Source organism: Ciceribacter sichuanensis, from assembly GCF_024055605.1.
Taxonomy (GTDB): Bacteria; Pseudomonadota; Alphaproteobacteria; order Rhizobiales; family Rhizobiaceae; genus Allorhizobium; species Allorhizobium sichuanense.
In genome coordinates this window covers 1-56,952 of record NZ_JAMXLX010000012.1, presented here as the reverse complement: position 1 = coordinate 56,952, position 56,952 = coordinate 1, and the positions used below count along the sequence as shown (strand labels likewise).

The window sequence follows — 56,952 nt, the reverse complement described above, 5'->3', positions numbered from 1 at the left end:
GCGATCCCGTACTTCTCTTCCATGTGGCGGCAGATGTAGTTCATCGACCGATAGCAATGGATGAGGTTGAGCTTTGCCTTCGGCGCCCGTTCGATTTCGGCGAGCGTCGCATCGCCCGACCAGTTGCCGACCACGCGCAGGCCCATTTCCTCAAGCAGGATGCGGGAAGCCCAGGCGTCGCCGCCGATATTGTAATCTCCGATGATGTTGACGTCGTAGGGACCCGTCTCGAATTCGGCATGCTTGTCCTCGCCGGAGAATACCCAGTCGCGGATCGCATCATTGGCGATGTGGTGGCCGAGTGACTGCGACACGCCGCGGAAACCTTCGCAGCGGACGGGCACGATGGTCTTGTTGATCTCTTTCTTCTTCTTGCGCGACACGGCTTCGATGTCGTCGCCGATCAGGCCGATTGGACATTCCGACTGGATCGTCACGCCATTGTTGAGCGGGAAGAGTGCCTCGATCTCGTCGATCACCTTTTCGAGCTTCTTGTCGCCGCCGAAGACGATGTCCTTCTCCTGGAAGTCGGAGGTGAATTGCATGGTGACGAAGGTGTCGATGCCGGTTGTGCCGATGTAGTAGTTGCGGCGCTGCGACCATGAATACTGCCCGCAGCCGACCGGGCCATGGGAGATGTGGACCATGTCCTTGACCGGTCCCCAGACTACGCCCTTCGAGCCGGCATAGGCGCAGCCGCGAATGGTCATGACGCCCGGAATGGATTTGATGTTCGACTTCACGTCGCATTCGGAGAGGGCCTTGCCTTCTTCCGGATCGATCTCGTCGCCCGCCTTGGCGACGTTCAGGTGCTTCTTGCGGCGCTTGGCCGTCTTGTCGGGATATTGGGACAGCACGTCCTCGATCAGTTTCTCGTGGAGTTGGCTGTCGTTTTCATAGTCGAGGCTCATGGTGATTGACCCCTCTTCGGATGGATGGCGAAATACCGCCGGGTTTGAAAGGAGCGCCGGGTCAAGGCCGGCGCCCGGTTTCGTATCGCAGCTCAGACGGCGGCCACGGCCTGCTTGGCGGCTTCCTTCGCGGCAAGCTCGGCAAGCATCTGCTCGTCGGTCTTCATGATGCCGAAGGCGAGCAGCATGTCCTCCAGCTCTTCCATGGTGATCGGTGTCGGGATGGTGCCCTTGCCGGAATTGTCATGGATCTTCTGGGCCAGCTGGCGGTATTCCTGGGCCTGCTGCGAGTTCGGCGCATATTCGATGACCGTCTGCTTGCGCAGTTCAGCATGCTGCACGATGTTGTCGCGCGGCACGAAGTGGATCAGCTTGGAATTGAGCCGCGCCGACAGCGCTTCGGCCAGATCCAGCTCGCGGTCGGTCTGGCGTTCGTTGCAGATCAGGCCGCCGAGGCGCACGCCACCGGAATTGGCATATTTCAGGATGCCCTTGGCGATGTTGTTGGCGGCGTAGAGCGCCATCATCTCGCCGGACATGACGATGTAGATCTCCTGCGCCTTGTTCTCGCGGATCGGCATGGCGAAGCCGCCACAGACGACGTCGCCGAGAACGTCGTAGGACACATAGTCCACGTCGTCATAGGCGCCGTTTTCCTCGAGGAAGTTGATCGAGGTGATGACACCGCGACCGGCACAGCCGACGCCTGGCTCCGGACCGCCGGATTCAACGCACTTGATGCCCTTGTAGCCGATCTTCAGGACATCCTCGAGTTCGAGGTCCTCGACGGAACCTTCCTGGGCGGCAAGCGACAGGACCGTATCCTGGGCCTTGGAATTGAGGATCAGGCGGGTGGAATCCGCCTTAGGGTCGCAACCGACGATCAGGATCTTCTGACCCAGATCGACGAGAGCGGCCAGCGTGTTCTGGGAGGTGGTGGACTTGCCGATGCCGCCTTTCCCGTAAAATGCAATCTGACGCAGAGCTGCCATGACTTTTCCTTCCTTCGCTGAAGCATCCGCGGCCTCTCCCGCGGGGCTGAATATCGGATCGGCAGGCTCGACCGCCGCCACACAATCCGTTTCAAGAGCCGTGCCAGTTTGCAAAAAGGCGGAAGGGATTTTATTTTATCTTTATATTTCAGTATATTAAGAGTCTTTTCCTCTTCCGACCAGCACGACATCGACCTGTCGCAGACGTGACAAACCCGACAGGCCTCCGGTTTTTTGCAGGTTGACGACAGGCCATGTCGGATTGGAGACGTTGTCGCAAAGCCGACAAGCGATCACGCCTTCAACCTATTGTTTTAAAACGAGAAAGATCTTTGGCACGGCTGATGCATGGTCTCTTGCGTCATCCTGGCGAAAAGGAGAAACGCACCATGATAACTCTCACCGAGAATGCCATTTCCGCCGTCAAGTCTGCATTGTCGAAGGCCGTCGAGCCCGCCGAGGGGCTTCGTATCATGGTCGAGGCCGGCGGCTGTGCCGGTTTCAAATACATGATGGGGCTGGAATCGACCGTCCGGGACGGCGACGCCGTGATCGATGCCGATGGTGTAAAGGTCTATGTCGACACCCGTTCCCAGCCACATGTTGCGGGCATGACAGTCGATTTCGTCACCGGGCTCGAATCCTCGGGCTTCGTCTTCGACAATCCGAACGCCGCCGACAAATGCGCGTGCGGCAAGTCCTTCGGTTGAGCGGGAGATGACGATGCACGAACAAGCCCGCGTGGCGCGCGTCACCCTGTTCGACGGGTTGAGCGGTCGGCACTCCCGTCCCGCCTCTCAACCGGCGACGACAGGGGCGATCCCCGACAGCGGCAACCCCGAAACGGTTGCTGCTCCCGATCCAGCCATTCGCGTCGCCATGCTGTTGCGCAGCCGTCCCCTGATCGAAGCGGCATTGGAGGCGATCCGCCCCAACCTTCGGCGGGATGGCGGCGATTGCCAACTGGTAAGGATGGAAGCCGATGCGGTCTACATCCGCCTTTCCGGGGCCTGCGTCGGTTGCCAGCTCGCTTCGGTGACAGTCAACGGCGTCCGCCAGAAGCTGATCGAGGCCGTCGGCATGCCGTTACGCGTCATTCCGGTCGACTGAGGAGCCCGGCGATGAAGCCAATCCGTCGGGATGATCTGGTCTACCTGGATAACAATGCGACCACGCGGGCAGACCCGGCGGTCGTCGCGGCAATGCTTCCCCATTTCAGTGAACGGTTCGGCAACCCGTCCTCCGCCCATGGCTTCGGTGCAGGCGCAAGGGAGGCAGTCCGGTTTGCCCGCAGGCAGGTACAGGCACTCTTGGGAGCCGCGAGCGAGCAGGAAATTCTCTTCACCTCTGGCGGAAGCGAAAGCGACAACACCGCCATTCTTTCGGCTGTTGATGTGATGGCCGGCCGAAACGAAGTCATAGTCTCAGCCGTGGAGCACCCGGCCGTACTCTCGCTCTGTCACCGGCTTGAAGCGCGCCGGGGCATCAGGCTTCACCGCATTCCGGTGAACACGCTGGGGCAACTGGATCTAGACGCCTATCGAGCGGTGTTGTCGGAACGTACCGCCGTCGTCTCTATCATGTGGGCAAACAACGAGACTGGCACGATCTTTCCGATCGAAGACTTGGCCGACATGGCGAAGAAGGTCGGCGCGCTGTTCCACACCGACGCAGTGCAGGCGGCAGGCAGGTTGCCGCTCGACCTCAAGGCGACCGCGATCGACATGCTGTCTCTTTCGGCGCACAAGCTGCATGGCCCGAAAGGCGTCGGCATGCTTTACGTGCGCCACGGCTGTCCCTTCTCGCCTCTGATTTATGGAGGCCGCCAGGAGCGGGCGCGCCGTGCCGGCACGGAGAACGTTCCCGGCATCGTTGGTCTCGGTCAGGCTGCCGAGATTGCCCGCATTTCCGTGTCTGAAGACATGCCGCGCATCACCCGTCTTCGCGACCGGCTCGAACGCGGCCTGCTGCAGAGTATTGGCGGCGTGCTTATCAACGGCGATCCATCGCGGCGGTTGGCCAATACATCCAACATCGCCTTCGAGGGCATCGAGAGTGAGGCATTCGTAGCGTTGCTCGACCGGCGGGGTATCGCCTGCTCCTCCGGCACGGCTTGTTCCTCCGGTTCGATGGAACCGAGCCACGTGCTCAAAGCCATGATGGTACCGCAGGATTTTCTGCCCGGCGCGGTGCGCTTTTCTCTGTCGCGCGACAATAACGAGGCCGACATCGACCGTCTGCTCTCTGTCGCCCCTGCTGTGGTCGCAAGCCTCAGAGGGCAGAGATTCGAGGCATCAGTCCTTCAGCCCGCAGGTCTCGCTCATGTCTGAAAGCGAAATCACCCGCCCCTCCCCGACCCCGGCGGCATTCCTCAACGACACCACTTTGCGTGATGGCGAGCAAGCTCCAGGCGTTGCCTTTTCGCTGTCGGAAAAGCTCGAATTGGCGGAGGCGCTGGCCGCCGCCAATGTCCCTGAAATCGAAGTCGGCACGCCTGCCATGGGGGATGATGAAATCGCGGCCATTCGCGCCGTGGTTTCCCTGCACCTGCCGCTACGGGTGATGGCGTGGTGTCGCATGACCGACGATGATCTTGCCGCCGCGTTGCGCAGCGGCGTTTCCTCCGTGAACCTTTCCCTCCCGGCTTCGGATATCCAGCTTTCCGCCAAGCTCGGCATCGGCCGCGACAGGGCACTGACGATCATCGAGGAGATGGTGCGCAAGGCGTCGAGGGCGGGCCTGTTCGTAGCGGTGGGTTGCGAGGATGCCTCAAGGGCCGATCCGCGCCACCTGCAGCGGGTGATCTGTGTTGCCGCCGCCGCCGGCGCCAATCGCGTACGGATCGCCGATACAGTCGGGATCCTCGATCCGTTTTCGACGGAGACGTTGATCGGGCCACTTGCTGAGCAATCTCCGATTCCGCTTGAATTCCACGCGCACAATGATTTCGGCCTTGCGACAGCAAACGCGCTTGCCGCCTTCAAGTCCGGAGCGAGGAACCTTTCGGTCACCGTATCGGGCCTCGGAGAAAGGGCCGGCAACGCTCCTCTGGAGGAGGTGGCGGCTGTGCTGCAACTTATGCACGGCGTCCCGACGGGGCTTGATCTTCCAGCGCTTCCGGGACTGGCAGCGATTGTGGCGCGGTGTGCGCGCCAGCCGCTGCCGATGAACAAGCCTCTGACCGGAGCCAATGTCTTTACCCATGAATCCGGCATCCATGTCGCGGGACTGCTCAACGACCGCCAAACCTATCAGGGTCTCGATCCTGCGGAATTCGGGAGGAACCACCGGATTGCCATCGGCAAGCATTCCGGCGCGGCAGCGCTTGCCCATGTGCTTGGCCAGAACGGTAGGGTGGCCGGAAGGGAAACGCTGGCAAGGCTGCTCGTCGAGGTCCGGCGTCTCGCCGTCGAGACCAAGGCGGCGGTGCCGCAGGATGAACTCATCCGTCTGTGCGATCGCCTTCAGGAGCCGGATACCGGGAGAGGAAGCGGGCAATGTCGTTCATCATGCTGACCAGCGGGAGATCCCGCGACAAGGCGAAAGACCTGCCTCGACATGGCAAGGGCCTGCTGAGGATGATCCGCGACGACATCGCCTGCGTGAAGGCTCGCGATCCCGCGGCTCGTTTTGCTCTGGAAATCATGCTCACCTATCCGGGCGTGCATGCGATCGTGTGGCACCGCCTGGCCCATAACCTGTGGCGGAGGAGAGTGCACTTTCCAGCGCGCTTCCTCTCCTGGCTTTCGCGGTTCCTCACCAATATTGACATTCACCCCGGGGCGGTCATCGGAGAACGTTTCTTCATCGACCACGGTGCGGGAGTCGTGATCGGTGAGACCGCGGAAATTGGTGACGACGTGACACTCTATCACGGCGTCACCCTCGGCGGCACGTCATGGTCGCCGGGCAAGCGGCATCCGACGCTTGGATCGGGCGTGCTGGTTGGCGCCGGCGCCAAGATCCTCGGGCCGATCACGATCGGGGCCGGCTGCCGGATCGGCGCCAATTCGGTGGTCATTGAAGATGTCGCTCCCGGCATGACGGTGATCGGTATTCCCGGCCGGGTGGTGAAGCCTGCCCACGACCGCCGACGCCTCGGAAATGGCCGGATAGACCTTGAACATCACCTGATGCCCGATCCCGTCGGCGAAGCGGTTTCCGCGCTCGTCGACCGCATCGACTTCCTGGAGATGCGCCTTGCCCGCCTGCAATCCCGGTTGGTTCGCCAGCCGGACACCAGCGTGCCTGTCGCGACTTCCACCAACCAGCCGCAACACAAGGAGGCTCCTCATGAGTGACTGCTCGTCCAATTCCCGTCCAATCGACGTCGACAACATCCTCGATCGCCTGCGCGGCCTTTCCTCCGCCGAGGATTTTTTTCACGCGCTCGGCGTTCTCTACGACGCCAGGGTGCTGAACGTCGCCCGCCTGCATATCCTCAAACGCATGGGCCAGTATCTGGTCGAGGAGGACTTCGACGGCCTGCCTGACCGGGTGATCGCCGCCCGCGCTCGTTCGACACTGGAGCGCGCCTATTCCGATTTCGAGGCGACCTCTCCGCTCTCCCAGCGGATTTTCAAGGTGCTCAAGGATCATGATCCGGACAAGCCGGCCGAAAAGCGGGGCGCCTTCGTCTCGCTCGAAACCGCGCTCAAGCCCTTTGCCGAACAGTAAGCCCCTGTTGACCCCCAACTCGGCCGGACCGCCCCTCGCGGCCGGCCGTTTTTTTTGTGAACCGCCCGACAGACGGGGTCGCGCCACATCCTTGCCGCGGAGCTGACGCGACATTGTCGAAAACCCGACAAAACATCCAGACACGTCGGAAACTCGGCAGAAACAGCACTTTATTTTCAAATACTTAAAGTCGATCCGCAAGGCTGGCACGGATTATGCTGATGAAACATCAAAGCTTTCAAGCGACCATGATGGAGGTGCGCGGCATGCATATCGTCGTCTGTATCAAGCAAGTGCCGGACTCGGCGCAGATCCGTGTCCATCCCGTGACCAACACCATCATGCGGCAGGGCGTTCCGACTATCATCAATCCCTTCGACCTGTTCTCGCTTGAGGAAGCGCTGAGGATGCGTGACACCCATGGCGGCGAGGTCACGGTGCTGACCATGGGGCCGCCGATGGCGTCGGAATCCCTGCGCAAGGCCCTGACCTTCGGAGCAGATCGTGGCGTGCTTCTGACAGACCGCTTTTTCGCCGGCTCCGACACGCTCGCCACCTCCTTTGCGCTTTCGGCGGCGATCGAGAAGATCGGCAAGGTCTATGGCAAGGCGGACGTGATCTTCGCCGGCAAGCAGACCATCGACGGCGACACCGCCCAGGTCGGCCCCGGCATCGCCAAGCGCCTCGATCTCCTGCAACTGACCTATGTCGCCAAGATCGCTGCCGTCGATCCCTCGGCGCGGGAAATCACCGTCGAGCGGCGCGCGGAGGGCGGCACACAGGTGCTGCAGACGAGGCTCCCTTGCCTCGTCACCATGCTGGAGGGCTCGAACGAGATCCGCCGGGGCACACTGAACGATGCGCTACGCGCCGCCCGTGCCGAAATCGTGACGTGGAATGCGGCCGATGCCGGCATCGAGGACCTGACGAAATGCGGTTTGCGCGGCTCGCCAACCGTCGTCAAGCGGGTCTTTGCCCCGACCGCCCGGCAGGAGAAGGCGACGATCATTGGAGAGGCAGGCGATAATGCACGCGATCTGGCTGACAGCCTGATCGCCACGCTCTTTGCCCGCAAACCCGCCCTCGAACCGGCGCTGGTCGCCAGCGGTTGCGCCGCATAGGAAGGATGATGACATGACCGAAGAGGCAAGAAAACCAGCAGCGCCGGCCGGCGGCCGGGCGGGCATGAAGAAGGAACTGCCGGAGCACTTCAAATCCTACCGGCACGTCTGGGTGGCGATCGAGCTGGAACGGGGACAGGTACATCCGGTTTCCTACGAACTGCTCGGCTGCGGCCGCAGACTGGCCGATAAACTTGGCGTCCAACTGGCCGGTGCAGTGATCGGGCCACCCGGCGAAGCCACATGGCATGCGGTGGCTGAGACCTTCGCTTACGGTGCGGACATGGTCTATCTGGTCGAGGATCCGGTCCTGAAGGACTATCGCAACGAGCCCTATTCGAAGGCGCTTACCGAACTCGTGAACGCCTACCAGCCGGAAATTCTGCTGCTCGGCGCCACCACCCTCGGCCGCGACCTTGCCGGTTCCGTGGCAACCACCCTCAGGACCGGCCTCACCGCCGATTGTACCGAACTCGACGTCGACGATGACAAGTCGCTCGCAGCGACACGACCGACCTTCGGCGGCTCGCTGCTCTGCACGATCTACACGCTGAACTACCGTCCGCAGATGGCGACGGTGAGGCCCCGCGTCATGGCGATGCCGGAACGACAGGAGCGGCCGGTCGGCCGCGTCATCCAGCACAAGTTGTCGATGGTGGAGGAGGACATCGTCACCAAGGTGCTGAGCTTCATCCCGGATGGCCAGTCCTCCAAGGTCAACCTCGCCTATGCCGATATCGTCGTGGCCGGGGGGCTCGGTCTCGGGGCAGCGGAAAACTTCCAGCTCGTCCGCAATCTCGCCTCTACCCTCGGCGCGGAATATGGCTGCTCGCGGCCGGTCGTGCAGAAGGGTTGGATGCCCTCCGAACGACAGATCGGCCAGACCGGCAAGACCATTCGACCGAAGCTCTACATCGCCGCCGGAATTTCCGGCGCCATTCAGCATCGCGTTGGCGTTGAGGGAGCGGACCTGATCGTCGCGATCAACACCGATCCCAACGCGCCGATCTTCGATTTCGCCCATATCGGCCTCGTCACGGACGCCGTACGCCTGCTGCCCGCGCTGACCGAGGCCTTTGTCCGGCGCCTCTCGCCCCACAACCGCGACAAGCTCGCCAGCTAACGGAGACGTCACCATGATCGAGGAAAAATTCGATGCCATCGTCATCGGGGCCGGCATGTCCGGCAACGCAGCAGCCTATACGCTGGCAAGTCGCGGATTGAAGGTGCTGCAGCTCGAACGCGGCGAATATGCCGGTTCGAAGAATGTCCAGGGCGCCATCATGTATGCCAGCATGCTGGAAAAGATAATCCCGGACTTCCGCGAGGATGCCCCGCTGGAGCGGCATCTGGTGGAACAGCGTTTCTGGATGATGGACGACACCTCCCATACGGGCATGCATTACCGCTCCTCCGACTTCAACGAGGAAAAGCCGAACCGCTACACGATCATCCGCGCCCAGTTCGACAAGTGGTTTTCGAGCAAGGTGAAGGAAGCGGGTGCGACGGTGCTGTGCGAAACGACCGTGACCGAGCTTGCCCGCGACACCAATGGCAAGGTGATCGGTGTCCATACCGACCGCCGCGGCGGCGCGATCTTCGCCGACGTGGTTGTGCTTGCGGAAGGCGTGAACGGCCTGCTCGGAACCCGTGCCGGCCTGCGCGATATGCCGAGACCGGAGACGGTGGCGCTCGCGGTCAAGGAAATGCACTTCCTGCCGGAGGAAGTCATCTGTCAGCGCTTCGGGCTGGCCGGCAACGAAGGCTGCGTGATCGAAGCCGCCGGCACGTTTTCGCAGGGCATGACGGGGCTGGCCTTCCTCTACACCAACAGGGAATCGATTTCGCTCGGCGTCGGCTGTCTGGTCTCCGACTACGCCAAGACAATGGAAAGCCCTTATGCGTTGCTCGAGGAATTCAAGAACCATCCGTCGGTCAAGCCGCTGCTCGCTGACTCCGAAGTCAAGGAATATGCTGCGCATCTCATCCCCGAAGGCGGATACAAGGCGATTCCGCAGCTCTTCGGCGACGGCTGGGTCGTCGTCGGCGATGCCGCCCAGCTCAACAACGCCGTCCACCGCGAGGGCTCCAACCTTGCCATGACCTCCGGGCGCCTGGCGGCTGAAGCAATATTCCAGGTCAAGAGCCGCAAGGACCCGATGAACGCGGAAAACCTCGCCCTCTATGGGAAAATGCTGGAGGAATCCTTTGTGATGAAGGACCTTAAGAAGCACAAGGACATGCCCGCCCTGCTGCATACCAATTCGCAGAATTTCTTCATGACCTATCCCCAGCTCATTTCTGCCGCCGCACAGAGTTTCGTGCGGGTCGACGGCACCCCGAAGATCGACAAGGAAAGGGCGACCATGGCGCAATTCGTCAAGAACCGCAGCCGTTGGGGCATGGTGTCGGATGCCGTCAGGCTCGCCTTCGCCTGGCGCTGACGCCAGCTCCAGGACCTAACCAATAGAACGAGGAGTTCCGAAATGACCATTGCCGTCAAGGATGTCCGGGTCGAGGACAAGCTTTTCCAGAACCGCTACCTCGTCGATGTCGGCCGCCCGCATATCACGGTGCGGCCGCACGAAACGCCGAGCCCCAATCTTCTGGCGCTGACCAAGGTCTGCCCCGCCAAATGCTACGAGCAAAACGATAAGGGCCAGGTGGAGATCACCGCCGACGGCTGCATGGAGTGCGGCACCTGCCGGGTGCTCTGCGAGGCCTCAGGCGAGATCGAATGGAACTATCCGAGGGGCGGTTTCGGCGTACTCTTCAAGTTCGGCTGAGCCTCAGACCTTATGCTGAACGGGCTCTGTCCAAATCGAATTGACAACCGGCGGTATGGGCGTACTCTCGCTGTCATATAAAAAAATTCGGTTTGGGGAGGTTGCCCTTGGAATAATCCGGTCCGGGATGGTCCAAGAGGTCTTCAGATGAACCGCTATGTCGAGCATGTCAGTCCGCCGCGCAGGGAGCAGGCTTCTTCTGACGCTGCCGTCAAGTCCAGTCGCCGCGCGACCGTCTCCTTGAGCGGTATCTACGAGATATCGAAGGTTCTGGCGGAACCGGCGCGACTGGAAATCACACTCGCCAATGTCGTGAACATTCTCTCGTCCTTCCTGCAGATGCGGAAGGGAGCGCTGATCGTGCTCGACGATAACGGCCTGCCGGAGATTGTCGCCACTGCCGGCTATTACCACAAGCCCGGCGAGGACCATTTCATGCCAATTCCGCAGGCTGTCATCGACCAGATTGTGGCGACGGCGACGCCGCTGGTCGTTCCGGATACCGGCCGTTCCCACCTTTTCCCGGAAAGCGAGCCGGGTGTCTGTTTCATCGGCGTCCCCGTCAAGGCCAGCCATACGGTGCTTGGAACCCTCTCGATCGACCGGACCCGAAAGGAAGGCGCTGACTTCACGCTCGATGACGACATGCGCTTCCTCACCATGGTCGCCAATCTCGCGGGCCAGACCATCCGTCTCCACCGTATCCTGAGCGAGGATCGGCAGCGCCTGATCGACGAGCAGCGTCGTCTCGAAAAGTCGCTGGACGGAAGCACGGAGGTGAGGTCACGGCGGGCTTCCGGGAAGAAGACCGGACGCATCGTTGGCGAGAGCCCTTCCGTGAAGAACGTCCTGGATATCATCAACATTGTCGCCAGAACCAATTCGACAGTGCTGCTGAGAGGCGAAAGCGGGACGGGCAAGGAGCTTTTCGCCCAGACCATCCACGAACTCTCACCGCGTCACGATAAGCCCTTCGTCAAGCTCAACTGTGCGGCTCTTCCCGAAACCGTGCTCGAATCCGAACTCTTCGGCCATGAGAAGGGCGCATTCACCGGCGCCAGCAACCAGCGCGCCGGCCGCTTCGAACTGGCCCACGGAGGCACACTGTTGCTCGACGAGATCGGCGAGATTTCTCCCGCCTTCCAGGCCAAGCTGCTGCGCGTGCTGCAGGAGGGCGAATTTGAGCGCGTCGGCGGCAACAAGACGTTGAAAGTAGATGTGCGGCTGATCTGTGCGACGAACCGCGATCTTGAGGATGCGGTGCGCAAGGGCGAATTCCGAGCCGACCTCTACTATCGGATCAGTGTCGTGCCGGTAGCACTGCCGCCGCTGCGGGAACGGCCGGGCGATATTCCGCGGCTGGCCGAGGCTTTTCTGGATCGCTTCAATCGTCAGAACAGCCGACACCTGAGTTTCAGCCGGACCTCGCTCGACCTCATTTCCCGCTGTTATTTCCCCGGAAACGTTCGGGAGCTTGAAAACTGCGTGCAGCGCACGGCGACGCTCACCCGCTCGGAGGTCATCGGTCCTACTGATTTCGCCTGTAGCAGCGGGCAGTGTCTGTCCGCCCTTCTGTGGAAGGGCAACGGCAAGGTGCCGCACAATAACGATATCGACATGCTCGCCACCGGCCACATCATACCGGCCGACGTTCCAACTCCGTCATCCAAGCCGCAGGAAACGCGCGTCATGCCCGGCGGCAACCCCTGCAATCCGGCCGATCCCGCCTGTCCGGCCAACGGCAATCGTTTGACCGAGCGCGAAAGGCTGATCGAAGCAATGGAGCGTTCCGGCTGGGTGCAGGCGAAGGCGGCGCGCATTCTGGGCCTGACACCGCGCCAGGTGGGCTATGCGCTGCGGCGCCACGACATACCGGTCAAGAAATTTTGACCGGTTGCACCGTTTCTGCTGCTGCGCCCATGCCTTCTTGTGCGAGAATGGCGACTGCATCCTCGAGTGGCATATCGATTAGCGTGATGCCGTTTTCAGCGAGGAACCGGCGCTCGTTCCGGCTCAGGCTTGCTGCGTCCATGACAGCATAATGCGGTCCCTTCGATCGCTTGATGATCTGTCGTGCATAGGTGCGCAGCATCTGGTCGTGGAACCGGCAGCCGATAAACACAAAACCGAGGTTCCCGCGTCTCTCCTTGACGCTGTCGGGGATCGGTGTCTGGATGTCGATCTCAGTCAGAACCTCGACGTAGTCGGAATCTGCCACCAGAAAATTGCCGGCTGGCCGTGCGCCGCCGTGAGGCTCATAAAGAACCGTGCGGGCCTGCGCGGTGACCGCATCGTCGCAAGCCGCGTCATCTGCGCGATAGACCCGGGTCCAGATGTCGCGAACCTCTCCGGCCCGGGTTATGCCCTGGATGCTGATGAAATCCTCCGGGCCGCTCTCTTTGAGCGCCGCCCGCATGGCTCCGTCGTACCAACTGTCGACGATGAGCGGCAGGGAGAGAGCAGCCAGCCAGCGGTGCAACGCTAACGGCTTCGGTGTAGCCGCGAAGATCTCTGCCATCCACGCCTTCAGCGTGTTCCTGTGCCGGCGCTGCTCGATGTACTGAGCGACCGACCACATATTGGTGCGAATACGCGATGGTGCAGGCGCCTTGATGTTGAGAGCCACGGCGACAGCCTCAGGCGAAGCGGGTACGGAAGCCTCGCCGACTGTGAGCGCAACAAGGCCGGGGCCGAGATAAGGAGCGGTTACGCCCTTCTCCAAACCGCTCCTGACATCGAGAAGGGTGCTTCTCGCCTCGTCGTCACTGACGCAGAACAGGAAATCGTTATGCAGTATCGCGTTCATGACCTTGTTCCTTCCGGTTGCTGTGGGTGGTTTCATCAATGACCTATTCCTCGTCGGAGAGCTTGCGGGCTTCCACCGTCACTGGCAGACGCGTATCCGCTGGCATGGCCGGAAGATCGAGACGCCAGCCGTTCTTGAGCGTGACCACACCGCCCCACAGATCCGCCCTCTCGGAACGGACGATGGGTTCTTCCAGATCCTTTTTCGGCACATAGGCGGAAAAACCGCGCTCGGATTTGCGGATCATCACTTTCATCGTTCGCTTCCCTGTGTATCTATGTCGCTGGCCGTATCCGGTCGGTCGAGACTGGCGAGTTCCCTCGCGCGCATGCCCACCAGCGTGCCCCGATCGACCCACTCAACCGAATAAATGTAGAACTGCTGCAGGAAGGTGCCGATATCGCGCACATAGCCGACATCCCCTTTGCGCACGAGATTTTCCCCTATCTCCCTGCCGGGATAGGTGCCGTCGTTCCTGACGTGCCGCGTCGCCCTGACATGCTCGCCGGGCTCGAAGACCGGTGGCTTGCGAATTTCGACCTCCTGTTCTCGTCCAAGTCCCATGCCGCGCTACTCCTTGCGTTCCGATGCTGTCCTTTGCTGCGCCAGTTCCCGAACCGCCTCGTCGCCATCGTCCAAAAACGGACCGAGTTCATCGAGGGCAATGCGTTCGACGATCACATAGCGCACGCGAAAGTCCGGATCGCCGGCAAGAAGATGCAGCCGCGCCGGCTCCAGCCTGCGGGCGACCTCGATCCTCACCAGTGGCTCCGGATCGGCAATCATCGCGGGGAGATGCGTTAGCGGAATCCGTCGCGCCGCCTCGCGCCGGATATCCGGCTCGGGATCGTCAATAAGCCCGACCAGCAACGCCTCCGTCGCGGATCGCGCCGCACTCAGTCGCACCTGATAATCCGGGTCACCCAGCAGGGGCCGCAGATCCTCCCCGGAGAGCTTACGGGCAAGAGCGATCCGCACGCGACGATCGGGATCCGACCGCAGTGCAAGCACACGCGCTGCCGGCAAGCGGGTCAGCGCCACAGCCCTGACATCCGGCTCGACATCGAACAGGAGCGGCAACAACCTGAATGGCATGGCGTAACGCGCGGCGATGCTGCGCACCTCGAAGAACGGATGATCGAGATAGTTGTCGGCCAGCGCCGGATTGAGCGAAAAGAAGCGGTCAATCCGGCGCGCGCGCAGGTCGCGGACACAGGCCCGACCGAGGTCGCACAGGCCCGAGACGCGATTTTCCTCATGCGGACAGTCCGCGCAGGAAACCGGATTGCCAAGCCAGTCGATAGCTTGCGGAATGTCGTCGTCCGTGTGCCTCGAACTGCTGTTGTCTGCGTTCATTTCACCCCTCCTCACATCCGCCGTCGCGTCTCGCCGGCGATCTCCAGGGATGCCGGACATAACATGCCGGGAGAAGAAGCCCGGCCACCCCTGCAAGGATTCAAGGTCCGAGAGTGGCAGCCGGGTGTTTCCCGCCTCAATGGAATCAGGCGGGAACGCAGGTTTTCGGCACCGGACAGACGGCCGCGCATTGCTGGGTATCGAAGTAACCATCGCATTCGGTGCATTTGTTCGGGTCGATGACATAGGTCTCCCCCTTGAATTTGATCGCCCCGGTCGGGCATTCGAACTCACAGGCGGAACATTGCGTGCATTGCGAAGCGATAATCTTGAAAGCCATTTTCCATCTCCTTTCGGCAGCTTCAGTCAGGGAACCGGTGCATCAGGCACTCTCGGCCAGCAACTCCAGCCCGAATTCCGCGGTATAGAGCGCTCCGATCGCGGCCTCGATGTAGTCAAATCCATAGGCATCCGTGGCGCGGATTCCCGCGGCAGCAAGGCTGTCGCTCGGGCAGTCGCCGATCTTGGCGCAAAGCACCACATCGATGCCCTCGAGCGCCTCAATCACCCCGTCCAGGGTCGCATCCTCTCCGAAACCGCCCATGCAATACTGCTCGACCTTGCGATGGCCAACGAAGACGATGCCTTTGGGCGATGCTTCATAGACCTGGAATTCCCGGGCGTGGCCGAAATGCTCGTTGATACGTCCGCCGCCCTTTGTGGCGACGGCAACCAGCAGCGAGCCGGCGGCCTCGGTTTCCTTCACGGTATTGACAGCGGCCTGTTTTGCCGCGGCGTGGTCTCCCCGCTCCCGCGCCACCACTTCGCGATAGGTCTCGCGCCGAGCGGGATCATAGGCCACTTCGTCGGGGATCTGATCGAGGGTGAACTCCTGGCCGCGGTCCTCGCCCAGAAGGCCGACCGCGTCGGCGCGACACTGGCGGCAGTGGCGCATCAGCTTGGCGCCGCCTTCGAGCTTGTCCTGCAGGGCCTTCAGCTCCATGGCCTTCGGGCCGCGCTGTCCGGTGAGGCCGAAATGGGTGCCGTGCGCCGGATCCGAGATCAGCGGCATGACGTTGTGGAGGAAGGCACCTCGCTCCTTCACCCACTTGTTCACTTCGATCAGATGCTCGTCGTTGACGCCGGGGATCATCACGGAATTGATCTTGGTCAGGATGCCGCGGGCAGTCAGCATTTCAAGCCCGAGCATCTGCCGCTCATGCAGAATCTGCGAGGCTTCAAGGCCGGTATAGCGGCGGTTCTGGTAGAAGATCCATGGATAGATCTTCGTGCCGATCTCCGGGTCGACCATGTTGATGGTAATCGTCACGTGATCGACATTCATCTCGGCGAGTTCGTCGACATGATCCGGCAGGGCCAGACCATTCGTCGAGATGCACAGCTTGATGTCGGGAATCTCGCGCGACACGTCATCGAAGGTCGCCCTGGTCTTACGCCAGTCGTAGCATGCGTCTCCCGGGCCTGCGATGCCCAGCACGGAAAGCTGCGGCACCTCGTTTGCCACGGCGATCACCTTGCGACGGGCCTGATCCGGCGTCAGCTTTTCCGAAACGACGCCGGGGCGGCTCTCGTTGGCGCAGTCGTACTTGCGATTGCAGTAGTTGCACTGGATGTTGCAAGCTGGCGCCACAGCGACGTGCATGCGGGCAAAATAATGATGCGCCTCCTCCGAATAGCACGGATGATCCTTGATCTTTTCCCATATGGCAGGGTCCATGTCGTCCGGCTTGGCGGAGGAGCCACAGGAGGACGACGCACAGCCTCCGGATGTCGCCTTGGCCAGCATGGCATCCATGGATGAGACTGGAGCGAGGCTATCGAGCGAGATCATCAGGGCTGACATCAGCCTCTCCTTTTCGCGTGGTTGAACCATGCCAACAGGAGCAGCAATCAACGTGCCAGTTTGATTTATCGAATGGTTTCAGGGTTAAACGACAGAGCCGTGCGGACAATTGTCGGATGAAACAGCCGATTTGTCGGGGATACGACACGGGTGTCAGACAAAAAGTGAACTTATCCGGAGCGAAAACCGGGCTATGAACCTTTTGCCTCGCGGTTGCGGGACCCCACGGGTAGTTCTCCACGTTGAACGTGGAGAACTTGAGCCATCGGCATCCGCGACGATCTCGGCGGCAGGAGCTCCGCTCAATACTTCACCCGCAGGCTCAAGGCAACGTTGAAGGGTTCGCCAACGGCGATGCCATAAGCGGAATTTCCAATCGACGAGGTGTAATAGGTCTTGTCGAAGATGTTGTTCAGGCTGAGCTGGATCTCGACAGGATGCTCCCGCTCAATCGTGTAGGTCGCAAAGAGGTCGACCACGCCATAGCCCGGCAGATAGAAACTGTTATCGGCATCCCCGGCGCGTTTGCCCACGGCCCTGACGCCGCCGCCAAAGCGCAGGCTGCCGGCGCCACCGAATACCTCGCCATAGTCGTAGGCAAGACGTAGTGCAGCCGTGTTGCGTGCCACATTGGCAAGTGCGTTTCCGGCATAATCGGGGTCATCGACCACTTCCGCATCGGTGAAGCCGTAGCTTGCCACCAGTTGCAGATCGTCGGTGAGTTGTCCTGCAAGATCCAGTTCGATCCCCTTCGAGCGAACGAGGCCGGCTGTGCGGTAAACGGTGTCGCCGGACGTCGTTGTCTCGGAATAGGCGACATTCTTCTTCTCCGAGTAGTAGAGGGCAAGGGTGCCGCTCAGCCAATCGGTGAAATCGACCTTCGAGCCGACTTCATAGGAAATCCCCTCCTCGGGATCGAGGCTGCCATAGGCGCTGTTGATCGAAGTGTTTGGCCGGAAGGTCTTGGCGACATTGGCATAAAGCGACATGTCTGGATGGAACTGCCAGACCAGGCCGGCGTTGGGGACGAAAGCGTAACCGTCGGTATCGGTGTTAACCGTATCTCCGCTTCCGGCCTCGATATCATAGTGCTCAAGACGAATACCGCCGACCGCCGTGAGTTGCTCCGTCAGGTGAATACGATCCTGCGCATAGAGCGATTGGGTGCGCATGTATTCGTATTCCCGCACCGAATTCGATGCGTCATACACACAGGGCGAAATCGTGCCGTAGGTGGGATCATATACATCGAGAGAAGCGCGGGTGTTGCAGCGCTGAAGCTCGGAGCGCGAAACTTCCTCATAACGCAGGGCGGAGCCGAAGAGAAATTCCTGCTCGAGGCCGAAGAGCGTCTCGCTGCCGGTCAGGTCGGCGCGAACAGCATGTTCCGTCGTTTCGTCATAACCTCGCACATCCGAACGCCTGGCCAATAAGCCTGTCGCCGCGATGTAGGAGACCGCACGTGTCTGGTCGGCGGAAAAGTCGTTCCTGCTGTAGGCATAATTGAGCGAAAATTCCCAGTTGCCACCGAGTTGCCGCGTCAAAGAAGTCTTGAAGAGGTCAGCTTCGCCATCGACCTCCGACCACGCCTCGTCGAGCCGCTGGCGAGAACTGATATCGAGAAAGCTTCCATTCGCAGTGTCGTAGATCGTTCCCCGGTCGTAGGGGTTCAGGTAATCCTGATGGGTATAGGAGACGAGGAACTCCGTGTCCTCGCTCTCCCATTTGAGAGAAGGTGATATCAGCCAGTTCTTGTTCGTTCCGAAGTTGCGCCAATAATCGCCGTCTTCACCTTCGGCAATCAGCCGATAGGAAAAGCCGGTGTCGCCGACCGGTCCCGTGACATCGAAACCGGCCTTGCTGGAATAGTGGCCGGCACCATAGGCGGAAAAGGTCGACCAGGCCTCGGCTGAGAATGCGTCTTCGGGCTTTTTCGTCACGACATTGATCATTCCGCCGGGGTCGAGAATGCCATAAAGCGTGGATGCAGGCCCCTTGAGAACCTCGACATAATTCGTGGTCGCATTGAAGCTATGCGGGAGCACGGTATTCAATCCATCGGTCAGGATTGACTCGTCTCCGGCTTCGCCGAAACCGCGACGGATGATCGCGTCGTTGGCGCCACCGATCGTGTTGGTCTGCGTGACGCCGCTGACATCCGACAACACATCGTCGAGATCGTTCGCCGCCTTGTCCTTGATCGCTTGCGAAGTGACCGTTGTCACGGCCTGGGGAATTTCCAGAACAGATGCATCGCTGCGGGTTGCCGCTGACGTGCGCGAGGCTTTGTAGGACTTCGAGTTCGCCGTGCCGGTATCGGCTCTGACGACGATCTCGTCCAGTTCGGTGGTCGTGGAGTTGTCCGCAACAGCGTGACTGTTGAGGGCCAGGACGGAAACGCTGACGGCAAGGGTGCCGTACAAGATCGAAACGGAATTGCGGGGTCTCATGTTCATGCCACTTCGAGCGATATCGGAAAAAGATTGCGCGGTTCTCGAATAGTGGAATGTAGTAGTCAAGTTTTACCTCAAGTGCATTGTCGTGAGCAAGCGACATTGCCGAGCCGTCCAGCTTTTCCGCCAATGGCACGGTCGACATTGACATTATGCAGCCGGGCCATAGACGAAAACCGTGACACATAAAATTCGCTTGAAAAACAATATATTATCACATAGCTAAATCGGGCACGCCTGACTCACCTCACTCCAGAACCATCGGCACAAGACCCCTGCTGCTCGGCCGGGCGCTATCGCAATCCGCATGGTCTCTCGCCGTTCTGGAAAAATGCGCCGCTAAATGGTCGACTACTACATTCCTGTAGATTCTCGATCTCAGGGCCCAAGGGAAACAAGAGATCGCTGAAAAGCACGGGCCGGAGGAGCGATTTCGAATTCCTGCGCCGCGCGTTTCAACATGACAACAATGGTAAGGACGGCCCACGGTCAGTGGAGCCCAATCCTACAAAGCTGTTATTGTGATTGAATACGTCGTCCGTTAGGGGTGAGGCGTGTTCCCCAAGGAAACTTCATGTCCGATATCAACAGTTCCCCACGCGTCAAGGACCGTTTTGCCGAACAGCTGGCGAAGCGCCGTGATCGCCTGTCGCCAAGCCTACTGAGAGTGGCCGAATTCATCGATGCCCATCGGCACCGTGTGCTCGGACTTTCCGCGCTTGAAATCGGATTTGAAACCGGTGCCTCGGACGCCACCGTCATTCGTGCAATCCAGTCCCTCGGCTACAGCGGATTGCGCGAGCTGAAGGATGTTCTGGAAGCCTGGCTCGGCGAGACCGACAGCCCGATCGAAAAGATGGCCGCTACCTTACGGGACGTGGATGGACAGTCGGACCAGGCAATCGATTTTGTGCTCCAAACCAACGCGCAAACGATGGAAGCGTTGGCATCCGCCGAAAACCGGAAGGCGATTGCCGGGATGGTACGCCTCCTCGTCGAGGCGCAGGAAATCTGCTTCTTCGGGATCGGCGCCTCGGGCCTGATCGCAGAATACGCCGCACGCCTGTTTTCCCGATCAGGACTGCGAAGCCATACGCTGAACGCCACGGGCATCGCGCTCGCAGAGCAGCTCATGGTGATGCGTGAGGGACAATTGTTAATCATGATGCTGCATGGGCGCGCGCATCGTGAAGCCATGGCCGCGATCGCAGAAGCAGAGCGGCTCCGCATTCCCATCGTGATGTTCCTCGGCAAGCAGGACAGCCCTTTGCGGGACCATGCGCGCGAGGCCGTGATCCTTCCTCGGGCAAAGTCGGAACGCATTGCCCTCCATGCTCCGTCGCTGATCGCAGCGGAACTGCTGCACGTCGCCTATTCCGCCGTGCAGCCGGACGAGACGCTGCAATCGCTGGAGCGCCTTATCGAGTTGCGGGGCATGGTCCGGCCGAATTCGAAGTGACCGGACAGAGCGGCGAGTAGCTACAAGAGTATGGTGCCGAGATGACCTTGCCCCCAAGTTTTATCCAGTTTTGAGTTCGCTCCGGTGGTTTTGGGTTGCTGTATTCGGGGCAGTAGCGGCGTGTTGCGGTGCGGAGCCATTCCGGTTGGGCCGCACCGCATCACGTCGCGGGTTGATTGTCTGAGCGAACTCGGCAGGTGTCATCCAGCCGAGTCCAGAGTGTGGTCGATCATCGTTGTAATCGCTGCGCCAGTTTAAAAGCGCTGATCGAGCATAGGTCAGTGACGAGAAGAGTGTTTCATTCAGGAACTCGTCTCGCAGCCGCCCATTGAAGCTTTCGATGAAGGCGTTTTGGATCGGCTTGCCCGGTGCGATGTCGTGCCATTCCACCTTGGTCCGATCCGTCCATTGCAGAATCGCGTTGCTGGTGAACGCGCTGCCATTGTCGCTTACGATCATCTTCGGCTTGCCTCGTCTCTCGATGATCCGGCCCAGCTCACGGGCAACCCGCCGGCCGGAAAGGGACGTATCGGCCAACGAGGCCCAGGCATTCTCTGGTGCAATCGTCGACGACAGTCAAAACTCGGAACCTGCGGCCATCGATGAGTTGATCCGACACGAAGTCCAGTGACCAGCGATCATTGGCTGACATCGGGATCAGCATCGGTGCTCGTGTGCCTACCGCTCGTTTCCGACCGCCGCGCTTGCACCCCGTCAGCTTCTCCTCCCGGAAGAGCCGCTTGTAGTTCACAAGGTAACCCTCACGCCTGAGCAGCACATGAAGGCGTCGATATCCAAAGCGGCGGCGCTCATGCGCCAGCGCCTTCATCCGCTCCCGAAGGTCATGGTCATCCGGCAATAGCCGATGGCTTTACACGCCCGACGCTGGCTCATCCGATGTTGGTCCATCAGATGCGCGACAGCTCGCCGCTCTGCTGCGGGCGTCACCACTTCGTTCCCAAAAGGTCTTTCAAAGCTGTATTGTCGAGCATGGCATCCGCCAGAAGCCGCTTCAGCTTCGTGTTCTCGTCCTCCAGCGTCTTCAGCTTGCGGGCATCGGACACCTCCATGCCGCCATACTTCGCTTTCCATTTATAGATGCTGGCATCGCTAACGCCGTGTTTGCGGCAAAGCTCTGAGACCGGCGTGCCCGCCTCGTGCTCCTTCAGAAGGCCGATGATCGGTTCGTCTGTGAAACGGTTGCGCTTCATTCTCCGGTCCTCTTAATGGGCCAGAGCTTACTTCAAAATCGATTATTTCAACGGGGCAAGGTCACTCGGCAAGGCGGGATTGCCGGGCGGAAGGAAATGATCGACCGCTCACACAAACTATCGGTCGCACGTCAGGCGAAACTTCTCGGCTTCAGCCGTGGCGGTGTATATTATCGGCATCGTCCGGTGTCCGACGACGATCTGGCCTTGATGCAGCGGATCGACGAACTGCATCTCGACTACCCCTTTGCCGGAAGTCGGATGTTGCAAGGGCTCTTGAGAGGAGAAGGGCGGGAGGCTGGGCGGCTGCACGTCGCCACGCTGATGAAGAAGATGGGTATCGAAGCGATCTATCGTCGGCCGAACACATCCGCCCCATCAGTTCACCGAGCACCGATATACCTTCAATAATTTAGCCGACTTCGAAATGCGCGTCATTGACTGCGGCGTCTCGTCGGCGAGGGGTAGGTCTGAGTCTAGGCAGAATAAAGCGCAGGGAGAGAATACATCTACCGCGGCGCGAAGTATCATCGATTTAGCTACGCAGGCATATGGTCTGTCGCTGTCTGAGGTAGCGGAACGGTCCTGCGGTTGGTGGACAGTTTCCGGTATCTTGTCGGCGTTAAGTTGTGGTGGCGGAGAAATACCCGGTTGAAATTTGACAGGTTGCGATAACCCACCTCGAAGCAGATGTCCGTTATCGGCATAGAGGTATCGGTCAATAACTGGCCCGCCTTCCAGATGCGAAGCTTATTGACGTGGTCGGTGAAGCTGTTGCCGCTGTTTTTCTTGAAGAATCGCGAGAAAGAGCTATCGCTCATGCCGACCATGCGAGCCATATCCGGCAAGCGGATGTCCTCCGAAAGATTCGCAAAGATATACGCAAAGACCTGCTGCAAAGCTTCGAGAGAACCATAGCTCAAGTCCGGCACATAGGCCTCCGAAGACAGCGTATCGACCTCGTCAGTGTCGCGCAGCAGCGACAGCAATGACAGGAAGGTCGAAAGGCGCACCGAGCCGGTCTGAAACTCCATGTCGAGTATCAGCGCCTCCGCCTTCTCCCTCGCAAGGCCCTTGAAAGAAAGCCCACGCTGCGCACGGATGAAAAAGTCACGCAGCCCCGCCAGTTCCGGGAGGAAGGCAGAAGCCTGCTCGAGCTTGGACGGGAGAAACTGGATGACGATGTCGCGTCCTGGAATACGCTCATCGGGTCCGAGCGGCGTCACCCAGTCGTGCGGCAAGTTGCTGCCGATCAGAGAGATATGGCCCGGCGTGAATGCGCCGACATGATCGCCTGCAAGCACGACGCCGCTGGCGTTGGGGATGTAATGAATCTCCACTTCCGGGTGGAAGTTCCAGACGTTGCGTTCCCACGGATAATCGTCGCGGCGCCAGAGGAACGTTTCGTCAGCGCCGGTCAATACGTATTCAAACCTCGCGACGGTGGGCGACATGACTGACATTGCTAACATCCTCCAGGGAGATTCGACGAGCTTAGTTAAACTGACAACCAATATTGAATTGTGCAATGCACACAAAAAATCATCGATTTATTCGGTATTTCGCGCATGAGAGTATCAGTATGGTGCAACGGCAGCGCTTGTGTCCACCTCTCCATTCTACAAATATTGAGGTCTGTTGAGCGCGTCGGAGGAGAGTTAAGCGCGCCCAACCGGACCGATTTTGCGATCCAAATGGAGGAGAACAATGAACAGTTTCGTCAAAGCCGCGGGCGTCGGCTGCATTTCACTTGGCCTTTGGTGCTCGACCGCTCTTGCTCAGGATTCCTGGTGGAAGACAGCCGCTCAGCCCTATCAGGGCGCGACCATCCGGGGCATCTCGGAATCGACCCCCGCATCGAAATATGTCGAGCAGGTACTCGGCCCCAAATTCACCGAGGAAACCGGCATCAAGGTCGAATTCGAGGCGACATCTTGGGACCAGATGTACGACAAGGCGATCAAGGACATGGAGGCCAATACCGGCATTTATGACTTCGTCTACATCGAGCAGGACATCGTATATACGTATCTGGCCCGCAACTTCCTGGTCGATATTACCAAGTCGCTCGCCGATAATGCAAAGATCGCGTCTCCGGACTTCAAGCCGGAGAACTTCACCACATTCCTCAACTACTTCAAGGATCCAAAGTCGGGCGATGTCATGGGCGTCCCCATGGAAGCGTTCATCAAGCCTTACCTTTACCGCAAGGATCTCTTCGAGGATCCGGCGATCCAGAAAGCGTACAAGGATTCGACCGGTGCGGATCTGAAGCCCGCGACGACACATGAGGAATATACCCAGATCGCCAAGTTCTTCACCGAATACGGCGCTGACAAGGAGCTATGGGGAACAACCGTACAGGCCTCGTCGAGCCACCCCGCTGCCTTCTACGAATTCTTCGAATCTGTTGCGCCGACCTTCGGCGTTTACAACTGGGGCATCGATGGCACGACCTTCGCGGCCACCGAAGCCAACGGTGGCCAGATGAACTCCGCCGCCGCGAAGAAGGCGCTGAACTACTGGGTTGATCTTTTGAAGTACGCGCCGCCGGAATCGACGTCGTCGACCTGGGACGAGGTTGCCGGGACATTTGCTGCCGGGCGTGCAGCCCAGGGCCTCGTTTATGGTGAAAACGCTGCCTGGATCGCGACCGACGAAAGCAAGTCGACCGTCGTTGGCAAGGTGGGCGTGGCATTGCCGCCGGTCGAGGCGGGTGTCATGGAAGCAGCTGCTGCCGGCAAGGGATATATCGGCTACTATGATGGTGGCGCCTTCGGTATTCCCCATTCGTCCAAGAACAAGGAGGCATCGCTTCTGTTCCTGCAGTATATCGGGCAGGCGTCCGTTCAGACCGACTGGGCATTGGCCGGCTCCCGCATCGTCATGAACTCGACCTACGATGATCCCAAGATCGTCGAGCAAGACAAGAAGATGAACGGCTACTACACGCTTATGCGTGATGACGGAAAGCTGTTTGCCGGTGCTCCGCCGTTCCCGTTCCACTCGCAAGTTCTGCAGGTCGTCGCGCCGTTCATCTACAAAGCGATCGTCGGTGAGATCAAGCCGGACGATGCGCTGGATCAGGCCGCTGCCGCAGCCGAGGCTGAACTCGTGAAGCTCGGCTATCGCAAGTAAGAGACCGCGCCTCCCAGCGGTTGGCGGCCGCCTTCACCAAGGTGGCCGCCTCTTTCCTCTCGGTAGGTTGCGGGCTTTTTCGCAAAGCCGGTGGTCGAATTCATTCCAATAACGATCTGACGGAGCGTAGGATGAAACAATCCAACATCGGATGGCTGTTTCTAGCGCCAGCCACCCTAATCCTGTTCGTTGTCGGGTTCATTCCCTTCATCTACATACTTTATGTTGGCTTCTTCGACTGGAACACCAATGCGGTCGACCCGACGCTGCGCTGGGCCGGCCTCCAGAACTATCGCAACCTTGTTTTTGACGCGACGTTCCTCAACTCGCTTGCGCGCACCCTGGTCTTTGCATTCTTCGTCGTCGTCAGCGAACTGTTGCTCGGCTATGTGCTGGCCCGCGCGCTGATGGCGGACCGCCTGTGGGGCCGGCAGTTCTTCCGCACGATCCACACATTGCCCATCGTTGTCGCGCCCATCGCAGTCGGCGCGACCTGGCGGCTGCTTTGCGTGCCCGGCTTCGGCATCGTGCCCTATTATCTGAAACTGTGGTTCGGGATCGATTACAACATCTCGACCAATGCCTACCACGCCTTCGCTACGGCCATCATCATGGACCTGTGGCACTGGACCCCCTTCATCACGCTGTCGCTGATGGCCGGGCTGACCGCCTTGCCGAAGGAACCGCTCGAGCAGGCCCAGATCGACGGCGGCAACAAGCTGCAGATTTTCTGGTACGTGATCGTTCCGATGTTGAAGCCTGTGCTCCTCACAACCGTGTTCATCCGGTTGATGGATGCGCTGCGCTCCGTCGATGAAATCTGGATGCTGACCAAGGGTGGTCCGGCCGAGGCAACCCGGTTCATCGGACTTCATATCTGGATCAACGTCTTTCCGAAGACTGACTACGGCTACGGCGCGGCAATGTCGCTGCTAACGCTCTACGTCACGATCGTTCTGAGCTGGCTGCTGTTCGTCGCCATGACCGGCCGCAAGGGAGGTGTGCAATGAGACGCTCCGGCTTAGGCTCCTTCATCCTCTGGATATGCCTCACTATTCTGACACTGCTTCCGGTGTGGTGGATGCTCGTTGTTTCGATGCGTCCGCGCGTGAAGCTCTATTCCAAGTCGTTCCTCATCGACGATTTCTATTGGAACAACTTCCTGGCGGTGCTGAACAGCTCGACGTTCCTGCAGTATCTCTGGAATTCGATGATCGTGGCGACCTCGAACGCAGCGCTGGTCTGTGCGCTCGGTCTGCTCGCAGCGTTCGGCCTGTCGCGTTACAAGATCAGCGGCGGTGACAACGTGTTTTTCTGGCTCATCACCAACCGCATGGCGCCTCCTGCCGTGTTTCTGCTGCCGCTCTTTCTCCTGTTCACCAAGTGGTTCGTGTTCGGCGATTTCATGCTCTTCGACACCAAGACCGGCCTGATCCTGCTCTATTGCGTCTTCAATCTGCCGTTCGCCATCTGGCTGTTGAAGGGCATGCTCGACGGCATTCCGCTGGAGCTTGACGAAGCGGCGCGGGTCGACGGGGCGACAACCTCGCAGGTGCTGACCCACGTCATCCTGCCGCTGGCGCGGCCTGGCCTGGCCGTCACCTTCATCCTGACCTGGATTTTCGCCTGGAACGAGTACCTGTTCGCAGCGACCCTGACGTCGTCGGCCGACGCCAGAACAGTGACGACGGCGCTCGCCGAATATGTCTCGGTAACCGGAACGAACTGGGGCGAGATGGCGGCGATGGCGTTCCTGACCACGCTCCCGGCCCTGATCGTGCTCGGCTTTGTCCAGAAGCACATCGTGACCGGCCTCACCTTTGGTGCACTGAAAGGGTAAGACGATGGCTGGCATTCAATCCCAGAAAACCGAACGAGACGGCTTCCTGCCGATCCGAACCAATGGCTTCGACAGGGGCTTTATCTCCGTCGTGATCCTGATCCTGGTGCATCTTCTATGGATGCGTTTCCTCGAAAGCGTGCTGCCCCTGTGGGTGGCAACGGTGCTCTGCCTGGCTCTGGCCGGCTTCATTATCCGCAAAGGCTGAAGACATGAGATCGGTCGTACTCGAACGTAAAGACGAACTGCGCATTCGCGACCTGGACCCGAAGGAATCGCTCGGGCCTACAGACGTGCGCATCGCAATCAAAACCGTCGGCGTCTGCGGATCGGACGTTCACTATTACACACACGGTGCGATCGGCCCCTTCGTTGTGCGCGAGCCGATGATACTCGGCCATGAAGCCGCCGGCATCATCGAAGAGGTCGGCAGCGCGGTCGAAAACCTGAAAGTGGGCGACCGCGTTTGCATGGAGCCCGGTATCCCCGACCCTAACAGTCGCGCCTCGCGGCTCGGTCTTTACAATCTCGATCCTGCAGTACGGTTCTGGGCGACGCCGCCGGTGCATGGCGTGCTGAGGCCAAGCGTGGTTCACCCGGCCGCCTTCACCTTCAAGCTTCCGGACAATGTTTCCTACGCCGCCGGCGCCATGGTCGAGCCGCTGGCCGTGGGCTTCCACGCTGTCTCCAAGGCAAGGCTGACGCCCGGGGCGATCGCACTGGTCACGGGTGCCGGGCCTATCGGCATGGTGACAGCGATCGCGGCGCTGTCGGCGGGTTGTGCCAGAGTTATCGTCACTGACGTCGTCGACGAGAAGCTTGCCGTGGCGCGCAAGCTCGGCCCTGCCATCGTGACCGTCAATGTGCGCTCGCAAGACCTGAAGAGTATCATCGCCCGGGAAACCGAGGGCTGGGGCGTCGATGTCGTCTTCGAATGTTCCGGTGCGGCTGACGTCGTCGCAGACACGGTTCACCATGCCTGCCCCGGCGGCGCCATCGTCTTTGTTGGCATGCCCGTGAAGCCGGTCCTGTTCGATGTCGTCATCGCCCAGACCAAGGAACTGCGCGTCGAACACGTGTTCCGTTATGCCCATGTCTACCCGCGCATCGTCGCGCTTCTGGGGTCGAACCAGATCAATGTCGATGCGCTGATCACCGATACCTATGCCTTCGAGGATTCCATCGAAGCGTTCGACTATGCGGTGCGGCCGAAGCCGTCCTCCGTCAAGATCCAGATCGAGCTTGGGACCTGAGATGGAGCAGCGGACGTTGGATCACAGTAGCGAAGGCAGGACAGAAGCCATGCTGAAGCTGTCCGTTCACCCATCCCAAATGATCGGCGGCCATGCTGCCACAACTGACTGAGGATTGACAGATGGCGACGATCGAGCTCGACCAGGTCGACAAGTATTACGGCTCCTATCACGCACTGCGCAAGATCTCGTTCGACATAGCGGACGGTGAGTTCGTCGTGCTGGTCGGCCCCTCCGGTTGCGGCAAGTCCACATTGCTGCGATCCCTTGCCGGCCTCGAGGAGATCACCGGCGGCACGATCAAGCTTGGCGGACAACGCGTCGACAACATCGCCGCCAAGGATCGTGACGTGGCGATGGTGTTCCAGAACTACGCGCTCTATCCGCATATGACCGTTCGGGAGAACATGGCCTTCGCATTGAAACTGCGTGGCGATAATCTCGTGGACCGCAACGCAAAGGTCGACAAGGCTGCCGAGATGTTGCGACTTACGCCCTATCTCGAGCGATATCCTAAGGCCCTGTCGGGCGGCCAACGGCAGCGTGTTGCCATGGGGCGCGCGATGGTTCGCAGCCCAAAGGCGTTCTTTTTCGACGAGCCTCTGTCAAACTTGGACGCCGCGTTGCGAGTGGATATGCGTTCGGAGATCAAGGCTCTCCATCAGCGCCTCGGCGCTACGTCCGTGTATGTCACGCACGACCAGATTGAAGCCATGACCATGGCGGACCGCATTGTCGTCCTGCGCGACGGCAAGGTAGAGCAGATCGGGGCGCCGCTGGAGCTTTACGACAGGCCAGCGAATACCTTCGTCGCCGGCTTCATCGGATCGCCGGCGATGAACATGCTACCGGCCAAGATCGATCTCTTGTCGAACTCGGCTCGGCTCGCGGACGGTTCGATCTTGCCCCTTCCACAAGGCATGCAGGTAACTGAGGGCCAGGACGTGATATACGGGGTCCGTCCCGACCAATGGATACTGGCGGGTAGTGACGTGGGCGCCCCCGCGACTGTCGAATTGATCGAGCCGACGGGGGCCGAGATTCTCTTGGCAGCCCAATTGGCGGGCCAGCGGATCCTGTGCGCCTTTCGCGAGCGCCACGCGCTGAAGCCGGGCGACACGATACGGCTCGCCGTCGATCCTTCCGCGGCTCATGTGTTCGACAAGCAAACCGACCAAAGAATCGTGTTCTGAGCTAGAGGCATTGGGAGGACCAACCATGTCGGACTTTACAGGGAAGACGATCATCATAACGGGTGCCGGCAAGGGCATCGGCCGCGCCTGCGTCGAGCTTTTCACCCAGCGAGGCGCGAGAATCGTCGCCATGTCGCGCTCGCAGGCCGATCTGGACGATCTGGCGGAGACGTTCGGCGCGACCGTGATATCAGTGGATCTCGCCGACAATGCAGCAGCACGCGCCGCCATGAAGAAGGCGGGGCCTGCCGACGCACTGATCAATTGCGCGGGAACAAACGTGCTCGAAAGCGTTATCGATATGACAGAGGCGGGCTATGAGCAGGTCCTCGGCATTAATCTGCGGGCCGCGCTGATTTGTGCGCAGGAATTTGCCCGGGCCCGCATTGCCAACGGCGGTGGCGGTACGATCGTGAATGTGACCTCAATCGCCGGACATCGTGGTTTCGTGGACCACGTGGCTTACGCCGCTTCCAAGGCCGGACTGGAAGGCGCGACCCGTGTGATGGCCAAGGAACTTGGCGCCTATGGCATCCGCGTCAATGCAGTGGCACCGACGGTAACGATGACAGAGCTTGCCGCGAAGGCATGGTCCGAACCGTCGAAACGTGACCCCATGCTTGTCCGCCACCCGATGAAACGCTTCGCCGAGGTCGACGATGTCGCCCGATCGATCGCAATGCTCGTTTCAGAGGACGCGCCCATGATCAGTGGCGCTGTCCTGCCAGTCGATGGCGGTTTCCTTTCTGTCTGAGAATCCAGAGGTGAGAAACAAGATGACAAATTCACTCCAAGGAAAGATCGCTACGGTCACAGGCGCAGCATCCGGTATCGGACTGGCAACGACCCGCGCCCTGGTCGATGCCGGCGCTAAGGTCGTGATGGTGGACTACAACAGAGAGGCGCTTGCAACATACGCTGCCGAGTTTGGCAAAGCCGTCGTCACGCAGGTCACCGATCTTCTGGAGCCCGCCAGTTGCGCGGCCATGGTGCCGGAAATCCTCGCAAAGGTCGGTCACGTCGATATCCTGCACTGCAATGCAGGGTCCTACATTGGCGGGGATCTCATCGAGACCGATACCGCGACAATGGATCGGATGCTCAATCTCAACGTGAACGCCGTCATGAAGAACGTCCGCGACATCGCTCCGCATATGATTGAGCGTGGAACAGGGGACATCCTGGTCACCTGCTCCGTAGCCGGCCACGCGCCGATCCAATGGGAGCCGGTCTATTCCAGCTCCAAATGGGCAATTACCAGTTTCGTCCAGATCATGCGTCGGCAACTGAAAAGCCACGGCATAAGGGTGGGCCAGGTCTCGCCTGGCCCTGTGGTTTCCGCTCTGCTTGCCGATTGGCCCGCGGAGAACCTTGAGAAGGCAAAAGCCAATGGGAGCCTGATCGAGCCCACGGAAGTCTCTGATGCCATCATCTTCATGTTGACCCGCCCGCGAAACGTCACGATCCGGGACATGATTATCCTGCCGACAAATTTCGACGTGTAGGAAAGGAAATCAAGCCGCTGCAGGAGCTCAATTCCGGGTTTCACACGTTGTACAAACCTTGGAACGGATGTGCCGGAAAGTCGGCTATCCGAAGACGATCCGTGTGGACCAGGGGACGGAGTTCGTGTCCCGCGATCTTGACCTTTGGGCCTACGCAAAAGGCATCGTCCTGGACTTCTCACGGCCGAGAAAGCCGACCGACAATGCCTTCATTGAGGCCTTCAACGGTCGCTTCCGAGCGGAATGCCTGAACCAGCATTGGTTCCTGACCCTTGCGGATGCCCGCGAAAAGATGGAGGGTTGGCGTAGATACTACAACGAGGAGCGGCCTCATGGTGCGATCGGCAACAAGGTTCCGATCTCGTTGGTGAATTCGGGGGGCGCAACCAGCCCGCCTCCCTGAAACAAGCCGGAAAACTCTAGCCTCCGGCGATCCAACGTTTGGGAGCGGTTCACAAGCCTAGGCTCTAATCGCAGCCGGATGAAACTTCAGTGGCAGGTCAAATCCGATGCTCTAGCCGCGCCATCTGGCCTTCGCTCAGCGGGAACAAATCACCCATCGCGCTTCCACCATCTCGACACCGTTTAATAGGCCCTGAGCCTAGCTGATTCAAGTCGAGCTATTTCCTTTCCGCTTTACCAAGCCTTTTTTTGTATGAAGCGATCGAGCAAGTGAACATAGCAGGGACGAACACAACAGCCCCCGGACAGAATTAGATGGATGCTGCGATTATCAGGGCCACGCTCCAGTTGGTCATCCCCGGAATTTTGTTGATTTTCGGGGTTTCGTTTATCTGCACCTGGTTGATTGACCGCAAGCACCACTATCTTCTGCTTCTGGCGAGCGCTTGCGTTTTTTTTGCCTTGGGAGCCGCATCACAGACATTCGGTTGGCCATCTGGAGTGGGACCGAATGCCGTTGTTTCGGGCGCTATCTATACAGCGGCCGTTGTGACCGCCGCTGAGGGCCTTTTAATGCGGTCGGGCAAGACGTTCGGCTTCCTCGTGGACACCGTTATAATCTGTGGGTTCACGGTCCTTTTGGCGTATTTCTTCTACGTCGACAGGAATCTGCTTGTGCGGATCTATATACAAAATTTCGGATACGGCTTTGTCCTTTTGGTCACTGCCTTGCGTTTGTCTACGCTAGCGCGGGGCCGTCTCGTGGACAGGGTCTTGTTCTGTATTTTGCTAGTTTTCTCCGTACAGTTTTTCCCTCGGACCTTACTCACAATAGGGTTTTCAGCTCCCGTAGGAACAGCTGCGTTCGCGAACTCGATCTTCTGGCAGGCTCTACAGCTCTCCTTTGCCGTGCTGGGAGCAAGTCTTGCCATGGCGATCCTAGCCGTTGCGGTCGCTGATGTTATCGATGACCTGCGGCTCCAGCGCGACGTTGATCATTTGACGGGCGTCTTCAACCGTCGCAGCTTCGAGGAACGAATAGCCGATTATCTGCGCAAAGGCCAACACGCGTTGCTTCTGTGCGACATCGACAGGTTCAAGTCCATCAATGACAAGCACGGTCATGCCGTTGGTGATATTGTGCTGAAGGCCGTGGCGCGAGAGTTGGAACAGTGCGTGGGCAAAGGCGGCGTCGTCGGGCGGTTAGGCGGCGAGGAATTCGCAGTGTTCCTTCCAAATACCGGGGAAGCGCAGGAATGCGCGGAACGATTGAGATTGGCAATCCAGTCTTGTGAATTCACAGAGCTGGATCTCGGGCCAGTAACAGCAAGCTTCGGTGCAGGCGTGCTGATCGCCGATGAATCCTGGGCAGCGCTTTACAAGAGAGTTGATGCGCTGCTCTACGAAGCAAAGCGGAGCGGCCGCAACCGTACCGTATCCGATAATTCGCCCACCTCCTCGTCCATCGACGTTACCGCAGGTACCTCGTTCAGTCCCGGCGCCTTGTCCCGCGTGAACCGGCCTGCTTAGGCGTCGGGATTAGTCGCGGAACCGACATGGGCAAAAGAGTTTTCATCAGCCCTCGATCGGCAAGCTGACCTCGCGCCAAGTCGTAACGGCGTTGGTATTGTCGCACTGACTTAAGCGCAGCATGCCCGCTCTGGTCGGCGTACAGGAAGGGGGGAATTCTCAGCGCGATTGTTGAGCCCTTTGTGCGAGCGATGTTCAATGCTCGGCACCAGCTGCGCATTTGCGGCCGAGAAGGAGCGCAGCTTGTCCGACACCATCACCCGCGGGAATCGCGGTCCGTCAGCCAAATTTAAAGACACGGGTGAAGTCCGGCGGTGATCGCCGCTCGTGCCTTGCCCGATCTTCGGTCTACCACTTGAGCCTGAGGCCGATGGTACCGGTGAAGCGATAGCTGTCTGCGAGGTTGTCGAAGCCCGTTGCGGCACTGAGCTCCCCATAGACGGAGTATTTGTCGTCAGCCCAGTTGTAGGAGCCGCCGATGCCGATCTCACCCGTCCACCGGTCCGTCTGGCTGACCAGCGACGTGCCCGACACCATGACGGTCGAGCCGTCGCCGAACTCCCGATAGACATTGGCGATCCCGTAGAGGTGTGTGCGACGCAGGTCGCCGTCCTCACCCTTCCACATATGGTCCCGTTCCACCGAAAACCCGAGACGGCCGCGCAGGCTGTCCCCGTCGTCGAGCGACACCAGCTCCCCGTTCGGGCCAATGAGGCTGTCGAAGTCCACCGACGAATAGACCAGCTGCGCCTGCGGCGTCACCGTCCAGTCGCCCGAAATGCCGATCCGCTTGCCCGCCTCGATGCTCAGCGCATAGCCCGTAGCATCATTGCCCTTCACGAGACGGCCGAGCCGGTCGGAATTGAGATTGCTGTCATACCAAGTGAACTGGCCCTGACCGTCGACATAGAAGCCGTTCTCTCCATACCAGGTCAGGTTCGCCCCCAGCCCGTAGCCATCCGTCGACAGGATGCCGTCACCGTAAACGGACGACACATCCGTGAACGCGCGCCCGTAATGCGCCGTCACACCCCCAACCAGCTTGCCGTTCTCGCTCTCCGAGAGAACCCCATCGAGACCCGCCTGCAGCCGCCAGAGATCCGTGTCGTACTCCGCTCCCGTCGTCGAACGGTACGGCTCTACATGGCTGTGCGACGCCTCGATCCGGCCCCAGATCGCCTGGTCCTCGATCGTCGCGGGACCACGGCCGCCCTTCTCCGCATAGTAGTCTGCCTTCTCTCCCTCCACCGTGCAGCGGAAGTTCTGCGACGCATCCTTGCAGAACACCGTCTCCGCAGGGGCTAGCTGGTCCTCGCTGCGCCAGTACCGGTTCCCGACGCGCTGCTGTAGCGTCGGAAGACCGTTCAGCGCAAGCAGAGCCTGCGGATAGACCTCGTAGACCGACGCCGCAGGCTGGTAGTGCGTCGCAAGGTACCAGCCGCCACCAATCAGATCGAGGTCGTAATGATAGGCCCCGCTCGTGATCGGGCCGCCGGCAAGCATGAAGTCGCCCGCCTTCGTCGTCCCCGTCACGTCCACCACCAGAACGTCATCCCCGTTCGCCGAACCGGACGTCACATCATTGACGACCAGAACCGTCGGGCTGCCCACAACGTCGCCCTTGATCACGAGAAGGTCGCTCGACGCCGTCGCGAAGTTCACATCCACCAGAAGCTGGCCGTTCGCGCCCGCATAGTCGCCGCCGACCGTGAACGTATCCCCGACGGCTCCGTCCCCCGTCGTGATGATGCCGGCATTCGTAACGTTGCCCGTCACGCTGTAGACGCCCAAACCGCCACCCGTGCCGATAAAGGCCGAGCCCGATGCGATCGACAGGTTGCCGTCGAGCTTCAGCGCATCGAGTGCTTCGAGATTGCCGCCATCCATCAGGTATAAACCCGTGCCATCCTCGCCCGCCGTCCCCACCGACCACGCGCCGTCGGCAATCGTCAGCTGACCGCCGGACACCGCCGCCACTTCCCAGTTGACGATGTTCGACCCGTTCGCCGTCACCGTAAGACCCGAAAGCGTCAGCCGGTCGATGAACCCGTCCGCACTCGACGTATCGTCGCCGCCGCCCAGCTTCTGGCTGCCGTCATAGCTCGACGACTTCACAGAGGCTGTGTCCGAGCCGATCTCGCCGTCGAATGAGCCCAGCGTGCCGCTCGTCCAGGTGAAGGTATCGTCGCCCGTGCCCCCGGTGATCGCGTTCGTCACCGTCGCACCGGCAAGCGTGATCAGGTCGTTGCCCGCGCCGCCCGCGACCGCATTCGCCGTGCCGGACAACAGGTTGATCGTGTCGTTGCCATCACCGCCGCCGACCGTCCCCACGGCCGTCGCCCCGTTCAGCACGATCCGGTCATCGCCGACATTGCCCAGAACATCGCCTGTGACCGTTCCGCCCAGAACCCAGATCTGATCGTCGCCGAGATCGCCGTCGACACCGCCGACCGAACCCGTCGTGTTGATCGTGATCAGGTCGCCCGTATCGGAGGCCGAACTCATGTCCGCCCCGTCACCGCCGCCCCGCACGATCCCGCTCACGGTCGCATCACCGTCGACCAGGATCATATCCGTCTCGCCTGCGCCTTCCAGGTCACCCGTCACGACGCCGCCCGTCGTCACCGTCAGCGTATCCGGCGTCACGCAACCCAGAACACTGCCGGACGCACCGCTTACCGTCTGGTTGTCGCTGCACACACTCGTCAAAAACCAGTCCCGGCCGATCTGCTCCAGGCTGTAGAGCCGCCCGCCCACATTCAGCGGGCCGCTCGCCAGCATGAACATGCCAGCAGGCGAACTGCCCGTCACGTCTACCATGAGCACGTCATTGCCCGTGCCCGTCGCCGTGATCGCATTCACCACGATCGTCGTGATCCCGCCCGTCACGTCCCCCGTCACAACAAGCGTGTCCGCCGCATCGGTCTGGAAATCCACGTCGAACAGAAGGCTTCCCGACCCCGAATAGCTGCCCACCGTCAGCGTGTCGCCGACAGCGCCGTCCTTCGTGTTCACCACCCCGTCGTTGACCAACACACCCGTGACCGAGTAGGCGCCCGAGCCCCCGCCCATCCCGACGAATGCTCCGTCGGACGCCACATCCCCATTGCCGGTCAGAGCGAAAGCCGTCCCACCATCGACGGTACCGCCGCCCTGGATCAAGAGGCCGGTCCCGGCATCTGAACCGGTCGTCAACGCGTTATCAGAGAAAGACAGGAGACTACCGTCGACGACAACGTTTTCCCAGTTTGTGAGATTGGCACCGGTCACCGTCGCGGTGATCCCTGAGAAGGTTAACGTGTCAATCATGCCATCAGCGGTCGAAAGATCATCGCCACCGTCGAATGAAAAACTCGGATCAAAATTTTGTGTGTAAACAGTCGCTCCGTCAGAGCCATCGCCCAGACCGAACCGCCCTTGGAAAACGCCATCATACCAGCTGAAACTATCGTCGGCGCCGGCCAAATACACATCGCCGATGATGCTGCCAGAATAGAGGTTTAGAATATCCTCCGACAACGCATTCCACGAGCCGATGGCGTAGTTGCCAGCCTCCGTCGGATTGTTGATTTTGATTGTCCCATAGTTGTTTATGAGAGTTCCGTTGGTATCCAGCGACGCCGCAATGTCGTCAGCCAAAACTGTAGCCGCTGCTGAATTATTCAGCGTGAACAGCGCATTCGAACGCACCGAAAAGGCAGCCTGATATCCTTGGATCAGTCCATTATTATCGAATGTCGTAGCACCGAGATAGGCCGCGGGCGCGAGAGCAAGCTCAACCGCAAAGTTGCTACCGCCAAGACTATAAGCTATAATTGCGCCGTCATTCAAAACATAAAGGCTACTGACCAGTCCGCCACCGTTGTTGGAAAGCGCGTCTGATGAGGAGCTCGCCCCGCCGCCGTTATTGACTACGGAAGCGCCGTTCAGAATATGAATCTTGATATCGGCTCCCGACGGGGACGGAAAACTTCCGTAAGGATGAACTCCGCCGTTCGCGCTCGACATATATGTTAAGTATGAAGACACGCTTGTGTCGTAATATAGCCCCTGCCGCCAGTTCCAGCCAGAACATTCAAACGTATCTCCAACGGGCGCACAATTTGCATAAACAATATCCGGCGCAGCAACAGCTCCGATGCCAAGAAAACCGAGAAACGTTGTTGAACGAAGGCGATTTTTCATGGTTTTCAAGATATTCTCCACTATGAAATAGCCACTACTTAGGAAACGTCCGCAGATGGGTGATTGCGTGGCCACGCAAAGGTCGAGGGCGGGAATAGATGTAGCGTCGCCTCAATAGGGCGCGCGTCGGAAGCTCGGTTAGGCGCCGCGATCATTGCCCCTGCGCGACACCCTTGCTTGCTGGTGCCGCGAAAGACAGGAAGGAGCGTGAGCGCAATCGCGGGGACTAACGATCCGACGACTGCAGAAATCGCCCAGCCGAACGCCGCGCGAAGCGCATCGACGCTCCCTCCAATTGGGCATCCGTCCATCGCATGAAGATATGTTCGCGGATCGCATTCAGCATTTATCCCGTCATAAGTCCCTCCAAAAGCGCGAAGCTGCATGCTCGGCAGGACGCAGCACAGCATTCACGCGATAGAGAGGAGGAGGTCGCCGCTTATTGGCAAATAAGCGAAGTGAAGATCCTGCAGGTTACAGACGCAGGGGGACAATCCCGGCTCAAGAGCAGCCGGAGAAGAGCCACACGGAAGCAATAGACGTTGAGCATTCCGCAATTTTCTCTTAGGCTATTTTTATTCTGCCATTTCTCCCCTCGATCTCCCCAATACTGGTCCGACCTCCCCAAATATTGACAACCTTCGACCTATCTGGAGAAATTCCCATCTTCGCCGGCCACAGCGGAGGTCGGGGCAGGAAGACGATATGGGTGGCAGGCGTGCCGAGGCCGAAGGGGTAATCGCCGGGAGCAGCATCGCCCCTCATCTAAACTGAGTGCGGGCAAATTTCGGCCTTACTTCCAAAGCTTACCGCTCTGGTGGCCTCATTGTTCGGCAAAGTCTCTCAAAGGTCGGGTTCAGGTCGCACGATTCGGACGACCAACTTAAGCTCGTAACGGGCTGGCACCGGATCTATTCACAAGAACGCGTCCTCATTGCTTGCGGTCACATCCGCAGGATTTGAAGTAGATGAGCGCTCCCCAAGGCTCGAACACAAGGGCGAACAGAACCTCCGGCCGGGTCGGTGTTCAGCATCGAATTCGAACCTGACGCAGTCATCGTTGATTGACACCCCTTCTGAAACATCGTGTTTCGCCAACACAAATGGATCTTGCAGCTTAATGATCAACCACTCGCCAGCGGCTTCACATTTTCATCATGGGTACACTCTTCGGTCCGCTGCGCATCCGAACCAGACCGTCGCGGTCACAGAGCAGACCGTGGAACGAAGGCTTCGCCAATCCTATCAACCCGCTAACCTACGATGCGGTTCCTGAGTAGCTTTCCACAGAAAATCAGTAATCATCAAGCACACGGAGTATCTCCTTCGCCTTCGGCGAAATGAATGAATAATAGACAATCTGTTTGTCGCGTCGCGTATCTACAAGCCCAGCCTCTCGTAGCTTCGACAAATGCTGTGACGCCGCAGATTGACTGAGTGTTACTTTCCTTCCGAGTTCTCCGGCTGAAATTTCACCATCTCGCAAAACACGAAGTATGGCTAGACGCCTTGGATTTGCCATGGCCGCAAGCAATATCTCCTCGCCCACATCACTTCTTGGTTGCTTGATCACTGTCTATTTCCCCAATCCGTCGCGCCATGAATGCCTCGATAGCGCCACCGGTCAAGGATGACCGCGTCTGCTAACGTCACAAAAGAGTCGCATTACATCTCGTCAGGATACCGCTGCAGCTGACGAAGGATCATCTTGTTGCCTGTTTCCTGCAATCCGAAATCACATCCAACCGAACGCTAATACGCAAATAACGGACAGGCGACCATAACTGGGGGCGTCGCATTGGTTTGCCCTGACGCAGGAGAGGCACGCCATCAGCGATTGGCGTGCTGTCGAAGGACGGCTCGCACAACGCGGCATCGACGTCTCGTTCCATACCGTCTCGGATTGGGTAGCAGAGTTCGATTTAGAATTCACTCGTCAACTCCGGCGTCGGTCGCGAGGCAACTTTGTCGACAAATGGCACATCGACGAGATGGTTGTCTTGATTAGGGCGTCGACTCATAAACGCTGACACCAGATTCTCGCGGCGACGAGTTTTACGGCGAACCCATAGTTTTCGGGGTGTTTGTCGTATCGGATTTCAATACCACGGAACTGCTTGATCCTGTTAAAGAAACGCTCCACGAGCGTTCCGCTGCCTGCAAACCCAGCGCACGACCGCGAAAGTGCCCTTCCGGTTGGTGCTCAGTCCGGCAGCGGAACCTCGTTGAGCGAATTTGCGACAAAATCAAATTGCTCAGAGATGTCACGAACCGGTATAATAAACACCCCGAAAACTATGGGTTCGCCGCAAAACTCGTCGACACAAGAATTTTCTGCCAAATTTAAAGATTATTAGGCCTGTTAAGCACTATATTATTTTAGAAATACTGGAAAAATAGAAGAAAATAAAAGATTAATAACAGCAATACGCTAATAACTACTACATTTTTTCAAAATGGATCCCCAAATTTATCGTGATACGATCCATCGCGCCATTCAGCCAGGGTTCAGGCAAAAAGTATATCTAATTGCAATCTGCGCCAACAAAAGCTCTCAGGTGTCGAGCATCAAATTGAGACAGCAACCTTCAGAATCGTAGTTTGGCGCATCATTCAATAAATACAGCGTTTTCTGGTGAGAAAAGAAGTAATGCGTAGCAAAGATCATTTTGGAAAATTGTCACTAGGGACCATCCGATGCGTACAGGCGGTCTTCGCTTGCAAGAGCGTGAAAGGTGCAGCCGAACGGTTGCGTCTCAGTCAACCGGCGGTGTCGCAGCACGTCGCTCGCTTCGAGAAGCTCTCAAAAATACAGGTCATCTCGCGCAGCGGCAACAGCTTCAACGTCCGCTCCGACGCGGTCGCTGGGTTGATTGCCTCGATCGTGGAGGCCGAGGATAGTCTGCGCGGGATCGCTCGTGACGAAGCCCATAGCAAACCTCGTCTCGGAATTTGCGACTATGTTGCGGCGCGCTACTGTAACGCTGTTGATCGCTGCCTAGACCTCAGCCGTGAACTTGATATTCACATTGGAAGAGCATCCAGTTTGGCGGAGATGTTCGGCAAAGGTGAACTCGACGTTGTCGTCCGCCCCCTCTTCTTCTATGAAAATGCACCAGAATTGACGACTGAGGTGCCCTTGGTTTGGGTAGGGAGGACCCTCTCGTCTATGGGAAATGAAAGTGAGCGAGACAGGCCGATCCCTGTCATCCTGGAAACCAACCAATCGCCCTACTCCCATTATGCCGAACGACTACTCGAAGAAGCGCGGACACCCTACACGATCCTCGCACGGATTGACGATCACTTGGTGCGTTCCCGATTTCTGGCCGCTGGCCTCGGTTGCACGGCCGTCCCAGAGTTTCTCTTGCGTTCGCTATCAGGGCAAGCTGCGAAGGTTTCAAGGATCCCCCGCATGGCCGCGGTGCGCTTTGGAGTTTTCCACAATAACAGAACCGTCACATTCAAATTCGCCGAGAAGATCTTCGAACGGCTTCTCATTCCGCTTATGTCCCAGAAGCTAGAGAGTGACTGACGGATGCAAGCTGGAGGGCGGAAAAGACCCCATGGTGGATAGACCGAATGGCGTACTTCATCCGCCCTCTTCTTATTTGCATAGACGAAACCACCATTGATTGCCAAGGACACGTCTCTCAGGGCCAGGTTCGATATCCTGATCTCTATCCCGGGCGTATGGCAGATCACGGCCTTGACGCTTCTCATCGAAATGCCCCGACTGGTGACCTGGATGAAAAGGCCGCAGCCGCGTTCGTTCTCCGGGCTTGCACTCACTGAGAGCCGACAATCCGGACGATGGACCGGACGCGCCTTCATCGCTGACGGCTGCGCCATCGTCTGGCAGGCACTCTAGATGTCCGCCCTCGTCAGATACCGCTTCAACCCGGACTGCAAGGCCAAATATGATCAGTTCAAAGCCACGGAAAAGGCACCGCTACGGCACAATCGAAAATGGGCCCAAAAACCGCTTGATCATAACGGATATTCTACCTGTTCAGACTACCCGATTCAGCTCTGCGCTAAGCACGTCGAAGATAGCCTCCGCCGCTTTGAAGGAGAGTGCCTTCTTATTATGAAAAAGACCAAAGCGAACTTCGGCGCTTTTGGGTACTTGAGGCAGCACAGCGATCTTGGCTGGTAGTGAAAGCATTAGAAACCTCGGGATCGCGGTACATGCGATACCAGCCGCAATGAAGTGCGAACGCACAAGATGGTCGTCCACTCTGGCAATGATATTGTACGGCGTCCGAGACTCTTGGAGTAGCCGTTCGGCGTAATAGGTGTAGGGCGACTGATTTGACTCGAGAATCACAGGCAGTGGCCGCGTGGGCTCGGTCTCCTGCGCAGTCCAGGATTCGCCAGCGCCCACCCACGCCAGCTCCACTTCGGTTCCCAACTCCGGTTCGATTTCGTGATGGAAGAGGGGCCGCACCACGACGTCGAGTTCTCCGCGTTTGAACATCTCTGCCAGATTCGCCGGGCGGCCGACACAGATCTCAAAATCACGTCCGAGGTTCTGATACTGCTCGATTGCGTAACAGTAACGTGCTGCAAGATAATCACAGATCCCAAGGCGCGGTTTCGTTCTTTGCTGACCATGCGCTATGTTCCGCAATGTGTTCTCAGCCTCGACGATTGTGGCAATCAGGTCGGCGACGGTGTCCGAACGCACAATGAAGCTATTGCCGCGACGTGTGATGATGGGAATGCCGGACAGCTTTTCGAATCGAGCGACCTGCTGGGAGACAGCCGGCTGGGTAATTCCGAGCCGTTCGGCGGCCCCAGAAACGCTTTGGCAGGCCAATACTTCCCTAACGCAGCGAATCGTGCCTAAAGACAGTCGTTCAAGAGATCCAAATTTAACCACTATACCCCCTCTGTTCCCGGCGACTGCGAGTACCTGACGTCATCCGTCATAGGCCCTCGGCTCAGTAGTTCGCTGAAGCCGAGACAGAGCTTGTTTGCTTAGATTACTTATTGGCAAATAAGTGATCGGCCTATCAGAGGTTGTCCCTTGAGGCCGTCCCAAGGATGTCGGCGTGAACCGGGGAATGCCCCTTTTGTCCTCCGGTTACCATCGCATTGCCAATCGCAAATGCGCGAGAACCGTTTCCTGGCCGTGCCGCTGTGTGGCAGAGAGCCATGTCATCCGTGCAGGCCACGTCGAGATTCTTTTTTTGAAGAGTGCTCTGCAATATTATCGAGAAATTTGGCCCCGGCGAGAGCCGAGGGGGCACCCAAAAGCAAGATGTATCATCGTAAGAATGAGTGCCAGATATTGGCACATGTACCCATCCAGATCGCAACGGCACCCGCCTCGATTTCCTTATTTGCCAATTAGCGACGTTCCGCTGTCCTATCGCAATAATTGATTTGCCGATGGAGGAACCAGTGAAGATAGCAGCGGGCGCAGATAAGCTGCCAGCACATATCTGCGAAAGCGGCGAGTACTTCGCGGGCTGTTTCGTTGCCCTTGTCAGGATGGTCTCTTTCGGCTGGTGAAACTGAGGATTGGCCTGTGAAACGTATTGTCTTCATTTGCCCACAATGACGAATCCTTGGGCATTGCCGGGGACCGCCGCGCTGTGCTGTGGGCCACGCAAATGAAGCGCAGTCTTTGAGGAGACGAGAACATGCCGGGACAGATGGTGACTACGATCACGGACTTGACAGCCGAAGCCCCCGATTAAGACAGGAGCAGATTACGTCGCACATCAATGGTAGCGCAGTTCACAAGTTGGTGTTTTCGTTGAGTGTGTTTCCGCGCGGGCTGCGGACTTTCGCCGGGAGAAAAGAAGGGATCAATTTTGCCACAGGAAACCCGCTGTAAAATCATACGGTTGTCTGAAACTCTGGCGGACAGGGAGGCTGGACTAGCCGCAACCAGTTCGGGTGACGGATACTCCCGGCGGGAGCGCTGTTGCGAGCCATACGGGGCGCATCTCGAATCCTCCGGTAATCAAGAGGAAGTCGCCTCTAGTCCTGCGGTCTTCCTTCTTTTTGCTGGCGCCTTGTCCGGTTTCATCGTCGGCGCTCTCGCGCAAGGAACGTATCTTCTGGCTGTTTCCGTCCTTGTCGCATCAGTGGGCGCGGGGCTTGCCGGCTGGTGGGCGCGAGGAGGCGAATGATGGAGCGCCCTCCTCGTTTGTCCAACGAAACCAATGAACTCCAGGGTTTGGTCGATGACGGTAAACGGTTCCTTGCGGGACGAGTAGCCTTTGGTGCGCGAAAAGCTCTTCCGGGCCAGGATTTGTCGGCCCAACTGGTTCACCTCAGCATTATTGGAGCGGAAGTCTGTCTTCTGTTAGGCGAACACGCCGAGAGCGATCGCGGTGTCGTGTCGCTATGCAGCGACAACAAGCCTCATCTCGCTATCTGTGGAAGCAGCGAGGCTTCGTTGAAAGTGGAATTGGATTCCGAAACCGGTTTCTACGTTCTTCATGAAGATGGGGGGGAGGTCGACTGTGTTTTGATCACCTCCAGCGAGGAGCGCTTGCTCGACCACATCGTGGGTCATCTCTCTGGCAGTCTCGGCGATCTTGCTCCAAAAACCGTAGATGGCGCCATCGATGCTCTCGTCGGACGTTCCCTCGAAGAAGTGGAGTGGCGCCTGATCCTGAAGACCCTACGCCATTTCAGGGGCGAATTATCAAGTGCGGCTTTTTCGCTTGGCATGTCGATCGAAACTCTGCAGTCGCAGGTGAACACCCAGCTGCTGAGGCGCCTTAGCGCGGCAAAGTCCTCGGAGAAAGGCCAATGACAACGGCAGCGATCTTTTTGGGCCAATCCCGGAGCGGCGGGCCAGACGATGGGCCGGAGGCAATCCGGATCGGATTTGTCGCCGAGCTCATCGTCGATCTTGTGCATCTGGATGCGACGGATTTCTACAGTGAATGTGCTACCCGGGTACTCGTGGACGGTAAGGTGGTCCTTAAGCTAGGCGAACTCATCGGGGATCTCGAAGCCCGTGGAGATATAGTGCTACTGGACGCAGCAATGGTGCACATGGTGCTCGACGCTCAGGATGCCGACCCGCTGGCGGTCCTTGGCTGCAATATCTCTCCCGGTGCGCTGTCAGTCGAAGCGTCTTGGAGATCTATCCTGCGTATGATCGGCGCGCGTCCTCACCTCACGCGTGGGCTCACACTGGAGATCACGGAAAGCAGTCCGGTCCGCGAATTTGTCGGAGCGCCAATCCAGCTGACCGAAGTGCAGGCGCTCGGTTGTAGAATTACCGTCGACGATTTCGGGGCGGGTAACGCGACGGCCCGCCATTTCCATGACATCGATATCGATCGGGACATCGTCAACATCGATCGCAGTTGCCTCGCGGATTTGCGCAGGAGACCAGTCGACGGAGAGGGGATACTGTCCCTTGTCGTACTGCGTTCCTGTCTTGCGTATACTATCGTCGTTGAAGGGATTGAGACGAGTGAACATCCTGGCGGCAGCGCGCGCCGCAGGATTCACTGGGGGCGAGGATCCCTTTCCTCCGCACCTATCTTTGAGCGGTGGAAAAGGCTGGATGGCGATGCCGGGCTGGAACTTGTCCGTTACCTTTACATGCGCCATGCGCGGAAAAAACGACCCATGAACTGCATCGCGCGTCCGTCCGTTTCGCCTCCAATGCCAATGGTCTTTGGGAACGCGTGCGAGCCCTGCTTCCTCGCACATGGGAGAAGTTCAGCTTATGCACAATGAGTCCATTGTTGCCCTAAATCTGTCGGGCAGCACGCTGTCCCGACTCGAGCAGAAGGCATGCTCTACAGAAGCGATGTTGCGGCAGCGACTTTCCGGAAACGGTGGCTCCACAGAGGTTGATCTCATCCTTTGCCACTATCTCTATGGACTGGTAGCTGCGGCGATGTCGGAGGCTTCTCCTACGCTTCTTCTCGGGATGCTGCGCCATCTCGGGAGCCTTGTGCTGTCGAACGACGCCATCACCTCCGCCCTGTTCGCGCAGCCGCCGGGTCAGGAAACCGATCTTGGCCGGATGATCAGGCTCGCCGAGCAGGCCGGGCGGCGCGAGGGGGGAAATATTCGTTCGGCGGAATGTACAACCGCCCACGATCTGATCGAACCGGGTACGTCGCGGCATGCCGACTTACAACCGGCGAAACAGAAGGTGAGGACACGCCCATGATCGAACGTTGGTTCGTGCACCATCGCGCAAGGGCGGCGCAAGAGCCGAAGGGGCTGGATCGGTCCATTCAGGCCGGTCGCAGCCCAGGGCTTTGCGCGTCGCGGGATAGTCCCGTCGATGTTCAGGAATGTCCTCCCCCCGAAGACTGGCACCGCTGGCCCGCGCTCTTGCTATGCCCGCCCAAGATCACATCCAGTTGATGTCAACCCCTCGGCGGTAGCCCTCGTCGAGGCTTTTGGAAATCCAACGGATAGACCGCACTGGCCCAAAACAAGGGTTTCAGGGCACGGGAACCTTTATCATGAGATACGTTGCTGTCCAAGCCTTTCAACTCTCGCGCGTTTCACTTTCCGCACCTCCGCGCGAAATTGGCGATTGGCATCGGGGCGATTATGCCCAAACGGTCTTCGTCGTCTTCCGCAAGACGATCTCGCCTAGTCACATGGCTTTGCTGGGCTTTGTTGCCCCCATCAATCAGGCGAAAGCGGCCCCGACCTTGCAGGCCGGACGTCGGCCAGGTGTCGCGAATGAAGCCGGGGCGCCTGAACTCGTGCATCAACAGAGAAGTTATCCATGCCCCGTGTCGAGGCATCCACATACGAAATCGGAGGCGAATAAATGATGTACATGGAAAACACCAACAGCTGCCATTCTATAACCGACCTCCCGGCTCACAGCCATGCACGACGTCGGCGGATCAGTGCCGCGCTACCTTTGGCGCACATGGCGGTGAAACGCATGAGCAGCGGTATGCTCGGTATTGGTGGCGTGCTCGCCGTAAGCCTTGGTTTTGCCCTTCCGGCGCTGGCCGATTCGGCGAACACCCCCGGCGCGTTCTGCTCTCGGCCCGGTTTTGGCGGCACTGGTAGCTGGACCTGCACTGTGCCGACCACCGGTGGCGGGTTTGCTATCGTGAGCAATGTTCCGAGCGATGCAGTCGGTGGGGTTGATGGGGCCTATGTTGACGCGTGGAAGGCTACCAACATGGGAATAGATACCGTTGCTCTTGGAACGACGACAACCTCTTCGACGGGCGAGAATGCGATCGCGGTCGGCGGTGGGGCCACAGCAAGCGCTCCCTCTGCAACGGCCATCGGCACTCAGGCGCTTGCGAGTGGTAACGCTTCCATCGCCATGGGTCAGCAAGCTAACGCTACTGGCAGCGGCGCCATCGCCCTCGGTCAGGGAGCTGCAGCTAGCAATGCGGGCGATGTCGCATTGGGTTCTGGCTCGGCCACGCAAACAGTCGTCAACACCGCCGGCACGACCATCAATGGCCATGATTATGTCTTTGCCGGGGCGACAGCCACCAGCACGGTGAGCGTGGGTGACGTAGGCGCAGAGCGCACGGTAACCAATGTTGGGGCTGGACGGATTACGGCCAGCTCGACTGATGCTATCAATGGCAGTCAGCTTTTTGCGACCAATCAATCCATTGACAACTTGGCCACTGAGATCGGAGAAGTCGCGGAGGGGGCTGTCCTCTACGACACCAACGCCGACGGCACCCGAGCGAACAGCGTCACCCTGATAGGCGGTGATCCAAGCGCGCCAGTGCTGATTTCCAACGTTGCCGCAGGCGTTGCCGATACGGATGCCGTGAATGTCGGACAGCTCAACGAGGGTCTGTCGGACACCCTGACCGCTGCCAATACCTACACAGACCAGGTTGCCGTAACCACGCTCAACGAGGCCAACAACTATACCGACTATAAGTTCGATCAATTGAACCAGGACATTGGCGCTATCCGTTCCGAAGCCCGGCAAGCCGCGGCAATCGGTCTGGCCGCAGCGTCGCTGCGCTATGACGACCGGCCCGGTAAGCTCAGCGCAGCCGTCGGCGGCGGTATCTGGAGAGGTGAAGGGGCACTGGCGTTCGGAGCAGGCTACACCAGTGAAGACGGACGTCTGCGCACCAATTTATCCGCGACCACGGCTGGCGGTCATTGGGGCGCCGGTGCAGGCCTCAGCTACACTTTCAACTGAGGCAACATGATCAGGAACGCCATCAGAACCCCTCAGCCCCTATCGCTGGTGATGGTCTTCCTGTGCCTGACCGGAGGCCCGCCGGCCGCCGGTCAGGACCTTCTGTCGCATGGATACCGGCTCAAACCTTCGGAGGTTGCCGTACCTTCAGATGTACCTGTTGGTGAATATAGGCGGATCATCCGACCGTTCGAGAACTGGACATTGATCTGTGACGAGAACCTGAAGTCTCGTCAGATGGTCTGCAACATCAGCCAGATCATCGAGGATACCTCTGGGAATTTGGTCTTCAGCTGGTCGCTTGCCGCGACAGAAGGCGGTAAGCCCTTCATGATCATGCGCGTCCCACCGTCGGTCGGAAGCGCTGGCAAGATCACTTTGGCGTTCCGCGAGAAACGGACTGCGGTAGATGTCGTCCTGGAGGGCTGTAGCGAGGCTGTTTGCGTCGGTATGGTCCCGGTCGGTCCGATCTTGCGCGAGCAGATCGCCAAGCAGGCAACGCCGACTGTCACCTATACAATGAAAGATGGACAGAAGATCACGGTCGCGGCGCCACTCGCGGGCCTCGCTACGGCTCTTAAAGCTATCAAGTGAACGAGGAGCAAGAAGCAATGAGCCAGCTATCCATTTACGAGAGGATCATGAACGAAAACAAGGGGACGGCTGGCTCACGACGCTCCGATGAACCACGAACCGAAGCACCGTCCGGGCGCGGCCTGAGAATGTGGATCGTGATTGTCGCACTTCTAGTTTTGGCGCTCGTGTCGGGTGCGGCTGTCGCATTCCTAAAATATCCTAGCCCCTTCTTAACCTTAGGAGGTCGCGCCCAGGTGACGCCAGTTGCGACAACGCTGGAACCGTCTCTTCCCGATTCACCGTTCCTGGCCCATGCGAAACAGGCCGGGCTCGAGGCTTGCTCCACAGTCTTCCCGGTTCTCGGCCAGCTGCTGACGGACGGGGCAGAATTTATCGTTCAAAGTGAGTGGAACGAGAAGGAACCGGACCGGCATCCGGTGCAGGCGCTGGTGGGCCTCGACTATAGTTCGGGTCAGTACACCGGAGCAGCCGCAGGACTGGTATTCGCGGCCCCGAACGGTGCCTCCTGTGAAGGAGCCATGGTCCGCGTCGCGCCTTTTGCAACATCCTGCGACAACGTTCTGGAGAAATTGCCGAAAGGCAGCACGCTTACCCGCAACCTAGGCAAGAGTTCGGTCTACACACTCGCCGACAATGGCGGGCAAGCCTTGCTTCTGCCAACAGGGACCAACTGCATCGTTGTGTCCGTCGCTCGGGCCGGCGCGCCATGATGGCCGCGCCGTTCGGTGGCCGCAGCTTCAAATTCGGCCAGAACCGTGAAGATCCAGCTTTCGTTCATCATAAGGAGCCTCCTCAATGAAAAAAAGAACTGCATTCCTCAACCTCTGGCTGGTGTGTGTCTGCACAGGCGCTGCCTTTGCCGCTGACTTGTCAGAAAGTTATGGCGTTGTTCCAGCGCCACCTGTCGTGGGCGAGCGTGGGATCTGGGGTGCTATTGCCTATTCGCAGTCTGATGACAAGCACGGCTTTTTCTGGGGTGCCGACAAGCGCGACGAGGCCGAGGAGATCGCCCAGAAGCATTGCCAGCGCGCGGGCGGAATTGATTGCAATATCGTCACCGTGTTCAGAAACCATCGCCATTGGGACGATGATGACAGAAGCGAATTTCCCTATAATCATTGCGCAGCCTTGGCTGTTGGCGAGACCGGCGGCGCCGGCGACCCTGCTTGGGGTGCGAAATCTGCAGCAACCAGACGTGAAGCAGAGGCTTTGTCCATTGGCGTATGCGAGGCGTCGGGATCTCGATGCAGCATTCGGGAGTGGGTCTGCACATGAGTCGTGAAGGCGCCGCATTGGGGCAAGGTTCATCCCCCTATTGCAGGCGTGGAGAATTCGAGAAGCAACTCGCGTGCCTCAGCCCAGTCTCGCGTTCTGGCCGGCGATGTCACGGTCACATGTTGTGAGGAGCGGCTGCGATAGACGCCCGCGGATGAATATTTCGCCCGTCAGCGACAAGCGCCATCGCTTCCCACCCCAGCTCATCGCCCATGCGGTCTGGCTCTATTTTCGGTTTCCGCTGAGCCTGCGCCTTGTTGAGGCGTTGTTGCTGGAGCGCGGCATTGCGCAATCCGCTGCTGGAGAAAGAAGTTCGGCCCGGATTATGGGCGTTGCCCTTGCCGCAAGATGGCCGGCGGGAACGACGTGTGGCCTCTGGACGAGTTCGTCTGTCAATCGGCGCGGAATGTTGGCTCTGACGCAATCTTGGTGGTCAGAGGGCTATCCGACGCCGATGACGCGGGCCTGAAGGAGGTCGATTTTCCTCGGCCGTACATCTGGCGTTTTACAAGCTTGAGCTTGGTGATCTGCCCCTCTGTCCGTCCATTTGACCACGGCGAACTAATCGCGGCACTTACGGCCGCCCGGTCTTTGGCGACACCATTGGCGAAGGCAGCGACTAAGCTTGATCGGGCGCGTTCCAACCACGGTTCGAGATCGGCGAGAGATTTCTTCCGGATCATGGCCTGGAAAGAGGCAACGACTTCCCGCGCTTCGACGAGTTGTGGCACTTCGCCTTCAATCGCGGCAACCGTAACGGTCTGAGACTTGGAGAGATCGTTGCGCCCGATGGTCATGAGGCGTGCGACAGTCCGTGCCGACGGAGTACGGCTCAAGGCATCGCAGTTCATCTTTTCAGCCATTCGCCGACGCGCAGCCCACTCAGTTACGACGCGAAGGCAACCATGGAATCCCTGGCGCGTTAACTCTCGCCACAACTGTGTGCCATTGCGGTGTCCGGCGCTCCACTGTGCATCGAGCCATGGCAGATAAACTTCAAGCGAGTTCTCCCGCACACGGAACACGTCGGATCGTCGCGGTGGAGACCTGGCTCAAGCTAACGCGCATAGCGCACGACCTCCTCTTCCGGCGAATCACCTGCCAAGGCAAGAATGTCGGACCAGATCGATTGCACGATCAGGAAGTAGCCCGGCTCGTCAAACGTTGTGTGCTGGCGGCTGGTGTGCGCGGAGATCTGCCGGAAGGGCAACGCGGCATGGTGTTTGCCGATCACTCGCTACGTGCCCGGCCTTGCCTCGTCGGCCCAGGTCGACCAACACCACGTCCAGAAGCAAATCGGCCATGCCTCAGCCGAAATGACCCGCCGCTACCTGCGCCGACGCGATCGTTTTCGGGTGAATCTAACGAAAGCTGCAGGTCTATAAAGCCGCCTGCCCTCTGCCGAAGACACCCAGCATGTCGAAGGCGACCGGCCTTCGTCGATCGAGCGCCAGCGCTTCCTGCAGTTCCATGATGTGTTCGCGCATGAGCTTCACGGCATTGTTCACGTCGCCATTCGTGCAGTGACGGATGAGATCGTCATGATGATCGTGCCAGCCGGCCAAGCCGATCTGGTTGTCGAACAGGTTGACGATGAGACTGGTGCGGGCGACGAGAAGACGAACCTGTTCGGCGAGAATACGATTCCCCGACAACTCGGCCATGAGGACATGAAACCCGCCAGACAGGTGTATCGCTTCACGCATGTGGCCCTGTTCCCGCAACTTGTTTTCCTGATCGATGTTCTCCTGCAGGCGAGCAATCGCAACAGGATCGGCAGCACGAGCGACCGCCTCGGTCGTCCCTGCCTCGATGGCGACACGGGCGGCGAACACCTCTCTCGCTTCGTCCGCGTCCGGCGCCGCGACAAAGGCGCCGCGCTTGGGAAAGAAGACGACCAGCTTTTCCCAAGTGAGACGCTGCAAGGCGATCGCCACTGTACGCCGACCGACACCGAACGCCTCGACGAGTGCCATCTCCGTCAACTTTGTACCGGGCAGCAGTCGCTGGTCCACGATCGCCGAGAAGAGGTGATCATAGGCGTCATCCGCATCCTCGACCTTCGGGCGGTTGCGGTCATTCATAACCCCTACGAGGCGTTTTTCCTGCTTCATTGTTATTCGCTCTGTTTATTCAACGCTCACGTAATTGTGCACAATTTATAGCGCAGCATTGTTTTTATTCAAGTTCACAAAGTGGCACACGGTTTGCTCATCTATCTCCAGCGAAATCAAGCAATGGGGAACACGATGACGATCTTGAACATGAACCGGCGTTCATTCATTTCCGCCGCTATCACCACGCCTTTTATCTTGAAGGCAGGCGTATCGAGGGCCGCGGCGGCGATTAAATTTTCGCTCGCCGCGCCATTCGACGGCTCCAATGCGGCCTTTTTCCTCGCCCAGCAGAACGGTTGGTACAAGGATGCCGGTCTTGAGTGCCAGTTCGATGCTGGCGGCGGCTCTGGCGAGGCCGTATCGCGCGTCGGCTCCGGCGTTTATGATGCCGGTATCGCCGACATCAATTCCATGGCGGAATTCAACGCTAAGAATGCTGGCGCGACCATTCGCATGGTCTACATGGTCTACTTCCGCAGCCCGCTTTGCGTCGGTACGCTTGCCAAATCCGGTATTGCGAAACCTGGCGATCTAGTCGGAAAGACAATCGGCGCTGCCGCGCCTGACGGGGCCTACCGGCTGTTCTCCACCTATGCCAAGGCAGCGGAAATCGATCCAGCGACCGTCAAATGGAATATGGTTGGCCTGCAATTGCGCGAGGCTGTGCTCGCGGGAGGCGATGCCGACGCCATCCTGGGCTTCGATTCCACGATATATTTCGGGCTAATCAAAGCTGGTATAAAGCCTGACGACATCAGGTTCCTCTACTATGCCGATGCCGGCCTCGATCTCTATGGCAACGGCATTATCCTGTCGGAAAAGTTTAGGAACCAGAGCCCGGAGGCAGCCAAGGCCTTTGTCGACGTCAGCGCTCGCGCGTGGCAGGCGGCGGCGGTAGATCCCAAGGCCGCCATTGCCGCGCTGAAGGCACACGCGCCTCTGATCAACGCAGATCTCGAAGAACAGAAGCTCCTCTGGCTCATCAAGAACCAGATGACCACGGAAGAATCTAGGGCGAATGGTCTCGGGGCAATTGACGAGGGCAAACTAGTCAAGAGCATGAAGGCTGTCGCGGCTGGTTTCGGGTTGCCCTCCGTCCCGAGGCCGGAAGATGTCTTCGATCCTTCCTTTCTCCCCTCCGCCGAGGTCAGGAAGCTGCCGGCATGACATTCGATCTTGTGATCCGTGGTGGAACCGTCGCAACGGCTTCCGACGTCTTCAAAGCGGATATCGGAGTCCGGGGCGAGCATATCGTTTCCATCGCGGATCGACTTGTCGATGGCCACCATGTCATCGATGCTACGAGCAAGCTCATCCTTCCCGGCGGCATCGATGCCCATTGCCATCTCGATCAGCCGCAGGCGCCTGGCCTTGCCTCCAAAGGCGCGCGGATGGCAGACGGTTTCCGCTCGGGCAGCATCAGCGCCGCCTTCGGCGGGACGACGACCATCGTGCCCTTCTGTGTCCAGCACAAAGGGCAATCTCTGACGGCCGCGGTCTCGGATTACCACGAGCGTGCCGCAGGTCAGACTGTCGGCGACTATGCCTTCCATCTGATCGTCAGCGATCCCACGCCCGCAGTTCTCGGGCAGGAACTGCCCGCATTGATCCGGCGCGGGCACACCAGCCTCAAGGTCTACATGACCTATGAGGCAATGCAGCTCAGCGACCGCCAGATCCTCGACGTGTTCGAAACGGCCCGGCAGGAAAAGGCCATCATGCTGATCCATGCCGAAAACCACGAAATCATCGGGTGGCTCGCCGACCGCCTTGAGCGGGCCGGCCGCATGAAGCCGGTCGCCCATGCGCATTCCCGTCCGTTACCGGTCGAGCGAGAGGCGACGCACAGGGCCGTGACACTAGCGGAAATCGCCGGCGTGCCGCTTGTCATCGTCCACGTCAGCGGCGGAGATCCCCTGGAGGAAATCCGCCGTGCACGGGCACGAGGCCATGTTGTCATCGCGGAAACCTGCCCACAATATCTCATGCTCACCGAACAGGATCTCGACATGCCCGACATGCTAGGCGCGAAGGCGATGTGTAGCCCCCCTCCCCGCGACACGCGGGCACAGGCTGCGCTCTGGCAGGGAATTGAAGATGGCACGATCGACATCTTCAACTCGGATCATGCTCCCTACTGCTTCGACAGCGAAGGCAAGCTCAAGGCAGGCCCTGAGCCTTCCTTCCGGGCAATCGCCAATGGCATACCCGGTCTGGAAACGCGTCTGCCGATCCTGTTCAGTGAGGGGGTAGTCAAGGGACGCATTGATCTGTCCCGTTTCGTCGCCCTGACGGCAACCAACAACGCGAAACTTTACGGACTGCACCCTCGCAAGGGGACAATTGCCATCGGTGCCGACGCGGACCTGGTCCTGTGGGATCCGGAGCGGCGAATGACCATCAGCAACGATATTCTCCACCACAATGTCGACTATACACCCTTCGAAGGGCTTGAGGTGCAGGGCTGGCCTGAAACCGTGATCAGCCGCGGTGAGATCATCATCGACAAGGGAGAACTGAAGGGCAAGCCTGGAAGGGGACGCTTCATGACGCAGGAGATATCTTCTGCGTGGAAAACAAGGGAGATCAAGGCATGGACCTGAAGATCAAGGGCAAGCGTGCGCTGGTGCTGGGAGGGAATCGCGGCATGGGGCTGGCGATCGCCAGGACACTGGTCGAAGAAGGCGCCGACGTCACCATCGCGGCACGCGACGAAAAGGTTCTGGCTGTCGCAGCGACAGAATTGGGCGGCGCGCGCTTCTTTCGCCTCGACCTGGATGATACCCATTCCTTCGACGCTTTCGCCGAAGCCGTCGGCGATATTGATATTCTCGTTAACAACACAGGCGGACCGCCCTATGGCAGCGCGTTTGCGCGCAACCCTTCCGACTGGGAGGAGAGTTTCAGAGCGATGTCCCTCTCAGTCATTCGACTGACTGACCTCTTCCTGCCCTCGATGCGCCGCAACGGCTGGGGGCGGATCATCACGATCGTCAGCACCGGAGCAGTTCAACCCATTCCGGTCCTCGGCATATCGAATACCTTGCGCGCCGGGCTGATCGCCTGGTCCAAATCTCTGGCACCCGAAGTGGCTGCGGACGGGGTAACGGTCAATGTTTTAATGCCCGGACGCGTCGCGACGGAGCGGGTGCAAATGACGGACGAAGCGACGGCCGCCCGGGAGAAGATCGATGTGGAAACCGTCAGGCAGCGTTCCTTTTCCCATATCCCGATGGGCAGATATGCCGAACCGGAAGAGGTCGCTGCAGTCGCCGCCTTCCTGTGCAGCGGACCTGCGTCCTACGTCACCGGAAGCGTCTATCGGGTCGATGGCGGCTACGTCCGACATGTCTGACCGCCACGATGCCGATAACCGATCCTTGGAGGTTCCCAACCATGACTGCTCTTCGCCCCGCCATTAAACTGACCCACGAAGGCGCCCTGTTCCTCCTGAGCGCAGCGATGACCGCCGCAAAGGAACTGGCAGTGCCGCAATGCATCGCCATCGTCGACGAAGGCTGCAATCTTATGGCTTTCGTCCGCATGGATGGTTCCCGCGTCCTCTCCATAGAAAGCGCCACCCGCAAGGCCATGACGGCCGCGACCACCGGCCAGCCTACGGGAAACATCTCCCCTGACAAGGCCATCGCGCTTGCGGAAGCCACCGATGGACGCATGACCAATCTGCTTGGAGGACTGCCTTTGCTCGTGAACGGCCAGATCGTCGGCGGGATCGGCATTGGCTCCGGAACGGGAGAACAGGACCTGGAGATTGCCAGAGTGGCGGTCGCCGCATTCGAAGCCCACATTGGCGAAGGGAGTGCACAATGACAGCGTCCGCCCTCCCACTTTCCCCATCATCCACGCGCATCGCCCAACTCGAAGACGTACAGGTTCGTTTCGGCAAGGGAAAGGATACTTTCCTGGCGCTCGACCGGACGAATCTCACCGTCTATCCGGGCGATTTCGTCGCGATGGTCGGTCCTTCCGGCTGCGGCAAGTCCACGATCCTGAAGCTCGTCGCCGGTCTGCTGCGCCCAACCGAAGGCAACATTTTCGTCGCCGGACGGGAAGTAGGGGCGGAACAGATCGGTATCGGCATGGCCTTTCAGAACCCGACCATGCTGCCCTGGCTGACGATACGCGAGAACGTCATGCTGCCGCTGAAGATTGTAAAGCCCTATGCCGACACGTTTCAGCGGGACAGACACAGCCTTTTTCGTGATCGGGCGGAAGCCCTGCTTTCCAAAGTCGGGCTCGCAGGCTTCGGAGACAGGCGACCATGGGAGCTATCGGGCGGCATGCTGCAGCGGGCCAATCTCTGCCGCGCCCTGATTCATTCACCCAAGCTTCTGATGCTGGACGAACCCTTCGGTGCGCTGGACCAGTTCACCCGCGAAGAACTCTGGTCGATTTTTCAGGATCTCTGGATGGACACCAAGCCAACCGTGTTCCTGGTAACCCACGACCTCCGGGAAGCAACCTTTCTGGCAAGCCGCATTCTGGTGATGAGCGCCCGGCCCGGCCGCGTCACCGAAGACAGGACTGTCGGGTTCACCCGGCCGCGAACTCTCGAAACGACCTTCGAGCCGGAATTCGCGGAACTCACGAACGATCTTCGGCGAATGATCGTCGAAGCCCGGAAGGTTTAGGAGGCCCGCGATGACGTTGTCACAGCGCACGATCGACCATCTCAAGTCCATTGCGTTCATCCTGCTTCTGTTCCTTGCCTGGGAGGTGGCCTGCATCGTCTTTGCCGTCAGCCCCATTGTTCTGCCCCGCCCGAGTGCGATCGTCTCCACGCTGATCCTGCAGATGCCGGCCCTCTGGCCGCATATCCTGCAAACGCTCGTTACGACAATGATCGGCTTTATCGCCGGCATGGTCATCGGAGTGGCGCTCGGTGCGATCGTCGGTGTGTCCCGGACAGCGTATAACGTCGCCTATCCTCTCCTCGTGGGCTTCTCGTCGGTCCCCAAGGTCGCCGTCGTGCCGATCTTCGTCCTCTGGTTCGGCTCGGGCACGGTTCCCGCAATCCTGACGGCATTGACCACATGCATCTTCCCGATCGTCGTGAACGTGGCAACTGGGCTGGCGACCACCGAACCGGAGATGGAGGATGTGCTGAAAGCCCTCGGCGCCAACCGGTCCCAGGTCTTCTGGAACGTCAGCCTGCCACGGACGATGCCGTATTTTTTCGCCTCGTTGAAAGTTGCCGTAACCCTTGCTTTCGTTGGCACGGTTCTGTCGGAAACAGTCGCCGCTAATCGCGGTATCGGAACCGTCATGATGATGGCGACAGCAAGCTTCGACGTGCCGCTCGCCTTTGCCGGTCTCTTCGCGCTCGCTCTTCTCGGCATTCTCCTCTACGCGGTCTTCGCGATCATCGAGCAGCGTGTCTGCGGCTGGGCCAACCGCAAGCAGGAATTCGCCATGGGCTGATGCTCAGGCGGATGTCGTCTTCTCCGTCAACGTGGCGGCCAGCGCCTCCGCGAAGGGAGACGTTTGTCTTCAACTCGAACCGCATGAGGTTTAAAATGGCATTGAACCCCGCAGATGGCTATCCGCATACACCGGAACACTACGCCGAATTCGCCGGCAATCAGGAGCGGCAGTCGTTCCAGTTTGTCAAGGACATCGACGCGGCGATGCGCGCCAATTACGCCGTCAATATCGTGAATATCGGCCAGAATATCTATCCGCTGCTCTACGTCGAATCGACGTTCGACGGAGGGCGCTACACGCTTCTGACCGACGCCAAGACTCGCTACGTTCATCAGAACGTCGGACAGATTTACGATGTGACGAAAGCAATCTCGCATATCCCGCTTGGGATATTCCCAATCCTCTCGGGCTATGGCGAATATCCCTCGTTTGGTCAATGGCTCCAGCCCCTGAAGGCCTATCGCGACCAGATCATAAAGGTCAGAGACACCAAAAACGATATCTCGGGCATGACGCTTGAGGACAAGATTACGACCGATGCGATGCTCGTCGAAACCCTGACGGTGGCGTCGCCTTAATCGAGCACAGCACGCGATCATTGCTTCGGCGTGAATTTCACGCTTTGATCGACAAGGCGATCTCACGCCAGTTGGTGTTGGCGTGGGCGCGGAGTTGGCGATGATCAGCGG

51 protein-coding genes and 9 pseudogenes (1 of these 60 only partly in view) are annotated in these 56,952 nt (G+C 59.1%); 42 read left to right on the top strand and 18 right to left on the bottom strand.

What is annotated here, in order from left to right:
* Positions 1-911, bottom strand: the 5' portion of a protein-coding gene (gene nifD, locus NBH21_RS24105; RefSeq protein WP_250913762.1) for a nitrogenase molybdenum-iron protein alpha chain. Its footprint begins 601 nt before the window's first position; only the first 911 of its 1,512 coding nucleotides appear in the window; its start codon is at positions 909-911; its stop codon lies off the left edge, out of view.
* A 92-nt stretch (positions 912-1,003) separates the two neighbouring features.
* On the bottom strand, positions 1,004-1,903 hold the full coding sequence (gene nifH, locus NBH21_RS24100) for a nitrogenase iron protein (RefSeq protein ID WP_099061455.1): 900 nt from the start codon (positions 1,901-1,903) through the stop codon (positions 1,004-1,006).
* 389 nt (positions 1,904-2,292) lie between these two features.
* On the opposite strand from nifH, the gene NBH21_RS24095 reads away from it, so the two are divergent.
* The 11 genes from NBH21_RS24095 (at position 2,293) to nifA (ending at position 12,377) form a co-directional block, all read left to right on the top strand.
* A complete protein-coding gene (locus tag NBH21_RS24095) occupies positions 2,293-2,613 on the top strand; it encodes an iron-sulfur cluster assembly accessory protein (protein WP_099061553.1) in 321 nt (106 codons plus the stop codon).
* Positions 2,614-2,626: 13 nt separating this feature from the next.
* Positions 2,627-3,013: a NifU family protein gene (locus NBH21_RS24090; RefSeq protein ID WP_250913763.1), complete on the top strand. Its 387-nt coding sequence runs from the start codon at positions 2,627-2,629 to the stop codon at positions 3,011-3,013.
* Positions 3,014-3,024: 11 nt separating this feature from the next.
* Positions 3,025-4,233 (top strand): cysteine desulfurase NifS, encoded by a 1,209-nt coding sequence (nifS, locus tag NBH21_RS24085; RefSeq protein WP_250913764.1) that lies wholly within the window; start codon positions 3,025-3,027, stop codon positions 4,231-4,233.
* On the top strand, positions 4,226-5,419 hold the full coding sequence (gene nifV / locus NBH21_RS24080; protein WP_250913765.1) for a homocitrate synthase: 1,194 nt from the start codon (positions 4,226-4,228) through the stop codon (positions 5,417-5,419). Before nifS ends, nifV begins: the two co-directional genes overlap by 8 nt.
* A gap of 62 nt (positions 5,420-5,481) precedes the next feature.
* On the top strand, positions 5,482-6,204 hold the full coding sequence (gene cysE, locus NBH21_RS24075) for a serine O-acetyltransferase (RefSeq protein ID WP_250913805.1): 723 nt from the start codon (positions 5,482-5,484) through the stop codon (positions 6,202-6,204).
* Positions 6,197-6,580: a nitrogenase stabilizing/protective protein NifW gene (nifW, locus tag NBH21_RS24070; protein WP_250913766.1), complete on the top strand. Its 384-nt coding sequence runs from the start codon at positions 6,197-6,199 to the stop codon at positions 6,578-6,580. The genes cysE and nifW overlap by 8 nt, the downstream gene beginning before the upstream one ends.
* A gap of 266 nt (positions 6,581-6,846) precedes the next feature.
* Positions 6,847-7,701, top strand: a complete 855-nt coding sequence (locus tag NBH21_RS24065) for an electron transfer flavoprotein subunit beta/FixA family protein (RefSeq protein ID WP_250913806.1) — start codon at positions 6,847-6,849, stop codon at positions 7,699-7,701.
* Positions 7,702-7,714: 13 nt separating this feature from the next.
* Positions 7,715-8,824, top strand: coding sequence for an electron transfer flavoprotein subunit alpha/FixB family protein (locus tag NBH21_RS24060; protein ID WP_250913767.1), 1,110 nt, complete (start codon positions 7,715-7,717; stop codon positions 8,822-8,824).
* A 13-nt stretch (positions 8,825-8,837) separates the two neighbouring features.
* The gene (locus NBH21_RS24055) at positions 8,838-10,145 is read left to right on the top strand and encodes an FAD-dependent oxidoreductase (RefSeq protein ID WP_250913768.1); all 1,308 of its coding nucleotides are present in this window, start codon (positions 8,838-8,840) and stop codon (positions 10,143-10,145) included.
* Between the two features lie 42 nt (positions 10,146-10,187).
* Positions 10,188-10,487: a ferredoxin family protein gene (locus NBH21_RS24050; protein WP_099061448.1), complete on the top strand. Its 300-nt coding sequence runs from the start codon at positions 10,188-10,190 to the stop codon at positions 10,485-10,487.
* A gap of 147 nt (positions 10,488-10,634) precedes the next feature.
* On the top strand, positions 10,635-12,377 hold the full coding sequence (gene nifA, locus NBH21_RS24045) for a nif-specific transcriptional activator NifA (RefSeq protein ID WP_250913769.1): 1,743 nt from the start codon (positions 10,635-10,637) through the stop codon (positions 12,375-12,377).
* On the opposite strand, the gene NBH21_RS24040 is transcribed toward nifA, so the two are convergent.
* From NBH21_RS24040 to NBH21_RS24010, 7 genes are all read right to left on the bottom strand, one after another.
* Positions 12,364-13,293, bottom strand: coding sequence for an SIR2 family NAD-dependent protein deacylase (locus NBH21_RS24040; protein ID WP_250913770.1), 930 nt, complete (start codon positions 13,291-13,293; stop codon positions 12,364-12,366). The genes nifA and NBH21_RS24040 overlap by 14 nt on opposite strands.
* A 43-nt stretch (positions 13,294-13,336) precedes the next feature.
* A complete protein-coding gene (gene nifT, locus NBH21_RS24035) occupies positions 13,337-13,549 on the bottom strand; it encodes a putative nitrogen fixation protein NifT (protein ID WP_250913771.1) in 213 nt (70 codons plus the stop codon).
* Positions 13,546-13,857, bottom strand: coding sequence for a nitrogen fixation protein NifZ (locus tag NBH21_RS24030; RefSeq protein ID WP_250913772.1), 312 nt, complete (start codon positions 13,855-13,857; stop codon positions 13,546-13,548). The genes nifT and NBH21_RS24030 overlap by 4 nt, the downstream gene beginning before the upstream one ends.
* A gap of 6 nt (positions 13,858-13,863) precedes the next feature.
* Positions 13,864-14,649, bottom strand: a complete 786-nt coding sequence (locus NBH21_RS24025; protein ID WP_250913773.1) for a 4Fe4S-binding leucine-rich repeat protein — start codon at positions 14,647-14,649, stop codon at positions 13,864-13,866.
* A 145-nt stretch (positions 14,650-14,794) separates the two neighbouring features.
* A complete protein-coding gene (locus NBH21_RS24020) occupies positions 14,795-14,989 on the bottom strand; it encodes a 4Fe-4S dicluster domain-containing protein (protein ID WP_099061442.1) in 195 nt (64 codons plus the stop codon).
* A 42-nt stretch (positions 14,990-15,031) separates the two neighbouring features.
* Positions 15,032-16,513: a nitrogenase cofactor biosynthesis protein NifB gene (gene nifB, locus NBH21_RS24015; protein ID WP_250913774.1), complete on the bottom strand. Its 1,482-nt coding sequence runs from the start codon at positions 16,511-16,513 to the stop codon at positions 15,032-15,034.
* 302 nt (positions 16,514-16,815) lie between these two features.
* Positions 16,816-18,969 (bottom strand): TonB-dependent siderophore receptor, encoded by a 2,154-nt coding sequence (locus tag NBH21_RS24010; RefSeq protein WP_250913775.1) that lies wholly within the window; start codon positions 18,967-18,969, stop codon positions 16,816-16,818.
* A gap of 571 nt (positions 18,970-19,540) precedes the next feature.
* On the opposite strand from NBH21_RS24010, the gene NBH21_RS24005 reads away from it, so the two are divergent.
* Positions 19,541-20,425 carry a MurR/RpiR family transcriptional regulator gene (locus NBH21_RS24005; RefSeq protein WP_113439313.1) on the top strand — a complete coding sequence of 295 codons (885 nt, stop codon included), beginning with the start codon at positions 19,541-19,543 and terminating at the stop codon, positions 20,423-20,425.
* A gap of 60 nt (positions 20,426-20,485) precedes the next feature.
* Here the strand turns inward: NBH21_RS24005 and NBH21_RS24000 are convergent.
* A pseudogene (locus tag NBH21_RS24000) lies at positions 20,486-21,636 on the bottom strand (IS3 family transposase).
* 66 nt (positions 21,637-21,702) lie between these two features.
* Between NBH21_RS24000 and NBH21_RS23995 the strand changes: the two are divergent.
* Positions 21,703-22,017: pseudogene (locus NBH21_RS23995) on the top strand (IS3 family transposase); the annotation flags it as partial.
* Between the two features lie 158 nt (positions 22,018-22,175).
* Here NBH21_RS23995 and NBH21_RS23990 read toward each other — a convergent pair.
* Entirely contained in the window at positions 22,176-23,099 is a 924-nt protein-coding gene (locus NBH21_RS23990; RefSeq protein ID WP_250913776.1) for a helix-turn-helix domain-containing protein, read from the bottom strand.
* Positions 23,100-23,343: 244 nt separating this feature from the next.
* Here NBH21_RS23990 and NBH21_RS23985 point away from each other — a divergent pair, with 244 nt between their 5' ends.
* From NBH21_RS23985 to NBH21_RS23940, 10 genes and pseudogenes are all read left to right on the top strand, one after another.
* Complete coding sequence (locus tag NBH21_RS23985) at positions 23,344-24,774, top strand: extracellular solute-binding protein (RefSeq protein ID WP_250913777.1); 1,431 nt, start codon at positions 23,344-23,346, stop codon at positions 24,772-24,774.
* Between the two features lie 131 nt (positions 24,775-24,905).
* Positions 24,906-25,784 carry a carbohydrate ABC transporter permease gene (locus NBH21_RS23980; RefSeq protein WP_250913778.1) on the top strand — a complete coding sequence of 293 codons (879 nt, stop codon included), beginning with the start codon at positions 24,906-24,908 and terminating at the stop codon, positions 25,782-25,784.
* Positions 25,781-26,614 carry a carbohydrate ABC transporter permease gene (locus NBH21_RS23975; RefSeq protein ID WP_250913779.1) on the top strand — a complete coding sequence of 278 codons (834 nt, stop codon included), beginning with the start codon at positions 25,781-25,783 and terminating at the stop codon, positions 26,612-26,614. The genes NBH21_RS23980 and NBH21_RS23975 overlap by 4 nt, the downstream gene beginning before the upstream one ends.
* Before the next feature lie 4 nt (positions 26,615-26,618).
* Positions 26,619-26,822: a DUF2160 family membrane protein gene (locus NBH21_RS23970; RefSeq protein WP_129330130.1), complete on the top strand. Its 204-nt coding sequence runs from the start codon at positions 26,619-26,621 to the stop codon at positions 26,820-26,822.
* A gap of 4 nt (positions 26,823-26,826) precedes the next feature.
* Positions 26,827-27,867 carry an NAD(P)-dependent alcohol dehydrogenase gene (locus NBH21_RS23965; protein WP_250913780.1) on the top strand — a complete coding sequence of 347 codons (1,041 nt, stop codon included), beginning with the start codon at positions 26,827-26,829 and terminating at the stop codon, positions 27,865-27,867.
* Positions 27,868-27,989: 122 nt separating this feature from the next.
* Entirely contained in the window at positions 27,990-29,060 is a 1,071-nt protein-coding gene (locus tag NBH21_RS23960) for an ABC transporter ATP-binding protein (RefSeq protein WP_250913781.1), read from the top strand.
* Positions 29,061-29,085: 25 nt separating this feature from the next.
* Positions 29,086-29,814 carry an SDR family oxidoreductase gene (locus NBH21_RS23955; protein WP_250913782.1) on the top strand — a complete coding sequence of 243 codons (729 nt, stop codon included), beginning with the start codon at positions 29,086-29,088 and terminating at the stop codon, positions 29,812-29,814.
* A 22-nt stretch (positions 29,815-29,836) separates the two neighbouring features.
* Positions 29,837-30,565: an SDR family oxidoreductase gene (locus NBH21_RS23950; RefSeq protein ID WP_250913783.1), complete on the top strand. Its 729-nt coding sequence runs from the start codon at positions 29,837-29,839 to the stop codon at positions 30,563-30,565.
* Between the two features lie 31 nt (positions 30,566-30,596).
* Positions 30,597-30,968 (top strand): annotated as a pseudogene (locus NBH21_RS23945) (integrase core domain-containing protein); the annotation flags it as partial.
* 314 nt (positions 30,969-31,282) lie between these two features.
* Positions 31,283-32,497, top strand: a complete 1,215-nt coding sequence (locus tag NBH21_RS23940; RefSeq protein ID WP_250913784.1) for a GGDEF domain-containing protein — start codon at positions 31,283-31,285, stop codon at positions 32,495-32,497.
* A gap of 125 nt (positions 32,498-32,622) precedes the next feature.
* Here the strand turns inward: NBH21_RS23940 and NBH21_RS23935 are convergent.
* The 4 genes and pseudogenes from NBH21_RS23935 to NBH21_RS23915 all read right to left on the bottom strand — a co-directional run.
* Positions 32,623-32,763 (bottom strand): annotated as a pseudogene (locus NBH21_RS23935) (IS6 family transposase); the annotation flags it as partial.
* Positions 32,764-32,845: 82 nt separating this feature from the next.
* The gene (locus NBH21_RS23930; protein ID WP_250913785.1) at positions 32,846-35,806 is read right to left on the bottom strand and encodes an autotransporter family protein; all 2,961 of its coding nucleotides are present in this window, start codon (positions 35,804-35,806) and stop codon (positions 32,846-32,848) included.
* Positions 35,807-37,976: 2,170 nt separating this feature from the next.
* Positions 37,977-38,204, bottom strand: coding sequence for an ArsR/SmtB family transcription factor (locus tag NBH21_RS23925; RefSeq protein WP_280924923.1), 228 nt, complete (start codon positions 38,202-38,204; stop codon positions 37,977-37,979).
* A 495-nt stretch (positions 38,205-38,699) separates the two neighbouring features.
* Positions 38,700-38,883, bottom strand: a pseudogene (locus NBH21_RS23915) (IS5/IS1182 family transposase); the annotation flags it as partial.
* Positions 38,884-38,891: 8 nt separating this feature from the next.
* Between NBH21_RS23915 and NBH21_RS23910 the strand changes: the two are divergent.
* From NBH21_RS23910 to NBH21_RS23900, 3 genes and pseudogenes are all read left to right on the top strand, one after another.
* A pseudogene (locus tag NBH21_RS23910) lies at positions 38,892-39,029 on the top strand (IS5/IS1182 family transposase); the annotation flags it as partial.
* A 303-nt stretch (positions 39,030-39,332) separates the two neighbouring features.
* Positions 39,333-40,217, top strand: a complete 885-nt coding sequence (locus NBH21_RS23905; protein ID WP_250913787.1) for a LysR family transcriptional regulator — start codon at positions 39,333-39,335, stop codon at positions 40,215-40,217.
* Positions 40,218-40,313: 96 nt separating this feature from the next.
* Positions 40,314-40,553 carry an IS110 family transposase gene (locus NBH21_RS23900; protein ID WP_250913788.1) on the top strand — a complete coding sequence of 80 codons (240 nt, stop codon included), beginning with the start codon at positions 40,314-40,316 and terminating at the stop codon, positions 40,551-40,553.
* Positions 40,554-40,694: 141 nt separating this feature from the next.
* On the opposite strand, the gene NBH21_RS23895 is transcribed toward NBH21_RS23900, so the two are convergent.
* Positions 40,695-41,567 (bottom strand): LysR family transcriptional regulator, encoded by an 873-nt coding sequence (locus NBH21_RS23895; protein ID WP_250913789.1) that lies wholly within the window; start codon positions 41,565-41,567, stop codon positions 40,695-40,697.
* A 1,260-nt stretch (positions 41,568-42,827) separates the two neighbouring features.
* Here NBH21_RS23895 and NBH21_RS23890 point away from each other — a divergent pair.
* The 8 genes and pseudogenes from NBH21_RS23890 to NBH21_RS23855 all read left to right on the top strand — a co-directional run.
* Positions 42,828-43,460 carry a helix-turn-helix domain-containing protein gene (locus NBH21_RS23890; protein ID WP_250913790.1) on the top strand — a complete coding sequence of 211 codons (633 nt, stop codon included), beginning with the start codon at positions 42,828-42,830 and terminating at the stop codon, positions 43,458-43,460.
* Complete coding sequence (locus tag NBH21_RS23885; protein ID WP_250913791.1) at positions 43,457-44,401, top strand: EAL domain-containing protein; 945 nt, start codon at positions 43,457-43,459, stop codon at positions 44,399-44,401. Before NBH21_RS23890 ends, NBH21_RS23885 begins: the two co-directional genes overlap by 4 nt.
* The gene (locus NBH21_RS23880) at positions 44,391-44,843 is read left to right on the top strand and encodes a hypothetical protein (protein ID WP_250913792.1); all 453 of its coding nucleotides are present in this window, start codon (positions 44,391-44,393) and stop codon (positions 44,841-44,843) included. The genes NBH21_RS23885 and NBH21_RS23880 overlap by 11 nt, the downstream gene beginning before the upstream one ends.
* Before the next feature lie 618 nt (positions 44,844-45,461).
* Positions 45,462-46,829, top strand: a complete 1,368-nt coding sequence (locus NBH21_RS23875) for a YadA-like family protein (RefSeq protein ID WP_342452024.1) — start codon at positions 45,462-45,464, stop codon at positions 46,827-46,829.
* 6 nt (positions 46,830-46,835) lie between these two features.
* Complete coding sequence (locus NBH21_RS23870; RefSeq protein WP_250913793.1) at positions 46,836-47,423, top strand: invasion associated locus B family protein; 588 nt, start codon at positions 46,836-46,838, stop codon at positions 47,421-47,423.
* Between the two features lie 47 nt (positions 47,424-47,470).
* Complete coding sequence (locus NBH21_RS23865) at positions 47,471-48,136, top strand: hypothetical protein (RefSeq protein WP_250913794.1); 666 nt, start codon at positions 47,471-47,473, stop codon at positions 48,134-48,136.
* Between the two features lie 85 nt (positions 48,137-48,221).
* Positions 48,222-48,701 (top strand): DUF4189 domain-containing protein, encoded by a 480-nt coding sequence (locus NBH21_RS23860; RefSeq protein WP_250913795.1) that lies wholly within the window; start codon positions 48,222-48,224, stop codon positions 48,699-48,701.
* Between the two features lie 154 nt (positions 48,702-48,855).
* A pseudogene (locus NBH21_RS23855) lies at positions 48,856-48,996 on the top strand (IS6 family transposase); the annotation flags it as partial.
* A gap of 146 nt (positions 48,997-49,142) precedes the next feature.
* On the opposite strand, the pseudogene NBH21_RS23850 reads toward NBH21_RS23855, so the two are convergent.
* A pseudogene (locus NBH21_RS23850) lies at positions 49,143-49,735 on the bottom strand (transposase); the annotation flags it as partial.
* Here NBH21_RS23850 and NBH21_RS23845 point away from each other — a divergent pair.
* Positions 49,732-50,086, top strand: a pseudogene (locus NBH21_RS23845) (tyrosine-type recombinase/integrase); the annotation flags it as partial. The pseudogenes NBH21_RS23850 and NBH21_RS23845 sit on opposite strands and share 4 nt — an antisense overlap.
* Here the strand turns inward: NBH21_RS23845 and NBH21_RS23840 are convergent.
* Positions 50,081-50,815, bottom strand: coding sequence for a GntR family transcriptional regulator (locus NBH21_RS23840; RefSeq protein ID WP_250913796.1), 735 nt, complete (start codon positions 50,813-50,815; stop codon positions 50,081-50,083). The pseudogene NBH21_RS23845 and the gene NBH21_RS23840 overlap by 6 nt on opposite strands.
* Positions 50,816-50,950: 135 nt before the next feature.
* Between NBH21_RS23840 and NBH21_RS23835 the strand changes: the two genes are divergently transcribed.
* The 7 genes from NBH21_RS23835 (at position 50,951) to NBH21_RS23805 (ending at position 56,841) form a co-directional block, all read left to right on the top strand.
* Entirely contained in the window at positions 50,951-51,985 is a 1,035-nt protein-coding gene (locus tag NBH21_RS23835; RefSeq protein ID WP_250913797.1) for an ABC transporter substrate-binding protein, read from the top strand.
* Positions 51,982-53,421, top strand: a complete 1,440-nt coding sequence (gene hydA / locus NBH21_RS23830; RefSeq protein ID WP_250913798.1) for a dihydropyrimidinase — start codon at positions 51,982-51,984, stop codon at positions 53,419-53,421. The genes NBH21_RS23835 and hydA overlap by 4 nt, the downstream gene beginning before the upstream one ends.
* The gene (locus NBH21_RS23825) at positions 53,412-54,173 is read left to right on the top strand and encodes an SDR family oxidoreductase (protein WP_250913799.1); all 762 of its coding nucleotides are present in this window, start codon (positions 53,412-53,414) and stop codon (positions 54,171-54,173) included. The genes hydA and NBH21_RS23825 overlap by 10 nt, the downstream gene beginning before the upstream one ends.
* Before the next feature lie 41 nt (positions 54,174-54,214).
* On the top strand, positions 54,215-54,649 hold the full coding sequence (locus tag NBH21_RS23820; protein WP_250913800.1) for a GlcG/HbpS family heme-binding protein: 435 nt from the start codon (positions 54,215-54,217) through the stop codon (positions 54,647-54,649).
* Positions 54,646-55,470, top strand: a complete 825-nt coding sequence (locus tag NBH21_RS23815) for an ABC transporter ATP-binding protein (protein ID WP_250913801.1) — start codon at positions 54,646-54,648, stop codon at positions 55,468-55,470. The genes NBH21_RS23820 and NBH21_RS23815 overlap by 4 nt, the downstream gene beginning before the upstream one ends.
* Positions 55,471-55,480: 10 nt before the next feature.
* On the top strand, positions 55,481-56,260 hold the full coding sequence (locus tag NBH21_RS23810) for an ABC transporter permease (RefSeq protein ID WP_250913802.1): 780 nt from the start codon (positions 55,481-55,483) through the stop codon (positions 56,258-56,260).
* Positions 56,261-56,355: 95 nt separating this feature from the next.
* A complete protein-coding gene (locus NBH21_RS23805; protein WP_250913803.1) occupies positions 56,356-56,841 on the top strand; it encodes a hypothetical protein in 486 nt (161 codons plus the stop codon).
* Positions 56,842-56,952: the final 111 nt, after the last annotated feature.

Bases quoted from the DNA above. Each gene is read 5' to 3' on its own strand.
- NBH21_RS24025 (WP_250913773.1), bottom strand. From the start codon at position 14,649: ATGAACGCAGACAACAGCAGTTCGAGGCACACGGACGACGACATTCCG.
- NBH21_RS23950 (WP_250913783.1), top strand. From the start codon at position 29,837: ATGACAAATTCACTCCAAGGAAAGATCGCTACGGTCACAGGCGCAGCA.
- NBH21_RS23925 (WP_280924923.1), bottom strand. From the start codon at position 38,204: ATGGCAAATCCAAGGCGTCTAGCCATACTTCGTGTTTTGCGAGATGGT.
- NBH21_RS24010 (WP_250913775.1), bottom strand. From the start codon at position 18,969: ATGAACATGAGACCCCGCAATTCCGTTTCGATCTTGTACGGCACCCTT.
- NBH21_RS23815 (WP_250913801.1), top strand. From the start codon at position 54,646: ATGACAGCGTCCGCCCTCCCACTTTCCCCATCATCCACGCGCATCGCC.
- NBH21_RS23805 (WP_250913803.1), top strand. From the start codon at position 56,356: ATGGCATTGAACCCCGCAGATGGCTATCCGCATACACCGGAACACTAC.
- NBH21_RS23820 (WP_250913800.1), top strand. From the start codon at position 54,215: ATGACTGCTCTTCGCCCCGCCATTAAACTGACCCACGAAGGCGCCCTG.
- NBH21_RS23835 (WP_250913797.1), top strand. From the start codon at position 50,951: ATGACGATCTTGAACATGAACCGGCGTTCATTCATTTCCGCCGCTATC.
- NBH21_RS23875 (WP_342452024.1), top strand. From the start codon at position 45,462: ATGATGTACATGGAAAACACCAACAGCTGCCATTCTATAACCGACCTC.
- NBH21_RS24095 (WP_099061553.1), top strand. From the start codon at position 2,293: ATGATAACTCTCACCGAGAATGCCATTTCCGCCGTCAAGTCTGCATTG.
- NBH21_RS23970 (WP_129330130.1), top strand. From the start codon at position 26,619: ATGGCTGGCATTCAATCCCAGAAAACCGAACGAGACGGCTTCCTGCCG.
- NBH21_RS23985 (WP_250913777.1), top strand. From the start codon at position 23,344: ATGAACAGTTTCGTCAAAGCCGCGGGCGTCGGCTGCATTTCACTTGGC.
- NBH21_RS24060 (WP_250913767.1), top strand. From the start codon at position 7,715: ATGACCGAAGAGGCAAGAAAACCAGCAGCGCCGGCCGGCGGCCGGGCG.
- NBH21_RS23840 (WP_250913796.1), bottom strand. From the start codon at position 50,815: ATGAAGCAGGAAAAACGCCTCGTAGGGGTTATGAATGACCGCAACCGC.
- NBH21_RS24020 (WP_099061442.1), bottom strand. From the start codon at position 14,989: ATGGCTTTCAAGATTATCGCTTCGCAATGCACGCAATGTTCCGCCTGT.
- NBH21_RS23975 (WP_250913779.1), top strand. From the start codon at position 25,781: ATGAGACGCTCCGGCTTAGGCTCCTTCATCCTCTGGATATGCCTCACT.
- NBH21_RS24090 (WP_250913763.1), top strand. From the start codon at position 2,627: ATGCACGAACAAGCCCGCGTGGCGCGCGTCACCCTGTTCGACGGGTTG.
- cysE (WP_250913805.1), top strand. From the start codon at position 5,482: ATGATCCGCGACGACATCGCCTGCGTGAAGGCTCGCGATCCCGCGGCT.
- NBH21_RS23930 (WP_250913785.1), bottom strand. From the start codon at position 35,806: ATGATTGACACGTTAACCTTCTCAGGGATCACCGCGACGGTGACCGGT.
- NBH21_RS24050 (WP_099061448.1), top strand. From the start codon at position 10,188: ATGACCATTGCCGTCAAGGATGTCCGGGTCGAGGACAAGCTTTTCCAG.
- nifA (WP_250913769.1), top strand. From the start codon at position 10,635: ATGAACCGCTATGTCGAGCATGTCAGTCCGCCGCGCAGGGAGCAGGCT.
- NBH21_RS23965 (WP_250913780.1), top strand. From the start codon at position 26,827: ATGAGATCGGTCGTACTCGAACGTAAAGACGAACTGCGCATTCGCGAC.
- NBH21_RS24030 (WP_250913772.1), bottom strand. From the start codon at position 13,857: ATGGGACTTGGACGAGAACAGGAGGTCGAAATTCGCAAGCCACCGGTC.
- NBH21_RS23940 (WP_250913784.1), top strand. From the start codon at position 31,283: ATGGATGCTGCGATTATCAGGGCCACGCTCCAGTTGGTCATCCCCGGA.
- NBH21_RS23980 (WP_250913778.1), top strand. From the start codon at position 24,906: ATGAAACAATCCAACATCGGATGGCTGTTTCTAGCGCCAGCCACCCTA.
- NBH21_RS23810 (WP_250913802.1), top strand. From the start codon at position 55,481: ATGACGTTGTCACAGCGCACGATCGACCATCTCAAGTCCATTGCGTTC.
- NBH21_RS23955 (WP_250913782.1), top strand. From the start codon at position 29,086: ATGTCGGACTTTACAGGGAAGACGATCATCATAACGGGTGCCGGCAAG.
- nifW (WP_250913766.1), top strand. From the start codon at position 6,197: ATGAGTGACTGCTCGTCCAATTCCCGTCCAATCGACGTCGACAACATC.
- NBH21_RS23885 (WP_250913791.1), top strand. From the start codon at position 43,457: ATGACAACGGCAGCGATCTTTTTGGGCCAATCCCGGAGCGGCGGGCCA.
- NBH21_RS24055 (WP_250913768.1), top strand. From the start codon at position 8,838: ATGATCGAGGAAAAATTCGATGCCATCGTCATCGGGGCCGGCATGTCC.
- NBH21_RS24005 (WP_113439313.1), top strand. From the start codon at position 19,541: ATGTCCGATATCAACAGTTCCCCACGCGTCAAGGACCGTTTTGCCGAA.
- NBH21_RS23890 (WP_250913790.1), top strand. From the start codon at position 42,828: ATGGAGCGCCCTCCTCGTTTGTCCAACGAAACCAATGAACTCCAGGGT.
- nifT (WP_250913771.1), bottom strand. From the start codon at position 13,549: ATGAAAGTGATGATCCGCAAATCCGAGCGCGGTTTTTCCGCCTATGTG.
- NBH21_RS23880 (WP_250913792.1), top strand. From the start codon at position 44,391: ATGCACAATGAGTCCATTGTTGCCCTAAATCTGTCGGGCAGCACGCTG.
- NBH21_RS24040 (WP_250913770.1), bottom strand. From the start codon at position 13,293: ATGAACGCGATACTGCATAACGATTTCCTGTTCTGCGTCAGTGACGAC.
- NBH21_RS24065 (WP_250913806.1), top strand. From the start codon at position 6,847: ATGCATATCGTCGTCTGTATCAAGCAAGTGCCGGACTCGGCGCAGATC.
- nifB (WP_250913774.1), bottom strand. From the start codon at position 16,513: ATGTCAGCCCTGATGATCTCGCTCGATAGCCTCGCTCCAGTCTCATCC.
- NBH21_RS23990 (WP_250913776.1), bottom strand. From the start codon at position 23,099: ATGTCAGTCATGTCGCCCACCGTCGCGAGGTTTGAATACGTATTGACC.
- NBH21_RS23870 (WP_250913793.1), top strand. From the start codon at position 46,836: ATGATCAGGAACGCCATCAGAACCCCTCAGCCCCTATCGCTGGTGATG.
- NBH21_RS23860 (WP_250913795.1), top strand. From the start codon at position 48,222: ATGAAAAAAAGAACTGCATTCCTCAACCTCTGGCTGGTGTGTGTCTGC.
- NBH21_RS23905 (WP_250913787.1), top strand. From the start codon at position 39,333: ATGCGTAGCAAAGATCATTTTGGAAAATTGTCACTAGGGACCATCCGA.
- hydA (WP_250913798.1), top strand. From the start codon at position 51,982: ATGACATTCGATCTTGTGATCCGTGGTGGAACCGTCGCAACGGCTTCC.
- nifH (WP_099061455.1), bottom strand. From the start codon at position 1,903: ATGGCAGCTCTGCGTCAGATTGCATTTTACGGGAAAGGCGGCATCGGC.
- nifS (WP_250913764.1), top strand. From the start codon at position 3,025: ATGAAGCCAATCCGTCGGGATGATCTGGTCTACCTGGATAACAATGCG.
- NBH21_RS23825 (WP_250913799.1), top strand. From the start codon at position 53,412: ATGGACCTGAAGATCAAGGGCAAGCGTGCGCTGGTGCTGGGAGGGAAT.
- nifV (WP_250913765.1), top strand. From the start codon at position 4,226: ATGTCTGAAAGCGAAATCACCCGCCCCTCCCCGACCCCGGCGGCATTC.
- NBH21_RS23865 (WP_250913794.1), top strand. From the start codon at position 47,471: ATGAACGAAAACAAGGGGACGGCTGGCTCACGACGCTCCGATGAACCA.
- NBH21_RS23960 (WP_250913781.1), top strand. From the start codon at position 27,990: ATGGCGACGATCGAGCTCGACCAGGTCGACAAGTATTACGGCTCCTAT.